Annotated in this window: 41 protein-coding genes and 1 other annotated feature (1 of these 42 running past the window's edge); of the genes, 3 read left to right on the top strand and 38 right to left on the bottom strand. The window is 44.5% G+C overall.

What is annotated here, in order from left to right; all coding sequences use genetic code 11:
* The 29 genes from G596_RS0105405 to G596_RS0105265 all read right to left on the bottom strand — a co-directional run.
* Positions 1-147 carry the 5' end (the start) of a glycosyltransferase gene (locus G596_RS0105405; RefSeq protein WP_022760824.1) on the bottom strand. 1455 nt of this gene lie to the left of the window's left edge, so 147 of the gene's 1602 nt are visible here — the first part of the coding sequence; its start codon is at positions 145-147; its stop codon lies off the left edge, out of view.
* A 75-nt stretch (positions 148-222) separates the two neighbouring features.
* Entirely contained in the window at positions 223-1821 is a 1599-nt protein-coding gene (locus G596_RS0105400) for a CTP synthase (RefSeq protein ID WP_022760823.1), read from the bottom strand.
* Positions 1822-1908: 87 nt separating this feature from the next.
* The gene (locus G596_RS0105395; RefSeq protein WP_026671210.1) at positions 1909-3123 is read right to left on the bottom strand and encodes an LL-diaminopimelate aminotransferase; all 1215 of its coding nucleotides are present in this window, start codon (positions 3121-3123) and stop codon (positions 1909-1911) included.
* A 235-nt stretch (positions 3124-3358) separates the two neighbouring features.
* A complete protein-coding gene (locus G596_RS21055) occupies positions 3359-3967 on the bottom strand; it encodes a methyl-accepting chemotaxis protein (RefSeq protein WP_022760821.1) in 609 nt (202 codons plus the stop codon).
* Between the two features lie 28 nt (positions 3968-3995).
* The gene (gene tuf / locus G596_RS0105385) at positions 3996-5186 is read right to left on the bottom strand and encodes an elongation factor Tu (RefSeq protein WP_022760820.1); all 1191 of its coding nucleotides are present in this window, start codon (positions 5184-5186) and stop codon (positions 3996-3998) included.
* A gap of 168 nt (positions 5187-5354) precedes the next feature.
* The gene (gene fusA / locus G596_RS0105380) at positions 5355-7469 is read right to left on the bottom strand and encodes an elongation factor G (protein ID WP_022760819.1); all 2115 of its coding nucleotides are present in this window, start codon (positions 7467-7469) and stop codon (positions 5355-5357) included.
* A 48-nt stretch (positions 7470-7517) separates the two neighbouring features.
* Positions 7518-7988 (bottom strand): 30S ribosomal protein S7, encoded by a 471-nt coding sequence (gene rpsG / locus G596_RS0105375; RefSeq protein WP_022760818.1) that lies wholly within the window; start codon positions 7986-7988, stop codon positions 7518-7520.
* A 174-nt stretch (positions 7989-8162) separates the two neighbouring features.
* Positions 8163-8582 carry a 30S ribosomal protein S12 gene (rpsL, locus tag G596_RS0105370; protein ID WP_022760817.1) on the bottom strand — a complete coding sequence of 140 codons (420 nt, stop codon included), beginning with the start codon at positions 8580-8582 and terminating at the stop codon, positions 8163-8165.
* A 221-nt stretch (positions 8583-8803) separates the two neighbouring features.
* Positions 8804-12499: a DNA-directed RNA polymerase subunit beta' gene (gene rpoC / locus G596_RS0105365; RefSeq protein WP_044928007.1), complete on the bottom strand. Its 3696-nt coding sequence runs from the start codon at positions 12497-12499 to the stop codon at positions 8804-8806.
* Between the two features lie 68 nt (positions 12500-12567).
* The gene (gene rpoB / locus G596_RS0105360; RefSeq protein ID WP_022760815.1) at positions 12568-16428 is read right to left on the bottom strand and encodes a DNA-directed RNA polymerase subunit beta; all 3861 of its coding nucleotides are present in this window, start codon (positions 16426-16428) and stop codon (positions 12568-12570) included.
* A gap of 208 nt (positions 16429-16636) precedes the next feature.
* On the bottom strand, positions 16637-17014 hold the full coding sequence (gene rplL / locus G596_RS0105355; protein ID WP_022760814.1) for a 50S ribosomal protein L7/L12: 378 nt from the start codon (positions 17012-17014) through the stop codon (positions 16637-16639).
* Positions 17015-17061: 47 nt separating this feature from the next.
* Positions 17062-17658 carry a 50S ribosomal protein L10 gene (gene rplJ / locus G596_RS0105350; RefSeq protein WP_022760813.1) on the bottom strand — a complete coding sequence of 199 codons (597 nt, stop codon included), beginning with the start codon at positions 17656-17658 and terminating at the stop codon, positions 17062-17064.
* Between the two features lie 23 nt (positions 17659-17681).
* Positions 17682-17812: a sequence feature (ribosomal protein L10 leader region), on the bottom strand.
* A 75-nt stretch (positions 17813-17887) separates the two neighbouring features.
* Complete coding sequence (gene prfB / locus G596_RS0105345) at positions 17888-19030, bottom strand: peptide chain release factor 2 (RefSeq protein ID WP_026499424.1); 1143 nt, start codon at positions 19028-19030, stop codon at positions 17888-17890.
* A gap of 107 nt (positions 19031-19137) precedes the next feature.
* Entirely contained in the window at positions 19138-21705 is a 2568-nt protein-coding gene (gene secA / locus G596_RS0105340) for a preprotein translocase subunit SecA (protein ID WP_022760811.1), read from the bottom strand.
* A gap of 176 nt (positions 21706-21881) precedes the next feature.
* Positions 21882-22919, bottom strand: coding sequence for an ABC transporter substrate-binding protein (locus tag G596_RS0105335; protein ID WP_022760810.1), 1038 nt, complete (start codon positions 22917-22919; stop codon positions 21882-21884).
* On the bottom strand, positions 22916-23950 hold the full coding sequence (locus G596_RS0105330; protein ID WP_022760809.1) for an ABC transporter permease subunit: 1035 nt from the start codon (positions 23948-23950) through the stop codon (positions 22916-22918). The genes G596_RS0105335 and G596_RS0105330 overlap by 4 nt, the downstream gene beginning before the upstream one ends.
* Positions 23951-25036 carry an ABC transporter permease gene (locus G596_RS0105325; protein WP_022760808.1) on the bottom strand — a complete coding sequence of 362 codons (1086 nt, stop codon included), beginning with the start codon at positions 25034-25036 and terminating at the stop codon, positions 23951-23953.
* A 3-nt stretch (positions 25037-25039) separates the two neighbouring features.
* Complete coding sequence (locus G596_RS21050) at positions 25040-26524, bottom strand: sugar ABC transporter ATP-binding protein (RefSeq protein WP_044928005.1); 1485 nt, start codon at positions 26522-26524, stop codon at positions 25040-25042.
* A 110-nt stretch (positions 26525-26634) separates the two neighbouring features.
* Positions 26635-27738: an ABC transporter substrate-binding protein gene (locus G596_RS0105315; RefSeq protein ID WP_022760806.1), complete on the bottom strand. Its 1104-nt coding sequence runs from the start codon at positions 27736-27738 to the stop codon at positions 26635-26637.
* A gap of 149 nt (positions 27739-27887) precedes the next feature.
* Positions 27888-29222, bottom strand: a complete 1335-nt coding sequence (locus G596_RS0105310) for a sensor histidine kinase (protein ID WP_022760805.1) — start codon at positions 29220-29222, stop codon at positions 27888-27890.
* Between the two features lie 3 nt (positions 29223-29225).
* Positions 29226-30830 (bottom strand): response regulator transcription factor, encoded by a 1605-nt coding sequence (locus tag G596_RS0105305; RefSeq protein WP_044927980.1) that lies wholly within the window; start codon positions 30828-30830, stop codon positions 29226-29228.
* Between the two features lie 145 nt (positions 30831-30975).
* Positions 30976-32043, bottom strand: coding sequence for a butyrate kinase (gene buk / locus G596_RS0105300; protein ID WP_022760803.1), 1068 nt, complete (start codon positions 32041-32043; stop codon positions 30976-30978).
* A 69-nt stretch (positions 32044-32112) separates the two neighbouring features.
* A complete protein-coding gene (gene ptb / locus G596_RS0105295) occupies positions 32113-33030 on the bottom strand; it encodes a phosphate butyryltransferase (protein WP_022760802.1) in 918 nt (305 codons plus the stop codon).
* 114 nt (positions 33031-33144) lie between these two features.
* The gene (locus G596_RS21045; RefSeq protein ID WP_022760801.1) at positions 33145-33804 is read right to left on the bottom strand and encodes an HD-GYP domain-containing protein; all 660 of its coding nucleotides are present in this window, start codon (positions 33802-33804) and stop codon (positions 33145-33147) included.
* A 71-nt stretch (positions 33805-33875) separates the two neighbouring features.
* Complete coding sequence (locus G596_RS0105285; protein ID WP_022760800.1) at positions 33876-34385, bottom strand: acyl-CoA thioesterase; 510 nt, start codon at positions 34383-34385, stop codon at positions 33876-33878.
* A gap of 107 nt (positions 34386-34492) precedes the next feature.
* On the bottom strand, positions 34493-35044 hold the full coding sequence (locus G596_RS0105280; protein ID WP_022760799.1) for an ANTAR domain-containing response regulator: 552 nt from the start codon (positions 35042-35044) through the stop codon (positions 34493-34495).
* 24 nt (positions 35045-35068) lie between these two features.
* A complete protein-coding gene (gene glnA / locus G596_RS0105275) occupies positions 35069-36424 on the bottom strand; it encodes a type I glutamate--ammonia ligase (protein WP_022760798.1) in 1356 nt (451 codons plus the stop codon).
* A 156-nt stretch (positions 36425-36580) separates the two neighbouring features.
* On the bottom strand, positions 36581-39352 hold the full coding sequence (locus G596_RS0105270; protein WP_022760797.1) for a hypothetical protein: 2772 nt from the start codon (positions 39350-39352) through the stop codon (positions 36581-36583).
* A gap of 89 nt (positions 39353-39441) precedes the next feature.
* Positions 39442-40005 (bottom strand): hypothetical protein, encoded by a 564-nt coding sequence (locus G596_RS0105265; RefSeq protein WP_196805194.1) that lies wholly within the window; start codon positions 40003-40005, stop codon positions 39442-39444.
* Positions 40006-40163: 158 nt separating this feature from the next.
* Between G596_RS0105265 and G596_RS0105260 the strand changes: the two genes are divergently transcribed.
* Positions 40164-40691 (top strand): QueT transporter family protein, encoded by a 528-nt coding sequence (locus tag G596_RS0105260; protein ID WP_022760795.1) that lies wholly within the window; start codon positions 40164-40166, stop codon positions 40689-40691.
* Positions 40692-40826: 135 nt separating this feature from the next.
* Here the strand turns inward: G596_RS0105260 and G596_RS23555 are convergent, their stop codons facing one another.
* Entirely contained in the window at positions 40827-41894 is a 1068-nt protein-coding gene (locus G596_RS23555; RefSeq protein WP_022760794.1) for a hypothetical protein, read from the bottom strand.
* A 218-nt stretch (positions 41895-42112) separates the two neighbouring features.
* Here G596_RS23555 and G596_RS0105250 point away from each other — a divergent pair, with 218 nt between their 5' ends.
* On the top strand, positions 42113-43927 hold the full coding sequence (locus G596_RS0105250; RefSeq protein ID WP_081646647.1) for a PilZ domain-containing protein: 1815 nt from the start codon (positions 42113-42115) through the stop codon (positions 43925-43927).
* Positions 43928-43984: 57 nt separating this feature from the next.
* Here G596_RS0105250 and G596_RS21035 read toward each other — a convergent pair whose 3' ends face one another.
* Positions 43985-45625, bottom strand: coding sequence for a sensor domain-containing diguanylate cyclase (locus G596_RS21035; protein ID WP_022760792.1), 1641 nt, complete (start codon positions 45623-45625; stop codon positions 43985-43987).
* Positions 45622-46263, bottom strand: a complete 642-nt coding sequence (locus tag G596_RS0105240) for a hypothetical protein (RefSeq protein WP_022760791.1) — start codon at positions 46261-46263, stop codon at positions 45622-45624. Before G596_RS0105240 ends, G596_RS21035 begins: the two co-directional genes overlap by 4 nt.
* A 215-nt stretch (positions 46264-46478) precedes the next feature.
* Here G596_RS0105240 and G596_RS0105235 point away from each other — a divergent pair, with 215 nt between their 5' ends.
* Positions 46479-47198, top strand: a complete 720-nt coding sequence (locus G596_RS0105235) for a LytR/AlgR family response regulator transcription factor (RefSeq protein ID WP_022760790.1) — start codon at positions 46479-46481, stop codon at positions 47196-47198.
* Here G596_RS0105235 and G596_RS23550 read toward each other — a convergent pair.
* From G596_RS23550 to G596_RS21015, 6 genes are all read right to left on the bottom strand, one after another.
* A complete protein-coding gene (locus tag G596_RS23550) occupies positions 47193-49691 on the bottom strand; it encodes an HD domain-containing phosphohydrolase (protein ID WP_022760789.1) in 2499 nt (832 codons plus the stop codon). The two genes, G596_RS0105235 and G596_RS23550, sit on opposite strands and share 6 nt — an antisense overlap.
* Before the next feature lie 14 nt (positions 49692-49705).
* On the bottom strand, positions 49706-50086 hold the full coding sequence (locus G596_RS21025) for a response regulator (RefSeq protein ID WP_022760788.1): 381 nt from the start codon (positions 50084-50086) through the stop codon (positions 49706-49708).
* On the bottom strand, positions 50079-51791 hold the full coding sequence (locus tag G596_RS0105220; RefSeq protein WP_155829154.1) for an ATP-binding response regulator: 1713 nt from the start codon (positions 51789-51791) through the stop codon (positions 50079-50081). The genes G596_RS21025 and G596_RS0105220 overlap by 8 nt, the downstream gene beginning before the upstream one ends.
* Before the next feature lie 116 nt (positions 51792-51907).
* The gene (locus tag G596_RS21020) at positions 51908-53524 is read right to left on the bottom strand and encodes an ATP-binding protein (protein ID WP_022760786.1); all 1617 of its coding nucleotides are present in this window, start codon (positions 53522-53524) and stop codon (positions 51908-51910) included.
* A 5-nt stretch (positions 53525-53529) separates the two neighbouring features.
* On the bottom strand, positions 53530-55431 hold the full coding sequence (locus G596_RS0105210) for an EAL domain-containing protein (RefSeq protein WP_022760785.1): 1902 nt from the start codon (positions 55429-55431) through the stop codon (positions 53530-53532).
* Between the two features lie 104 nt (positions 55432-55535).
* Positions 55536-57212 carry a L,D-transpeptidase family protein gene (locus G596_RS21015; protein WP_022760784.1) on the bottom strand — a complete coding sequence of 559 codons (1677 nt, stop codon included), beginning with the start codon at positions 57210-57212 and terminating at the stop codon, positions 55536-55538.
* Positions 57213-57671 lie beyond the last annotated feature (459 nt).

Raw genomic sequence — 57671 nt, 5'->3', positions numbered from 1 at the left:
CAGCTCATAGTTGTCATAGTGAGCCCTGAGTCCTTCTATCAAAACCGCATACTCATCCACGCTGCTGCCTTCCTGCTCGAAGACGCCCGCACGCAAAATATATGATTCCGCTGATTCACGTTCAACTTGTTTAGCATGAGCTTCCATATACATCTCCAAAAAGCAAATCACGATAAATAGTCAAAATAATTATATTAAAGTGATAAGCTTTTTTCAAGAGATTTACTTTGTCTCAAGTGATGCTCTTATAAATTCTCTGAAGATCGGATGAGGTCTGTTGGGTCTGGACTTAAACTCAGGATGATACTGAACACCAATATAAAATGGATGATTCTTGACCTCAACAGTCTCAACAAGCTTTTCGTCCGGTGAAAATCCGGATAGGCAAAGACCGGCTCCCGAGAGCACTTCTCTGTAGTCATTGTTAAACTCATATCTGTGACGATGTCTCTCATTGATGAGGCTCTCTTTATAGCATCTTTCCATAAGAGTACCCTCTACGATACAGCAAGGATAGCTGCCAAGTCTGAGTGTACCGCCCTTATCTACTTCATCTGACTGCCCCGGCATGAAATCAATGACTTTATGCTCCGATGCATGTGAAAACTCGCCCGAGCACGCATCTTCAATACCCGCAACATTTCTGGCATATTCTATTACGGCGATCTGCATTCCGAGGCATATTCCAAAGTAAGGAACATTGTGAGTTCTTGCATATTTTGCCGCAAGTATCATTCCACCTATGCCTCTGTCTCCAAAGCCTCCCGGCACAATGATTCCATGGAGATTTTTCAATCTTTCCTCGTAGTTATTCTCATCAAGCTCTTCCGAATCAATCCACTCGATGTTTATATGCGCATTAAATGCAAATCCCGCATGAGTAAGAGCCTCGGCAACGGAGAGATATGCGTCGTGAAGCTTTACATATTTTCCTACAAGTCCTATGTTTACTTCCTTGTTCCTGTTTTTTATCATGCTGACCATCTGTTTCCACTCATCAAGTTCGGGTTCAGGAACATCAAGTCCGAGTTCTCTGCAAACTACCTCTGAGAACTTCGATTGTTCCAGCATGAGCGGCGCTTCATACAGACTGCCAAGGGTACGATTTTCAATTACGCAGTCCTCCTTAACGTTGCAGAACAGTGATATCTTCTGAAAAATGCTGTCCTCAAGCGGTTCATCGCATCTAAGTACAATAATGTCAGGATTTATGCCCATTCCCTGCAGTTCCTTAACAGAATGCTGGGTGGGCTTTGATTTGTGCTCATCAGAGCCGTGAAGATAAGGAACAAGCGTAACATGTATGAAGAGACTGTTCTCTCTTCCTACTTCCAAAGATATTTGTCTTACAGCTTCCAGGAAAGGCTGTGACTCAATGTCACCAATTGTACCACCAATCTCGGTTATTACTATATCCGCATCAGTCTCTCTGCCTACGCGGTACACAAAATCCTTGATTTCATTTGTGATGTGAGGAATAACCTGAACTGTAGATCCAAGGTATTCACCACGTCTCTCTTTATTAAGCACATTCCAGTAAACTTTTCCCGAAGTAAGGTTGGAATATTTATTTAAATCCTCATCGATAAATCTCTCATAATGTCCAAGATCAAGGTCTGTCTCGGCACCGTCTTCCGTGACATAAACCTCACCGTGCTGATAAGGGCTCATGGTTCCCGGATCCACATTAATATATGGATCCAGCTTCTGTGCTGCCACCTTAAGGCCTCTTGCTTTCAATAGTCTTCCCAGCGATGCCGCAGTAATTCCCTTTCCAAGTCCTGAAACAACTCCCCCTGTTACAAAAATGTACTTAGCCATATCCTCTCCCTTCTATCATAAAAAACATTACACCGAAGTATCAGTTTAGGCTGTATCCTCGGTGTATGGTCAATATTATTCAAATAATCAAAGCTTCTTAAAACGCTCTATCGCTCTTATTGTATTTTCTCTGCTACCAAATGCTGTCAGTCTGAAATAATGCTCTCCGGAAGGACCAAATCCCGATCCGGGTGTCCCTACAACATTTGCCTTTTCAAGGAGGTAGTCGAAGAATTCCCAGCTGGTCATTTCATCAGGTGTCCTAAGCCAGATGTAAGGAGCATTTATTCCTCCGTAAACTTCGTATCCGGCTTCCACCAGTCCATCCTTTATTATTCTCGCATTTTCCATATAATAAGCTATCTGCTCTTTTACCTGACTTCTTCCTTCAGCTGAATATACTGCTTCGCCGGCCCTCTGAACAATATAAGGAGCTCCGTTAAACTTTGTCCCGTGTCTCCTTGCCCAGAGCGGCCATAGCTTTTCACCGCCTGCAGTCAGTTCCTTCGGAACAACTGTGTAGCCAAGTCTTAAGCCTGTAAAGCCTGCTGTCTTGGAAAATGACCTGAACTCGATCGCACACTCTTTTGCCCCATCACACTCATAAATACTGTGCGGAACATCATCCTCCGATATATACGCCTCATATGCAGAATCGTATAGGATAATTGAATCATTTTTACGTGCATAATCAACCCATTCCTGCAGCTGAGTTTTATTCATCACCATACCCGTAGGATTATTGGGGAAACACAAATAAATGAGATCTGGCACCTCTTCAGGAAGTTCCGGCACAAAGCCATTTTCTTTGGTGCACTTCATATAAATAACATCTTTAAAGCGCTCTGCCTGAGGATCATACTCTCCTGTCCTTCCAGCCATAACATTGGAATCAACATAGACAGGATAAACCGGATCACATACAGCGATCTTATTATCCGTACTGAAAATCTCCTGAATATTTCCGCAGTCGCTCTTAGCACCGTCTGATACAAAAATCTCATCCGGCTCTATGTTACATCCACGAGCCTTATAATCCTTCTCAGATATCGCATTTCGCAGGAAATCATATCCCAGATCCGGAGCATAACCTCTGAAAGTGTCTGCATTTCCCATTTCATCAACTGCACTGTGAAGTGCTGAAATAATTGCAGGTGCAAGAGGCTGTGTAACATCGCCTATTCCAAGTCTTATAATCTCAGCATCCGGATTATTCTCCGAATACTCCTTTACCTTTTTTCCGATTGTTGAAAACAGATAGCTTCCGGGAAGCTTAAGATAATTATTATTTATGCTCGCCATGATAAACCTTTCTACAATAATATTGAAGTGCTGACTGCTCTTCTTTTCATTAAACAGAAAAAAGGCGTCTCGGAACACACTTCCAAGACGCCTTTGCCTTTACCGATTTAATTTACAACTGTTTAGAGCGATTGTCAAGACACTTATTACGCCCATTTTGAGGTTATATCTATCACTCCCTCCGGCTATCTATTCTCCCGATTTGCTGATTTTCAAAATCTCATGAAGGATATCTTTAGTGGTCTCCATATCCTTTTCCTGCCGCTCCTGCCCTGGCCGCTTCTATGGAAGCATTGAGTGCCAGTAGATTGGTCTGTCCTGAAATGCTAAGAATGGTATCTACTATATCCTTAACCGTTCCTGCTGACTGCTGAAGGTTTGATGTCATTTCCGCTGTTTCTGCATTTATTGTCGAGGATTCATCGGACTTTGCACGAAGCTGTTTTACAAGTCTGTTACCATCACTGACATTCTCTGAAACATCATCTGAATTCTTGCGCATTTGTCTTGACTGGTGCGCAATATTTTCAAGCGCCGCGGTAATATTCGAGTTCATCTCCGTCTGAGTCTGTATTGCTTCCGCTGTTAAAGTGACAGATTGTGAAATCTGCTCTGAGGATTCAGCAGTAGATATTACCTTCTCAGAAAGCGCTTCCATAGATTCGTTTGCATCTACAAGTTTGTCGGCTATCTGTTCTCCGATTTTTTTGATGATTTCTGCATCTTCCTGCTGCTTTTTTGCAGCATCCTGAATCTCATCTATCGTTTCTTTGTTTTGCTTGCTGTTAAGCCTCACATAGAAAACAGTCCTTCGTGCGAACACGAAGGACTGCTCTATTTGCATTTTATGCGGTTAGCTCAAGGCTATGTAATTACTCAACGATTGTAGCAACCTTACCTGATCCAACTGTACGTCCACCCTCACGGATAGCGAACTTAAGACCCTGCTCCATAGCGATGGGGTGAATAAGCTCGATAGACATTGTTACGTGGTCACCAGGCATGCACATCTCTGTACCCTCGGGAAGATTGCAAACACCTGTAACGTCAGTTGTTCTGAAGTAGAACTGAGGTCTATAGTTGTTGAAGAAAGGTGTATGACGTCCACCCTCGTCCTTAGTAAGAACGTAAACCTCTGCTGTGAACTTCTTGTGGCAAGTTACAGAACCGGGCTTTGTGATACACTGACCTCTCTGGATACCGTCACGGTCTACACCACGAAGAAGAAGACCTACGTTGTCACCAGCTTCACAGTAATCCATAGTCTTACGGAACATCTCGATACCAGTACATACAGACTTAGAAGACTCTTCCTTGATACCAACGATTTCGATTTCGTCGTTAAGGTTGAGGTGACCTCTCTCTACACGACCTGTAGCAACTGTTCCACGACCTGTGATTGTGAATACGTCCTCAACAGGCATAAGGAAAGGCTTATCTGTCTCACGAGTAGGTTCAGGGATGTAAGAATCAACTGTATCCATAAGCTCCATGATCTTATCGCCCCACTCACACTTAGGATCCTCAAGAGCCTTAAGTGCAGAACCACGGATGATCGGAATATCATCTCCAGGGAACTCATACTCTGTAAGAAGGTCTCTGATCTCCATCTCAACAAGGTCAAGAAGTTCAGGATCATCAACCATATCGCACTTGTTCATGAATACGATGATGTAAGGAACACCTACCTGACGAGCAAGAAGAACGTGCTCTCTTGTCTGAGCCATAACACCATCAGTAGCAGCAACAACGAGGATAGAACCATCCATCTGTGCAGCACCTGTGATCATGTTTTTTACATAGTCAGCGTGGCCAGGGCAGTCAACGTGTGCGTAGTGTCTTGTAGCTGTCTCATACTCGATGTGAGCTGAGTTGATTGTGATACCACGCTCTTTTTCCTCGGGTGCTTTATCGATCTGATCGAAAGCAACAGCAGGGCTGAATCCTCTGTCTGCAAGAACAGTTGTGATAGCTGCTGTAAGAGTTGTCTTACCATGGTCAACGTGTCCGATTGTACCAATGTTTACGTGCGGCTTACTTCTGTCAAACTTAGCTTTTGCCATTTTTAAATATCCTCCTTAAATAAAAATGTTACTTCAACATTTTTTCTCATAATAACCGACTATATCGATTATATTAAAATTTACACTTGAAATCAAGCATAAAATAGTATAAACAAGGGCTTTGTGGCACGATTTCGTTAGAAATCGTTGCCGCCCTTAATTTATTTATTAATTTTTGTTGGAAAGTACTTTCTCCTGGATGTTCTTCGGAACAGGAGCATACTTCTCGAAGAACATAGAGTAGTTACCACGACCCTGAGTTCTTGAACGAAGGTCTGTAGCATATCCGAACATCTCAGCAAGCGGAACATGTGCTCTGACAATCTTTCCACCGCCCATGTCGTCCATACCTTCAACCTGTCCACGACGTGAGTTAACGTCACCGATAACATCACCCATGTACTCTTCGGGCATTGTAACTTCAACCTTCATGATGGGCTCAAGAAGAACCATTCCGCCCTTAGCCATAGCATCCTTGAATGCCATAGATCCGGCAATGTGGAATGCCATTTCTGAAGAATCGACTTCATGGTATGATCCATCATAAACTGTTGCATGTACACCAACAACCGGGAATCCGCCGAGAGAGCCTGCCTTCATAGCCTCTTCGATACCCTCGCTGATAGGCTGGATGTATTCCTTAGGAATAGATCCACCGACAACTTCGCTATCGAACTGGTAAAGGTTCTCTCCGTTGGCATCCATAGGCTCGAAACGAACCTTACAGTGACCATACTGACCACGTCCACCGGACTGCTTAGCATACTTACTTTCAATATCGCAAGCATTAAGAAGAGCTTCTCTGTATGCAACCTGAGGTGCACCAACGTTAGCCTCTACTTTATACTCACGAAGAAGTCTGTCAACGATGATATCAAGGTGAAGCTCACCCATACCAGCGATGATAGTCTGACCTGTCTCAGAATTTGTATGTGCTCTGAATGTAGGATCCTCTTCAGCAAGCTTCATAAGAGCTTCGTCAAGCTTCTGCTGACCAGCCTTGGTCTTAGGCTCGATAGCAAGCTCGATAACGGGATCCGGGAACTCCATAGACTCAAGGATTACGGGGTTCTTCTCATCACAGAGTGTATCACCTGTAGTTGTGTTCTTAAGACCAACAGCTGCAGCGATATCACCTGAGTAAACCTTATCAAGGTCTGAACGCTTGTTAGCGTGCATCTGAAGGATACGTCCAAGACGTTCCTTGTTATCCTTAGTACTATTAAGTACATAAGAACCTGAATTTGCTGTACCACGATATACGCGGAAGAATGCAAGCTTTCCTACGAAAGGATCGCTGACAATCTTGAATGCAAGAGCTGCGAACGGGCCATCATCTGTTGACTCAACCTCAACCTCATTGCCATCCATGTCAGTACCCTTACAAGCAGGGATATCAACAGGTGAAGGCATGAACTCGATAACAGCATCGATAAGCTTCTGGATACCACGGTTTCTGTGTGCAGAACCACAGCATACAGGGAAAGCCTTACACTCACAAGTAGCCTTACGAAGAGCAGCCTTAAGCTCCTCCTTAGTAGGCTCTTCACCTTCGAGATACTTCATCATAAGCTCGTCATCAAGATCACAGATCTTCTCAACAAGCTCACCATGATAAAGCTCAGCATCATCTTTAAGATCTGCAGGGATCTCTCCGATTGTTACATCTTCACCCTTATCATCATTATAGATATAAGCCTGCATCTCAAAAAGGTCGATTATACCCTGGAACTGATCCTCAGCTCCGATTGGGATCTCGATCATGATAGCATTTTTCTTAAGTCTATTTCTGATCTGCTCAACAGCTCCGAAATAGTTTGCTCCAATGATATCCATCTTGTTGATGAATGCCATACGAGGAACATTAAATCCATCAGCCTGACGCCAAACGTTCTCAGACTGAGGCTCAACGCCTTCTTTTGCACTGAATACGCCTACAGCGCCATCAAGTACACGAAGTGAACGCTCAACCTCAACGGTAAAGTCAACGTGGCCGGGAGTATCGATAATGTTGATACGATGCTCCTGAGCACCGGGCTTAACCTTTCCGTTTTCCTGAAGTGTCCAATGGCACGTTGTAGCTGCAGATGTGATTGTGATACCTCTCTCCTGCTCCTGTTCCATCCAGTCCATGGTAGCAGTACCTTCGTAGGTCTCACCAATCTTATAGTTAACACCGGTGTAGTAAAGAATACGCTCTGTAAGAGTAGTCTTACCGGCATCAATATGAGCCATAATACCGATGTTTCTGGTTCTCTCCAATGGATATTGTCTTTCAGCCAAAGGTTTATCCTCCTAATAATAATCGACGTTTCCGACACCAAAATTCTATTAGAATCTGTAGTGTGAGAATGCCTTGTTTGCTTCTGCCATCTTGTGCATATCTTCTTTTCTCTTTACAGATGCACCAGTGTTGTTGAATGCATCAAGAATCTCTGATGCAAGTCTGTCAACCATGGTCTTCTCGCCTCTGTTACGAGAAAATGTTACAAGCCAGCGAAGTGCAAGAGCCTGACGTCTGTCCGGACGAACCTCGATCGGTACCTGATATGTAGCACCACCGATACGTCTAGCTTTTACCTCGAGAGCGGGCATGATGTTGTTCATAGCACCCTCGAATACTTCAAGAGCAGGCTTACCAGCCTTCTCCTCTACCTGTGCGAATGCACCATATACGATCTTCTGTGCAACACCCTTCTTACCATCAAGCATAACTGTGTTGATAAGCTTGGTTACAACCTTGTTATCGTATAAAGGATCCGCTAATACGTCACGTTTTACAATATGTCCTTTACGCGGCACGGTTCTTCCCTCCTTTAGAATCGCAGATGAGTGTCAGTCTTCATCTGTTTACTATAGATCATAGGTACTCACTAATTTTAGTGTACGTGCGGTTCTCTTAATTCTATATATTAAATATGAAAAAAAGTACCAACACTTAATAAAAATTAGATCTTGTTATGATAGTTACTTAGATTACTTTGCAGCCTTAGGTCTCTTTGCGCCGTACTTGGAGCGAGCCTGCTTACGGTCTGCAACACCTGCTGTGTCAAGAGTTCCACGGATAATGTGATATCTTGTACCAGGCAGGTCCTTAACTCTTCCGCCACGGATGAGAACTACGCTATGCTCCTGAAGGTTGTGACCTTCTCCGGGGATATAGCTTGTTACCTCGATACCGTTTGAAAGACGTACTCTGGCGATCTTTCTAAGAGCAGAGTTAGGCTTCTTAGGTGTAGCGGTCTTAACTGCTGTGCATACGCCTCTCTTCTGAGGAGAAGATGTATCAATCGCCTTCTTGTGAAGAGAATTGAAACCTCTCTGAAGCGCAGGAGCTGTAGACTTCTTCTCGGAAGTCTGACGACCTTTACGAACTAACTGGTTAAATGTTGGCATTCCTTTCACCTCCTGTATTAATTGGTAAAACATTTATGATAAACAAGTTATCTCCTGACATGAGAAAACCCGCAATCACCGACATGCATCAAGCGAAAGGGCATAGTTACCCTCTCGCTCGTCGCACAGTTTTTAAGTATAAATATATAAATTTACCTTGTCAAGCACAATCTAATTAAAATTGCACTATTTTATATACTTTTCATAATTTCGAAAAGTACTTACTCCTCATCATCAGCTACAACTACTTCTTCTGCATCTGTGTCGAGGTCAGTAATAATCTCATCGTCATCATCAAGACGCTTCTTTAAGATGAGCTTCTCGGGATCCTTGAAGTTTGCATCTGTATTGAGCGCTGTGTTGCGATAACGCTTCATACCTGTACCTGCAGGAATCAGCTTACCGATAATAACATTTTCCTTAAGTCCGATAAGCGGATCAACCTTACCCTTAATAGCTGCATCTGTAAGAACCTTTGTGGTCTCCTGGAATGAAGCTGCTGACAGGAATGAGTTGGTTGCAAGCGCTGCCTTGGTGATACCAAGAATAACCTGCTTGCCTTCAGCGGGCTTTTTGCCTTCGCTGATAAGTCTTTCGTTGTCATCCTCAAAGTCGAGTACGTCAACAAGTGTTCCGGGAAGGAAGTTTGTATCTCCGCTCTCCTCAATACGAACCTTCTTGAGCATCTGACGAACGATAACCTCGATATGCTTATCGCAGATATCAACACCCTGCAGACGATAAACTCTCTGAACCTCGCGGAGCAGATAATCCTGAACTGCACGGATTCCCTTGATCTTAAGAAGATCATGAGGATTTACACTACCTTCTGTAAGCTCGTCACCGGCCTCAACCTGCTCGTTATCCATAACCTTGATTCTGGATCCGTAAGGAATGAGATATGCCTTGGACTCTCCGGTCTCATTGTTTGTGATGATAACCTCGCGCTTTTTCTTTGTATCCTTAATGGTAGCTGTACCATCAAGCTCTGAAATAATAGCAAGTCCCTTAGGCTTTCTTGCCTCGAAAAGTTCCTCAACACGGGGAAGACCCTGTGTGATATCGCCACCGGCAACACCACCGGTATGGAAGGTTCTCATGGTAAGCTGTGTACCGGGCTCACCGATTGACTGAGCAGCGATAATACCAACTGTCTCACCAACCTGAACAGGCTCACCTGTTGCCATGTTTGCTCCGTAGCACTTAGCACAGATACCGATGTGTGAACGGCAGGTAAGGATTGTACGAATCTTAACCTTTGTTACAGGATCACCATTACTGTTAACACCCTCACTGAGAATTCTCTTAGCACGGCTGGGCGTAATGATGTGATTCTTCTTAACAATGATGTTACCATCCTTATCCTTGATGTCCTCACATGTATATCTTCCTGTGATACGATCCTCTAAAGGCTCGATCATAGCCTTACCATCCTTGAATTCCTTGACGGTAATTCCGGGGATAGTAGCCTTTCCTTCACTACAGTCAAGCTCACGAATGATAAGCTCCTGAGATACGTCAACCATTCGACGTGTCAGGTATCCGGAATCGGCTGTACGAAGAGCTGTATCTGACAGACCCTTACGAGCACCATGCGCTGACATGAAGTACTCCAGAACATCCAGACCTTCACGGAAGTTTGACTTGATAGGAAGTTCGATTGTACGACCTGTTGTATCAGCCATAAGTCCACGCATACCTGCGAGCTGCTTGATCTGCTGATCACTACCACGGGCTCCGGAATCAGCCATCATGTGGATGTTGTTGTACTTATCAAGTCCCTTAAGAAGTACATCTGTAAGCTGTTTATCTGTCTCCATCCAAGTCTCAACTACAAGACGATAACGCTCTTCGTCTGTCATAAGACCACGACGGTAGTTTGTTGCAATCTCATCAACTACTGCCTGAGCCTTATCAAGCATCTCCTGCTTCTGCGGAGGCACTGTCATATCTGCGATTGATACAGTCATGGCAGCTCTTGTTGAGTAGTGATAACCTGTAGACTTGATCTTATCAAGAACCTCTGCTGTAGCAAATGTTCCATGAGTATTGATCATATTTGTAACAATCTTCTTCAGCTGCTTCTTACCAACCATGAAGTCGATCTCAAGCTTATACTTGTTCTCCGGTACGGAACGATCTACAAATCCAAGATCCTGAGGAATGAACTCATTAAACAGGAATCTTCCGAGTGTAGATTCAACAAGTCCTGATTCTTCCTCACCGTTCTCGTTCTTACGGCTTACACGGATAGTAATCTTTGACTGAAGTGTAATGTAATCATTTTCATATGCAAGGATAGCTTCATCAATGCTCTTGAAGAACTTACCCTCGCCCTTAGCACCTTCACGCTCCTGTGTAAGATAGTAGATACCAAGGACCATATCCTGAGTAGGAACGTTTACAGGGCCACCATCTGAAGGCTTAAGCAGGTTATTGGGAGCAAGCATAAGGAATCTGCTCTCTGCCTGTGCCTCAACTGACAGCGGAAGATGTACAGCCATCTGGTCACCGTCGAAGTCCGCATTGAAAGGCGTACATACGAGAGGATGAAGCTTAATAGCTTTACCTTCTACAAGGATGGGCTCAAACGCCTGAATACCAAGTCTGTGAAGTGTGGGAGCACGGTTAAGCATTACAGGGTGCTCTTTGATTACATCCTCAAGCACATCCCATACCTGCTCATCAAGTCTCTCAACAAGCTTCTTGGCATTCTTTATATTCTGTGAGATTCCTCTGGAAACAAGTTCTTTCATAACGAAGGGCTTGAAAAGCTCAATAGCCATTTCCTTAGGAAGTCCGCACTGATATATCTTAAGTTCAGGGCCTACGACGATAACTGAACGTCCTGAATAGTCAACACGCTTACCAAGGAGGTTCTGACGGAAACGACCGCCCTTACCTTTAAGCATGTCTGAAAGTGACTTAAGTGCACGGTTTCCGGGGCCTGTTACAGGTCTTCCACGTCTACCGTTATCTATAAGGGCATCAACTGCCTCCTGAAGCATACGCTTCTCGTTTCTTACGATAATATCCGGAGCTCCAAGGTCAAGGAGTCTCTTCAAACGGTTATTACGGTTGATGATACGACGATACAGATCATTAAGATCTGATGTAGCAAAACGTCCACCATCAAGCTGAACCATAGGACGAAGATCCGGAGGAATTACCGGTATGCAGTCAAGAATCATCCATGACGGATCATTACCTGACTCACGGAAAGACTCAACAACCTCAAGTCTCTTGATGATACGCTGTTTCTTCTGTCCGCTTGAAGTATCAAGGCCTTCCTTGAGTTCCTGATACTCTGCCTCAAGATCGATGCTCATAAGAAGCTCTTTTACAGCCTCTGCACCAATGCCGGCACGGAATTTTCCGCCCCACTCTTCACGAGCATCCTGATACTCTTTTTCTGAAAGAACCTGCTTGTACTCAAGGTTAGTCTCACCTGCATCAAGAACTATATATGATGCGAAATAGAGAACCTTCTCAAGTACTCTGGGTGAAAGATCAAGGATAAGGCCCATACGGCTGGGAATACCCTTGAAATACCAGATATGTGATACAGGAGCAGCAAGCTCGATGTGGCCCATACGCTCACGACGAACACTGCTCTTTGTTACCTCAACGCCGCAACGGTCGCAGATAACACCTCTGTAACGAATCTTCTTATACTTTCCGCAGTGACACTCCCAATCCTTTGTGGGTCCGAAAATCTTCTCACAGAAGAGACCGTCTCTCTCAGGCTTAAGTGTACGATAGTTGATTGTCTCAGGCTTTAATACTTCGCCATGTGACCACTCTCTGATCTTCTCAGGAGAAGCGAGACCAATCTTAATTGCGTCAAAAGTCATTGGCTGATATGTCGGTGCTGCTGAAGATCTTCCGCTTGAAGCATCGTTTATTGCTTTATTCATTGTAGAATCAGACATTCGTAACCTCTTTTCTGTTGTTTACATGATTGCAGTTACTTTATTACCGCATATTAAAAGTTGTCATCAAGACCGTCTGCAGCATCAAATTCTTCCTCGAAAGCTGCTCCGTCTTCATCTTCAGTCACAAGCTCTCCGTCTTCATCAAAAGCCTGTGTCTGATAACCGTTCTCAGCAAGATTCTCACGATCGTAATCGCGGTTAACCTCACCTTCGATCTCATAGCGGTAGTCAGAATCACTGTAATCAACTGACTCCATGATCTCAACCTCTGTATTATCCTCGCGAAGTACGCGTACATCCAGACCAAGTGACTGGAGTTCCTTCAAAAGGACCTTGAAGGATTCAGGTACTCCGGGTTCAGGGATATTATCACCCTTAATGATAGCTTCGTAAGTCTTAACACGACCAACAACGTCATCAGACTTAACTGTAAGGATCTCCTGAAGTGTATAAGCTGCGCCATAAGCCTCAAGAGCCCAAACTTCCATCTCTCCGAAACGCTGTCCACCGAACTGAGCCTTACCGCCAAGAGGCTGCTGTGTAACCAGTGAGTAAGGGCCGGTTGAACGTGCATGGATCTTATCATCAACAAGGTGATGGAGCTTAAGGTAATGCATGTGTCCGATAGTGGTCGGTGAATCGAACGGAATACCTGTGCGTCCGTCGCGAAGCTGTACCTTACCATCTGTGTGGATCGGAACACCCTTCCAAAGCTCTCTGTGATCTCTGTTGTCATATAGATACTTCATGATCTCGGGATCAACAGAATCTTTATATTTCTCTTCAAACTCTTCCCATGAGCTGTTTACATAATCGTTAGCCATGGTCAGAGTAGCCTGTATATCTTTCTCGTTAGCACCATCAAAAATAGGTGTTGCAATATTGAATCCAAGAGCCTTAGCAGCAAGTGAAAGGTGAATCTCAAGGACCTGTCCGATATTCATACGAGAAGGCACGCCAAGAGGATTAAGCACGATATCCAGCGGACGTCCGTTAGGCAGGTACGGCATATCTTCAATAGGAAGCACGCGGGAAACGACACCCTTGTTACCGTGACGACCAGCCATCTTATCTCCGACTGAAATCTTTCTCTTCTGTGCTATATAAATACGAACTGCCTGGTTTACACCCGGGCTGAGTTCATCACCATTCTCTCTTGTGAATACCTTGGCATCAACAACGATACCATACTCACCGTGAGGAACCTTAAGTGATGTATCTCTTACCTCACGTGCCTTCTCACCGAAGATGGCACGAAGGAGTCTCTCTTCTGCTGTAAGCTCTGTCTCTCCCTTAGGAGTAACCTTACCTACAAGGATATCACCCGCACGAACCTCTGCACCGATACGAATAATTCCGCGATCGTCAAGGTCCTTAAGTGCTTCATCGCCGACACCGGGAACATCTCTTGTGATTTCTTCAGGTCCGAGCTTTGTCTCACGAGCTTCTGCTTCATACTCTTCAATATGAATAGAAGTGAATACATCGTCACGAACAAGTCTCTCACTAAGAAGAACAGCGTCCTCGTAGTTATAACCTTCCCATGTCATAAATCCGATAAGAGGGTTCTTACCAAGACCAAGCTCACCCATGTAAGTGGAAGGACCATCAGCGATAACCTGACCTGCTTTAACATGGTCACCCTTGAATACTATAGGTCTCTGGTTATAGCAGTTACTCTGGTTACTTCTCTGGAACTTGATAAGGTGATACTCTTCCTTCTCACCGTCATCATAAGTCATCTGAATAAGTTTGCTGTCAACAAAGTCGATAACACCATCTTTTTTAGCAACTACGCAAACACCTGAGTCAACAGCTGCCTTCTGCTCCATGCCTGTTCCTACTGCAGGTGCCTCTGTTGTAAGAAGCGGTACTGCCTGACGCTGCATGTTTGATCCCATAAGAGCACGGTTAGCATCGTCATTCTCAAGGAAAGGAATAAGCGCTGTAGCAACTGAGAATACCATTCTCGGTGATACGTCCATGTACTCGAACATTGTCTTCGGATACTCGGAAGTCTCCTCTCTGTAACGGCCTGAAGCATTATTCTTCTTGAAATAGCCGTTCTCATCAAGAGGTGTGTTAGCCTGAGCTACATGGAAATTATCTTCTTCATCCGCTGTAAGATACTCAACCTCATCAGTTACACGAGGGTTCTGAGGATCTGTGCGATCTACCTTACGATAAGGAGCCTCTACGAAACCATACTGGTTAACTCTTGCATAACTTGCAAGTGAGTTGATAAGACCGATGTTGGGTCCTTCAGGAGTCTCGATAGGGCACATACGTCCGTAGTGAGTATAGTGTACGTCTCGAACCTCGAATCCTGCTCTGTCTCTTGAAAGACCGCCGGGACCAAGTGCGGAAAGACGACGCTTATGTGTAAGCTCACCAAGAGGGTTGTTCTGATCCATGAACTGTGACAGCTGTGAAGATCCGAAGAACTCCTTAACAGCAGCCTGTACAGGCTTGATGTTGATAAGGCTCTGTGCTGAGATCTCATCTGCGTCATGAGTTGTCATGCGCTCACGAACAACACGCTCAAGTCTGGAAAGACCAATTCTGTACTGGTTCTGTAAAAGCTCACCAACACAACGGATACGACGATTACCAAGGTGATCGATATCATCGTCATGGCCAATACCATATTCAAGGTGCATATTATAGTTAATGGAAGCAAGAATATCTTCCTTAGTAATGTGCTTAGGAATAAGCTCGTTTACATTCTTTCTGATAACGTCAGCAAGGCTCTCAGGATCCTTATCAGCATACTCTGTAAGAATATCTCTGAGTGCAGGATAATAAACATCCTCAGTAATTCCGAGCTCTTCAGGATTACAATCGATAAAGCTTGTAATATCAACCATCATATTAGAAAGAACCTTGATATTACGCTCCTCGCCCTGAATAAGAACATAAGGAATACCTGCATTCTGAATGTCAGTTGCAAGAGCACGATCAACCTTTGTGCCTGCAGCTGCAATCATCTCGCCTGTGTTCTCATCGATAACATCCTCTGCAAGAATCTGCTTATTAATTCTGTTCTTGAAGTGAAGCTTCTTATTGAACTTATAACGTCCAACCTTTGCAAGATCATATCTTCTTGCATCAAAGAACATAGCTGTAATAAGGCTCTCTGCACTTTCTACGCTAAGAGGCTCGCCGGGACGAATCTTTTTATACAACTCAAGAAGACCACTCTGGTAATCAGTCGAGGGATCCTTTGTAAATGAAGCCTGGATCTTGGGCTCATCACCAAACAGGTCTAAAATTTCTTCGTTGGATCCGATTCCAAGCGCACGAATCAGGACAGTAACCGGTACTTTTCTGGTTCTGTCTACTCTTACATAAAATACGTCATAGGAATCGGTCTCATACTCGAGCCATGCACCACGGTTAGGAATAACGGTGCATGCGATAAGCTTTTTACCGATCTTATCGCGAGTAATATCGTAATAGATACCGGGGGAACGTACAAGCTGGCTGACGATTACACGCTCTGCTCCGTTGATAACGAAGGTTCCGGTTGCTGTCATAAGAGGAAGATCACCCATAAAAATCTCATGCTCTGCGATCTCTCCGCTCTCCTTATTGTTAAGACGGACCATAACCTTAAGCGGTGCTGCAAAAGTTGCATCTCTCTCTTTACATTTCTCGATTGTGTTCTTGTTTTTATCGATTTCATCTTCACAAAGCTTGAAATCAACAAACTCAAGACTCAGCTTACCGCTGTAATCTTCAATAGGAGAGATATCGTCAAAGACCTCTTTAAGGCCCTCGTCAAGGAACCATTGATAGGAGTTCTTCTGAACTTCGATCAGGTTCGGCATCTCCAGGACTTCCTTCTGGCGCTGGAAACTCATACGTACATTCTTACCAGTACCACTAGGATGCAATCTGTTTTTTTCCATTGACATTCACCCCGTTCTTATTTTTTATTTGGCTGCTGAGCTGTTGTACTCTAAAAAAGCGCGCAAAAGCCCACCACTCCACAATAGTGCATCATCCATTGTACAACAAGCTTTTTCGCGCGTCAAGTAATTTTTTTATCTATTTTTTTGAAACGAAAAAGGGAAGATACCTGCGTATCTTCCCTTCAGTAAATTCATAAGTGATGGATTACTTAAGAGTAACCTTAGCACCCTCAGCCTCAACCTTAGCCTTGATGTCATCAGCCTCTTCCTTAGAAGCGCCTTCCTTGATCATCTTAGGAGCATTGTCTACAAGATCCTTTGCTTCCTTAAGACCAAGACCTGTGATCTCACGAACAACCTTGATAACCTTAACCTTGTTAGGACCTACTTCTGTAAGCTCTACGTTGAACTCAGACTTCTCTTCCTCAGCACCTGCTGCTGCGCCGCCTGCTGCTGCTACAACAACACCTGCTGCTGCTGATACGCCGAACTCTTCCTCACAAGCCTTAACGAGATCGTTAAGCTCAAGAACTGATAACTCTTTGATTGCATCGATAATCTCTGCTGTAGATAACTTTGCCATTATTATTTACCTCCATTAAAAATAAGTTTGTTTTCAAAATTAAAATATTACTCAGCTGTTGTTGCTGCTGCCTCTTCAGCAGGAGCCTCAGCTGTCTCTGCTGCGGGAGCCTCCTCTGCAGGAGCTGCTTCTGCTGCAGGTGCTGCTTCTTCACCGCCCTCAGCCTTCTTCTCAGCGATCTGCTTAATAACGCGAGCGAAGTTTGTGATAGGTGACTGCATAGAACCAAGCAACTTGGAAAGCAACTGATCCTTGGGAAGGATGTTTGCGATCTCCTTGAGTGCCTCTGCATCATACAGCTTGCCCTCGATCACACCACCTTTGATCTCAAGTGCCTTTGCCTTCTTTGCGAAATCGCAGAGCACACGTGCAGGAGCTGCAGGATCTGTCTCGGAAATAGCGAGTGCGCTGGGTCCGTTAAGAAGATCTGAAAGCTGCTCAAAATCTGTGCCCTTGAATGCGAAGTTCATCATCGTATTTTTGTAAACCTTGTAGCTGACGTTCTCAGCACGAAGCTTTCTACGAAGCTCTGTGTCCTCAGCAACAGTTAAACCACGGTGATCTACAAGTACGAGTGCCTGAGCGTTCTGAATTTTCTCAGAAATCTCTTTTACTACGGGCTGTTTTAATTCAACCTTTGCCATCTTTTTACCTCCTTATAGAATTTACCGCCAAAGAAAAACCTCTTATCACAAAGACAAGAGGCATAAAAGTCATATTAAAACTTTTTCCTCGGTAGGCGCTGTGCTTACGTCATCAAATGACACCTACTGTCTTCGGCTGGTCATAACGACCTTGAGTAGATTAACACAATAATACAACTGTGTCAACAACTTTTTCAAAAGTTTATAATCAGTTTCTTAATATTTGATGTTACTCTTCTTCTGTGTCTCCAACAGGCTTACCACCGGTTGCGAGCCACTTAAGATACGCATTGATGAACGGATCAAGATCCCCATCAAGAACTCCGTCAGCATTAGACGCCTTAAAACCTGTTCGAGTATCATTAACCATTGTGTAAGGCTGAAGGACATAGGATCTGATCTGACTTCCCCATGCGTTATCCATTACCTCACCTCTGATACCTGCAAGCTTCGCTGCCTGCTCTTCCTGTTTCATAATGAAGAGCTTCGCTTTCAGCATCTGCATTGCCTTGTCCTTGTTCTGGAACTGAGAACGCTCATTCTGACAAGCAACTACAACACCTGTAGGAATATGTGTGATACGCACAGCAGATGATGTCTTATTGATGTGCTGTCCACCCGCACCACTTGAACGATATGTATCAATTCTAAGGTCATCAGGGTTAATGTCGATATCTACATCTTCCTCAATATCAGGCATGATATCACAGGAAACGAATGATGTCTGTCTCTTAGCCTGTGCATTGAACGGGCTGATACGAACAAGTCTGTGAACACCGTGCTCTGACTTAAGAAGTCCGTAAGCATTAGTTCCTGAAATCTGGAATGTAACCGACTTGATTCCGGCTTCGTCACCATCGAGATAGTCAAGAACTTCTGTTGAGAAGCCCTTTCTCTCAGCCCATCTGGTGTACATTCTGTAGAGCATTGATGCCCAGTCGCAAGCCTCTGTTCCACCTGCACCTGCATTAAGTCTGAGGATTACATCATATTTGTCATAAGGTCCGTTCAAAAGGTTACTGATACGGATTTTCTCAAGAGTATCTTCAAACTGATCAAGCTCTGACCTGATCTCTGCAGCCATATCGTCATCATCAACACCCTCTTCATTCTGAAGGTCGATGAGATCCATCATATCGTCGTACTGTTTGTGAAGGCCTTCTACCTCTGCAACAAGATCCTGCATGTTCTTAAGATTTCTTGTCTTCTTGTTGGCCTTCTCAGCATCATCCCAGAAGGTAGGCTCTTCCATCTCACGGGAAAGCTCTTCGATCATTTTCTTCTTTGAATCAAGGTCAAGTGAACCTGTCACCTCGTCGAGAGTCCCCCTCAGGTTTGAGAGTTCAACCTTCATCTGATCTAAAATTACCATACTTGAATCCTTCCATAAAAAAACTTGGATTATAATTCCATCCAAGATAAACCTCATCCGGCCGCTTCGCGGCCACCTTCCCCTTAAAAAGGGGAAGGCAGTAATTGTTACTGCATTCTGCCGTGGCAGTTTTTGAATTTCTTACCGCTTCCGCAAGGGCATGGATCGTTGGGATAAACCTTGGCTTCCATACGCTTAACGGGTTCCTTCGCAGCACTGTCGTCCTTATTGGTACCTGTTACCTTTGCAACCTGCTCACGCTCCACCTTCTCTTCGATGTGAACGTGGAAGAGAAGTCTTACGGTATCTTCTTTGATGTTACGTGTCATCTCATCGAACATCTCAAAACCGGCAAGCTTGTACTCAATCTTAGGATCTCTCTGAGCGAAAGCCTGAAGGCCGATACCCTGGCGAAGCTGATCCATATCGTCAATGTGGTCCATCCACTTTCTGTCGATAACCTTAAGGAGGATTACACGCTCGATCTCACGGATTGTCTCGGGTTCCGGGAACTCCGCTTCTTTTTCCTCATAGAGCTTAACTGCCTCTTCCTTGAGCTGCTGCTTAAGGCCGTTCTTGGTAAGCTTGTTGATTCGTCCGCGATTGATCTTCTTAAGCGGAATCGTAGGAAGAAGAAGCTCATTGAGCTCTGTAAGATTCCACTCATCGGAATCGGTCACCTCTCCTACTACTGTCTCCACAGCCTCCTCAACTATATCCGTAATCATCTTATAAACAGTATCACGCATGCTGTCACCGTTAAGAACACGTCTGCGCTCGTCATAGATGATCTCTCTCTGCTCATTGTTAACCTGGTCATACTCAAGAAGGTTTTTACGAATACCGAAGTTGTTATCCTCGATCTTCTTCTGAGCTGACTCGATCGCTTTTGACAAAGCCTTATGCTCAATCTCCTGTCCCTCCGGAATACCAAGGGAATTAAACATGGAGATAAGTCTCTCTGAACCAAACAGTCTAAGAAGGTTATCCTCAAGTGAAAGATAGAACTTTGATTCACCGGGATCTCCCTGACGTCCTGAACGTCCACGAAGCTGATTATCTATACGTCTACTCTCATGACGCTCTGTACCCACAATCTTAAGACCGCCGGCTGCAAGTGCCTCGTCATCAAGCTTAATATCGGTACCACGTCCTGCCATGTTGGTAGCGATTGTAACAGCGCCGTGTTTTCCTGCCTCTGCGACAATCTGTGCTTCCATCTCATGGAACTTCGCATTCAATACGTTGTGCGGGATTCCTCTCTTTTTAAGGAGCTTACTTACTTCCTCTGAAGACTCAATTGTTATGGTACCAACCAGAACAGGCTGTCCCTTTTCATGAGCTGCCTGAACAGCATCAGCTACAGCATTGAGTTTCTCCTTCTTTGTTTTGTAAACAGCATCCTGAAGGTCCTTACGGATAACAGGTCTGTTGGTAGGAATCTCTATAACGTCCATTCCGTAGATATCACGGAACTCGCGCTCCTCTGTAAGAGCAGTACCTGTCATACCACACTTTTTCTCGAACTTGTTAAAGAAGTTCTGGAAAGTAATGGTAGCAAGTGTCTTGGATTCTCTCTTAACCTTTACATGCTCCTTAGCCTCGATAGCCTGGTGGAGACCATCTGAATAACGACGTCCGGGCATTACACGACCGGTAAACTCATCGACGATAAGTACTTCATCATCTTTAACAATGTAGTCGTGATCCTTCGCCATAAGGTTGTTTGCGCGAAGAGCAAGGATTATGTTGTGCTGGATCTCGAGGTTTTCGGGATCAGCAAGGTTATCTATTCTGAAGAAGTTCTCAACCTTAGCAACACCCTGTGCAGTAAGGTTTACAAGCTTATCCTTCTCATTAACTATGAAATCTCCGGACTCCTCCTGCTCGATACCCATGATGGCATCCATCTTGGAGAACTCTTCCATATCAGCACCGCGAGTCATCTGCTTAGCGAGGATGTCGCAAGCCTCGTAGAGCTTTGTGGACTTGTCGCTCTGACCGGAAATAATAAGAGGTGTACGGGCTTCGTCAATAAGAATTGAGTCAATCTCATCGATGATGGCGTAATTAAGTCCGCGAAGAACGCACTGCTCTTTGTAAATAGCCATATTATCACGAAGATAGTCGAAACCAAGTTCATTATTGGTAACGTAAGTGATGTCGCAGTTATAAGCTGCCTGTCTCTCCTCACTGTTCATGCTGTTAAGAACAACACCGACAGTCAGCCCAAGAAACTCATGTACTTTTCCCATCCACTCAGCATCACGCTTAGCAAGGTAATCGTTGACCGTTACAACATGAACGCCCTTACCTGCAAGTGCATCAAGATATGAAGGAAGGGTAGCCACAAGGGTCTTACCTTCACCGGTACGCATCTCTGCGATACGACCCTGATGAAGAATAACTCCACCTATAAGCTGAACGCGGAAATGTTCCATACCGAGTACTCTGCATGCTGCCTCACGAACAGTAGCATATGCCTCGGGCAAAATGTCGTCCAGCGTCTCCCCACTCTCAAGTCTCTTCTTGAATTCATCGGTCTTAGCCTTCAGTTCTTCATCGGAAAGTTTCTTCATCTCAGGCTGCAGACTCTCGATCTTATCTACAGTTCCCTGGATTCTCTTAAGCTCTCTCTCGCTGTGTGTACCGATGATCTTATCAATAATGCTCATTTCTTAACACTCCGTTTAAATAATTACATGTAAAAAAGTAGGAGGCCTCTGATTCGCCTCCTACTTTAATAAAGACAAAATCTCACATGACATTCTAACAAATAACAAAAATATTATCAACACAAAACATGGCAGCACTGCCAAAACAGGCTCCGTCATCCTTTGGGAACGCCCTCTCAGGGCTCCTCAACCGCATACTCTATGCCATCCACAGTAACACTCTTTACCGTGTTAAGAGAACTGAATATCTTCTCATCAACATAGTTGAAGGTTTCCGGAGTCTCTCCTTTGTCCAGAGCCTCAATAAGCGCCCGGACTCTGGGACCGTGGAGCGGGTTGCACTCTGCTATGCAGGATATCTTTCCTTCTCTGCAATATTCAAGGGACTTTTCATTCACGCCATCAAAAGAGACCACCATTACTTCTCCATTTTTTATATTGGGTCCCACGCGTTTTCCTGCCGCTTCCAAGGCGTCTATTGCACCTATAGCCATATTGTCGTTCTCGCAGTAAACCACGTTGATGTTGTCATACCCCTTGAGCATTGCAGCCATAACTTCTCTGCCTTTATTTTCAGTAAAGTCACCGCTGACCTCTGTTATGAGATCCCAGCCGTTCTCCCTTGCTGCATTGGCCAGTCCCCTGGTTCTTCCGATCTGAGCGGTGGATCCCATCGTCCCCTGGATATTTACTATATGAAGCTCCTCAGGTGAGATGTTTCGTACTTCAGTTAATTTCCTTAGCCATTCGGTCATCTTCTTACTTTCAAGCTCGAAGTCCGAACCAACCCAGCAGGAAAAGAGTGTTTTATCTGCTACATCAACTCTTCTGTCCACTAGAATAACAGGTATTCCTGCGTCTCTGGCTTCCGTCAGAACTGATTCCCATCCTGTCTCTGTTGCGGGAGCAAGCACGATATAATCGACGCCCTGCTGAATAAACATCCTGACTGCAGTTATCTGGTTAGCCTGTTTTTGCTGTCCGTTTTTATATACAAGATTAAAACCGTTCTCCCTGGTGAAGGCCTCCTGCATGGAGATTGTATTGGTATTTCTCCAGTCGGATTCAGCGCCAAGCTGTGAAAATCCCACAGTTATGAGATCTTCTTCAACGGTTTCATCTGTGCTTTCTTCTTTAATGGCACTGCTCCCGCAGCCGGCTGCAAGAGCCGGCAGGAGGAGCAGTAAGGTAAGTAGTGTGGCAATCTTTTTCATGCTTTTAATGCTTTCTTTTTCTGAGCCATAACCACGCTCTGGATCAGAAGGAATATGCAGAGCATCGCTGCGATTGTGATACCGGTCCACCAAGCCTGGTCAAGACCTGCTGACGAAACGATGTTCTGAATTGTACTAAGTGAGAGCACTCCGAAAAGTGTTCCGATAATATTTCCTACACCACCGGTAAGCATTGTGCCACCGATGATTGATGATGCGATAGCGTTCATTTCCATACCCATCGCATGGCTGGCTGAACCCGAACCAACGTGGAGGAAATAAACATAACCGCCGATACCTGCGAGAACGCTGCAGATCATGTGTGAAAGGAACTTTGTTCTCTTTACATTGATACCAAGCATAAGTGCGCTCTGCTTGTTGCCGCCCACTGCGTAAAAACTGCGGCCTAGTTTTGTCCAGCGAAGAGCAATAAACAAAACGGCTACAACTATCAGCGCAACGATTACACCGATTTCTACATAGGCAGGTACATAAATGCCCTTTTTGTTTGTGGTTCCCATTCCGGGAATAATAATTCTTGTAAGCTTAAGGGCTGTAAACTCCTCATCAGCAACATTGAAAGGAGCTGTGTTAACAATAGTTGTCATACCTCTTGCAAAGAACATACCTGCAAGGGAAACGATGAAAGGCTGGATATCAAGATAAGCTACAAGGAAGCCCTGAACTAAGCCGTAAGCAATACCGATGCCAAGAGCTATAAGTATTGATCCGATGATGCTTCCGTCGTGATAATCAAGATAAACCGCGCAGCACATGGAAACAAGAGCAACGACACCGCCGACTGAAATATCGATTCCGCCGGAGATCATAACCACGCTCATTCCGCATGCTGTAATAATGAGAGCCGCATTTGCATTCAGGATGTTAAAGAACATCTGGGGCTTTGTGAAAGCACCCCCCTGGAACACAATAGCTCCGATATACATAAGGAAGAAAATCACTATAGTAATAGTAAGGAGAAGAGAAGTATCATTCATCTTCCCGAATATGTTTTTCTTTGAACCGCTCATTCAGGCCACCTCCTTCTTCGCAGGCGCGACCTTCTTGGTAAGCTGCTTCATATAATCTCTCACTGTCGGAGCAGAGAATACAACAAGTACAATAACGACTACAGCCTTGTAAGCTGCAAGAGCATCCGACTGAACGTTGAATTTATAGAGAGTTGTTGTAAGGAACTGAATTACATATGCTCCCAAAATAGAAGCCCACATATTAAACTTACCGCCGGAAAGTGCATTTCCGCCAAGTGCAACCGCAAGGATTGCATCCATCTCTATATCCTTTGCAATAACGGAATAGTTGATGGTTGAAAGTCTGCTGACCTTGATAAGTGCTGCAACTGCCACGCAGAGTCCAAGAATTACAAAGCTGAGGAACTTTATAAATGTAGGATTGATACCATTGAGTCTTGAAGAATTCTCGTTGATACCAACTGCCTGTGTATAAAGTCCGAGGTTTGTAAACTTAAGCACAAGTGCGATTACAATGATGCATGCAATAACAATGAAAACTGTTGTCGGAACCGGAATTCCGGGAATGAAACTTCCAAAGTATGCGAACTTGGGATCCGGAACAATAGGAAGCTCATTGTTGTTGATCCACGCTGCGATGGAGCGACCGGCCGTAAACAGTATAAGCGTCGCTATCATGGGCTGAATCTTGAATACCGCAACCAACATTCCGTTAAAAGCTCCACAGAGCATTCCTACTACACAAGCTACAAGGAATGCAACAATGATCGGTGCCGCAAGCTCTGTAGGTCTTGAAGTACCGCCGCACAGAACTCTCAGCATAGCAGAACCAGCAATAGCGATTGTAGCGCCGACAGAAATATCCTGTCCGCCTGAAGCAGCTGTAACCAGTGTCATGCCTATAGCCAGAATACCAAGCTCTGAGCCGTAGTCCAGAATTGTTATAAGGTATCCGGAGAGAACCGGATTACCTGCATTGTTAGTTCCGAGAGTTATTTTGAAAAATCCCGGATCATTGATCAGGTTTATTACCGCCAGGAGAAGAAGCGCCAGGATCGGTATAAACAACTGATTTCCAACGAGCTTTTTGAAAAAGCTCTCATCTTTATTTGCTGTTTTACTCATATCTTACTTATCCCCCGCGATTGTACTCATTATCTTATTCTGTGTAAGGTCACCGCCACTGAGTTCCCCTACAACCTTTCTGTCTCTCATAACCACAAGTCTTGAGCAGGTTCTGAGCATCTCGTCTGTTTCCGACGAAATGAAAGTAACACTCATACCCTCTTTTGCAAGCTCAAGAACAAGCTTCTGAATATCAACCTTGGTTCCTACATCGATACCTCTCGTAGGCTCATCAAGAATAAGATACTCAGGATGCATAAGCAGCCATCTCGCAAGGATAACCTTCTGCTGATTTCCTCCGGAGAGAGACTTTATAGGTGTGTCTACCGAAGCTGTCTTTATGTTCAGCTTCTTTATGTACTCCTCAGCAAACGCATTTACCTGAGCCTTGCTGAAGGGCTTGAAAAATCCGGTAAGCACCTGAAGTGCCAGGATTATGTTTTCCTTAACAGACAGATCACCGATTATACCGTCACCTTTTCTGTCCTCAGGAAGGTAAGCGATTCCGTGCTTCATGGCATCGAGCGGCTTGCCGATCTTAACCTCTTTTCCGTGCATCTTTACAGTTCCGTTAAGAACTCTGTCTGCTCCGAAAATAGCTCTTACGCACTCACTTCTTCCGGAGCCGAGAAGTCCGGTAAATCCGTTGACCTCGCCCTTTTTAATATAGAAATCAAAGGGCTTGATTCCTGCATTACTCTGAAGCTCCGATGCCTCAAATACACGTTCATCGGCATCCGCACCTTCATAGCTTCCGCCCTCTCCCTTAATATCCGAGAGGTCATCCATCTCTTTACCAAGCATCTTGGCAACCAGCTGAACTCTGGGCAGATCCTTGATCTCATATTCTCCGACAAGCTGACCGTCACGAAGAACCGTTATCTTGTCACAAACTTCGTAAACCTGATCAAGGAAGTGGGTTACGAAAATGATACCTACGCCTCTGGCTTTAAGATCTCTCATGAGACCAAAAAGCTTTTCAACCTCCTGCTCATCAAGTGATGATGTAGGCTCATCGAGGATAAGCACCTTACAATCCATATCTACCGCCCTTGCAATTGCAACCATCTGCTGAACCGCGATGGAGCAGTTTGAAAGCTGCTGCTTTGCCTTGGCAGGTATTTCCAGTGACTGAAGAAGCTTGTCCGCCTCCTCATTCATTTTTTTCCAATTTGTTATCTTACCTTCTCCGCGCCCTATGAACATGTTCTCGGCAACAGTAAGATTAGGACAAAGTGTGATCTCCTGATACACTGTACTGATGCCATTTTTCTGGGCATCCTGGGGTGAGTGAATTGCTACTTCACCCTTTCCTTCAAGAGTGATGGTGCCTGCATCCTTACTGTAAACACCCGTGAGAACCTTTATCAGGGTTGATTTTCCTGCGCCGTTTTCTCCCATAAGCGCATGAATCTCACCTTTATTCAGAGAAAAGTCCACATTCTGCAAAGCCTTAACACCCGGGAAGGTTTTTACTATGCCTCGCATTTCCAAAACTCTGTTATCTTCCACTGACTTACCTCTTTCCTTTTTTCTACTTACTCCATTTCAAAAGAAAGAGCGGTGCGGACATTCCGCACCGCTCAATAAATCAACTATTAGATTCCGTACTTGTCTACGTCATCCTGTGTAATTGTTGTAGCATCGAAGCCCTTCTCATCCATGATGATTGTCTTCTCTGAAAGTGTGCCGCCGCTCTCAAGAGTCTTGATGATCTCATCGATGTAACTAGCCTGGAAAGGATTGCACTGTCCGTCGTAGTTCCAGTTCTGAGCAAGAAGCTCTTCAAGTGCCCACTTGTTGCAGTCATAACCCATAACGATTACGTCTTTGCCAACGCCGTGAGAGATACCAGCTGCGTCAAGAGCTGCAACTGCACCCTTAGCCATATCGTCGTTCTCTGCATAGATTACGTTGAAAGGTGTGCCTGCATCGATAACTGACTGAACGATCTGCTGAGCTTTCTCTGCATTCCACTCAGCTGTCTGCTGTGTAACGAGGTTCCATGATGCCTCTGCGTCAACCTTGTCGCTAAGAGCTCCGGAACGTCCCTGCTGAGCTGCTGAGCCCATAACACCCTGAATGTGGATGATGTTGTACTCATCAAGTCCCTGACCTGCGAGCCACTCAACTGCCATCTCACCTTCCTTAGCCATATCAGAAACGATAGAAGCCTCATAGAGTGAAGGATCTGCATCGATTGTACGGTCGAAAAGAATAACCTTTACACCTGCTGCCTGTGCATCCTGAAGAACTGAATCCCAGCCTGCTGTGTCAGCTGCGGAAAGAAGAAGATAATCAACTTCGTCCTGGATAAAGCCCTGAGCTGCTGTGATCTGCTCATCATTCTTTAAGCTGTAAGCAAACTTAGCATCATAGCCGTTTGCCTCATTGAACATTGCCTTTAAGTCAGCATCGTTAGCTGTACGATAACCGGACTCGTTAGGATCGTTGTTGATGATACCAACCTTGATAAGGTCGCCAGATGCTGCTGTTGTATCTTCAGCTGCGGGCTCTTCTGTAGTTGTCTCTTCAGCTGTTGTCTCTTCAGCTGCGGGCTCTTCTGTAGTTGTCTCTTCAGCTGCGGGAGTCTCTGTTGCTGCAGACTCTGCAGGAGCTTCCTGTTTTGCGCCGCCACCGCATGCAACAAGGCTAAGTGCCATTGCTGATGCCATTACCATTGACAATACTTTTCTTTTCATAACTTTTTTCCTCCTAAAAAAATATGAAAGTTAATAGCTGTGGGAACCCTTATGTCCCCGACAAGTATTATTCTAATTTTTTTAGTAAAAAAAGCCATTGAATAAAAAATGCATTGAAGTTGATTTTTTTATGTAAATTTTATTTAAGTTCATTTTTTTATGATTTCGGTTAAGATTTTCGGGAGGCGAATATTTACAATAGTCCCGACACCTTCCGTGGAATCAATTCCCACACCGTACTCATCACCAAACGACAGCTTGATTCTCTCATTTATATTGTAGAGACCGTAAATTGTATTATCCTCGGGCTTGTCACTTTTCAGATTTTCCCTGATCGATACAAGTCTCTCATCGGAGATGCCCATACCATCGTCCTTTACAGTGATCTGGATAAACTCACCCAGATCTCCGCCGGTAACTATTATCTTGCCGCCGCCTCGCCTGTTCTTAATTCCGTGATAGAGCGCATTTTCTACCACCGGCTGAATTGTGATCTTCGGAATCACATAGTCATAAATCGTCTCCGGAACATCTATCTCATACGAAAGGATATCCTGATACCTTATCTGCTGAATCTCAAGATAACTCCTGACGTGCTGCAGATCCTCCCTGATGGTAACAATTTCTTTACCTTTATTTAGTGAGCTTCTGAAAAAGTCGGAAAGACTTCCGACCATGCTCACAACCTGCTTCTGATTACCGGCCTCCGCGGACCATACAATAGCATCGAGCGTATTATACAAAAAGTGAGGATTTATCTGCGCCTGCAAAAGCTCAAACTCCGCTTTTCTCAGCTGCTTCTGCTCATTTTTTACCTGCTCCTCGATAGGCCTTGTAATCCACAAAGGCCCCCAGAAAGACATAACCATAATGAAGATAACGATAAATGCAAACAAACCGGTTGAGATTTTTACGATATCAAAATAGAACTGACTGGTCTCCTGCTGAGCCGTTTGAAGCTGTCTGTTTTCATAGTAGACGTACTCATTGATGGTTTCCTGCAAAAGCGACGTTACAATCTGGACATCATTCTCCCAGATCGTGATATTTGCCTCGTACCTGTCCTCGTAGTTCATATTATCTTCGATTCGATCAATATAAGTCTCGAGGTTGTTAAGGTATTTCTGTGCGCTCTCAAGACGCTTCCTGTTATCCTTGGTATCAGTGTAATCCTCGAGCCTCTCAACAACTTCCCTGGCATCGGACAAATACTCCGGTATCTTGGAATCCGCAAGCGCTACGTTTCCAACAATGAGCAAATAGGTCTCGTAATCAAAGTCCTCTTTGAAATCAAGACTGAATTCACTGGCCGCCACCACCGAACTTAGCATGTCTTTGTATCGCTCATTGATCGTCCACATATTATAAAAAGCGTACGCCATGAAAATGATGCTCGGAAGGAGCAGTATCACATATGAAATTCTTATCTGATTGGCTAGCTTGGATTTTCCGCTAACCGACCGTCTGCTCAATCCGTTTTCCATCAACTAATTCTCCTCCGTGCGATTACCGCCTCTGTACTGAGTAGGTGTAACCCCCTGAGTCTTTTTAAATAAATACGAAAAATAATGAGGATCCTTATATCCCACCATGAGCCCTATCTCGTTGCTCTTTTTGGATGTACTGCTGAGAAGCTCCTTCGCAGCATTCATACGATAGTCGGTGAGATATTTGATAAACGGCTGACCTGTCTGCTGCCTGAAAACTGCACTTAAATGATTAGGTGAAAAGTTAACGTGCGCGGCAAGTGTATTAAGCGACAGATCCTCCTCCGTGTAATGCTCCTCTATATAATTCATCACTTCGTTTACAACGTCGCGATAATGTCCCTTGTTATCATTTTCCCTTAAAGCCGCAGCATTTTTTACTATGCGGACCATATACTGCTGCGTCTTTCCCTCATCCGCAAGGACATCGGGAACCGGTATCTCCGGCTTCTCCTCACAGTGAAGCTCATTTTCCATAAAATCCGTAACACAGAAATAGACATCCATTGCTATATACTGACGAAGCAGCGTTGAACGAATCGCGCCTTTTCCCATTCCGTTAATGAACTCTTCGATGAAAAATTCAGCCTCTGTGGCGTCTCCTCTTCTGAGGAACTCTCTTATCAGCCTTCTGTCTATATGTCTTGGATCAATTTCCGACAAAACCACATCCTCCTGCTGGGGATGAAGCATGTCCTCCTGACCTATCAAAAAACCGTTGTCATCTGTCAAATACATGTGTGCGAAGGCTCTGCTGGCCCAGGAAAAAGATATCGGGATATCCGAAACTCGTCCTACGCACTGTCCAACACCTCCAAAATATTTTATATGATGGTACTTCTCGAAAAGCTTCTTCATTTTGAGCATGCTTTCTTCGATTTTCGCACCAATTGATTCATCGTCATCACCCTTGAACAAGAGTGCCGCACCCTCGATTCCAAGATCAAAGAAAATAGCACCTGCCTCTTCCGCAATGCCCCTTACACCCTTCTCAATTTCCACAACACTCTGGGAATACTCGTAGGCATCATGGCGGGTAGACCAAACCTTTAGACGAATCACGTTATATCTTATGGAAGTAAGGTCGAGTGAAAGCTTTTTAGCTCTGTCAAGAATCTCAGACAGCCCCTTGGTGCCTGCCACAAGATCTGCGAAAAGTTCCTGTCTGTCGTACTCAGTGCGCTCCAGCATTTCTTCTTCATAGCGCTTTTTCACTTCACGCTCACGGCGCTTTTCTCTTGTTTTCTCAGCAAGATTATCAATCTCTTTTAATAGATTTTCACCGCTTATGGGCTTACTAAGGTAGCTGGACACACCTATCCTTATAGCTTCCTGGGCAAACTGGAAATCTTCGTAACCCGTAAGAAGAATTATCTCTATCCAGGGAAACTGCTCCTTTATCATTCTGCTAAGAGTCAGCCCATCCATAAAGGGCATCTTGATATCTGTGATCACGATATCCGGCTGGAGTTTCTGAATCATGGGATAGGCCACTTCACCGTCTCCCGCTTCGCCGCAGAATTCGTAGCCATGTGCTTCCCAGTCTATATTATTTTTAATTCCTTCTCTGACGACAAACTCGTCTTCCACCAAAAAAACTTTCATGCTTCCTCCAAAAAATAGGAATTTCGGAGACATTTCCTATAAGATAAAAACCCTTCCAGGTGTGACACCCGGAAGGGTTAATTCACCCCTCTTCCGTCAGCTTCGCTGACACCTTCCCCCCAGGGGAAGGCTATGAGGGCTCGTTTTACTCGTAGATCTTAGCCTTTTCCTCACCGTTCATAACGCGAAGGGCGCCCTGAGCAAGTGCAAGAAGCTCATCCTCTCCGGGATAAACAGTAACAGGTGCAATAAACTTAACCTTATCTGTCAATCTATCCATAAGTGTAGCATTGTATGCAATACCACCTGTGATGATGATCTGATCAACCTTACCGTCGAGAACAGCTGCTTCGGATCCGATGTTCTTAGCAAGCTGGAAAAGGAATGCATCGATAACGAGCTTTGCCTTCTCATTGCCCTCATCTCTCATCTTAACAACTTCTCTCATGTCGTTGGTGCCGAGCCATGCATTGAAGCCGCCGTTACCAACTGCCATCTTACGAACCTCTGCCTCAGAATATTTACCTGAGAAGCAAAGCTTGATAAGACCGCCTGTAGGAAGACCGCCTGCACGCTCAGGAGACATAGCTCCGTCACCGTCAAGAGCGTTGAATACATCGATGATCTGACCGTTCTTGTGAGCACCAACGGAAACACCACCGCCGAGGTGAACTACTACAAGATTGATATCCTCGTACTTTTTGCCGTTTTCCTTAGCAAATCTTCTGGCAACAGCCTTCTGATTCAGAGCATGGAAAATTGAAACTCTGGGGAGCTGAGGAAGACCTGAAACTCTTGCCTCATCGCAGAGCTCATCTACAACAACGGGATCTACTATATAGGAAGGAACACCGATCTCATCAGCGATCTCTTTTGCAAGAAGTCCGCCGAGATTAGATGCGTGTTCACCCTGAACGCCTGCCTTAAGATCCTTAAGGAGTGCATCGTTAACTTCATAAGTACCACCCGGGATAGGCTTTACAAGACCGCCGCGGCCTACGATTACGTTAAAAGACTTAACATCAACATTTGACTCTTTAAGGAAATTGAGAATAAGTTCTTTTCTCCAGCCAAGCTGATCTGTGATGTGGTCATACTTTGCAATCTCTTCTGTGGGATGGCGAAGTGTCTCATCCATCTTAAGAGTCTCATCCTCGAAGATACCGAGCTTTGTTGATGTGGAACCGGGATTGATAATTAAACTTTTAATCATGGTTTTCTCTCCTTTATAATACCCCCTCATCCGGCACTTCGTGCCGCCTTCCCCCCAAGGGGAAGGCTATTAGAGGTTCTTCTCTTCTGCTACTACTGCTGCAAGTGCGATAGAGTTAAGCTTAACCTCAACTGAATCGGAACGTGATGTAAGAATAACGGGAGCCTTGGTTCCTGTTAAGATGTTACCGTTTTTAACTGTTGCAAGACGAACGATTGTCTTGTAAGTAAGGTTACCTGCATGGATGTCAGGGAAAAGAAGAATATCAGCGTCGCCGACAATCTTACGATCCTTAGCACCTGCCTTGTGCTCTGCTGCAGAAGGATCAATTGCAAGGTCCATGGAAAGAGGTCCGTCAACGATGCAGTTCTTGATCTCGCCTGCCTCGTTAAGACGTGTGAGCTCAGCTGCCTCAACTGTAACGGGCATCTTGTCGTTTACAACCTCAACTGCTGCAAGAGGAGCAACCTTAGGACAATCAACTCCGCAAGCACGTGCTACGTTAACTGTATACTCGATAATAACCTTTTTATCTTCAAGAGTCGGATAGGGCATGAAAGCAACGTCTGTAAGGAATAAAAGACGATCAATGCCTGGAATCTCAAATACACAAACATGAGAAAGAGGACGACCTGTACGAAGTCCAACCTCTTTATTCAGAACTGACTTAAGGAAGGTCTTGGAATCAAGCTGACCCTTCATGTAAATATCAGCTTTACCGTCATGAACAAGTGAAACTGCAGTTGTAGCTGCCTCTACTGTGTCCTTCACATCAATAATTTCGAACTGGGAAAGATCCATTCCCATACCTGCTGCGATCTTCTCGATCTCATCCTTATCGCCTACAAGGATTGCATCGGCAATGCCGCGCTCCTTAGCAAGCTTAACAGCCTCAAGAACAGGCTCATCCTGTGCGCATGCAACCGCAAGCTTCTTAGTGCTTGCTGTCTTTAACTTTGCAAGAATATCGTCGAAACTCTTACTCATTTGTGTTCCTCCTGATTGTTGAAAAAATAATAATTCTCTGCCATATAATAAAATAATGGCACATCGTTAAAATTTTACCACGATGTGCCACGCATTTCAATCTAACTGGCTTATTTACTCCATTCTTGAGAAGTATTCTTCTATAATATATGTAGGTACTTCGGAATTCATTACATAATTCTTGTCGTCGTCTATCATTTGAAGAAGAACATCGGCAATTTCGGGATCAAACTGGGTTCCCTTTCCATCCTCGATTTCCTGTCTAATCTTCTTCTGCTTCATAACGCAGGAATAATTTCTCTCTGAGCTCATTGCATCATAGGCATCCGCAACACCTATGATTCGCGCCTCCTCAGGAATTGCCATTCCTACGAGACCATCCGGATATCCGCTTCCGTCAAATCTCTCATGATGCCATCTTGCACCCACTGCAAGCCCCGGAATTTCTGTGATGTCCTGGAGGATTTTCGCACCTATCATTGGATGCTTTTTCATAAGGTCGTACTCTTCCTCCTGCAACCCCTCCGGCTTAGCGGTTATGGAGTCGGGAACACCGATTTTACCTATATCATGAAGCAGTCCCATCTGATATATCTCGTACTGCTCCATGCGGCTTTTCCCCATGCGTCTTGCAATCTCCATCGAGTAAAGCGCAACTCTCTCAGAATGCTCTTTTGTATATCTTCCGTTTTCATCAGCAACCCTTGCAAGTGCATGCATAAGCTGATCCGTGATTCTCTTTTGCTGATGATATTTGATTTCAAAATTATCCATTTAATGACTTCCCTTGATTTTCTAATTCCCATCTAAAACAGTTATTAGATTTTAATACATCACAGGGAATTTTAAAAGCCCTCTTTTCTTCTTTGTGCACGAAGTTCAATCCTCTTCTCGGCACCCTGCCACTCAGCCCGCTCAGTTTCGGTGCGCACATTAAGGCCGTAGGGAACTGTCGTCGGTCTTCCGTCCTCATCTACGCAAACCTCGGTGAGATATGCTCTGTTAACCACATGTCTCATGCCTGTCCTGAGATCCTCAACATAGGTATCTACACGAACCTCCATAGAGGTGCGGCCTACGTGAGTAATTCTTCCTATAAGAACAACGATATCGTTAAGCTTGATCTCCTGTTTGAACTGCATGTTATCGATTGCAGCAGTAGTTACGGGTGTTCCTGCGTGCCGCAGTGCAACGGTTCCCGCCACCTGGTCGATCCAGCTCATAAGCTCTCCGCCAAAGAGTCTGTCGTAGCCGTTGATCTCATTGTACTGAACAACTCTGGTCCACTCGGTAACCGACTCCTCTACATTTTTACTTGCTATCTGGTGATCTACATGAAAAACACGATTATTCATAACAAGCCTCCATATGTATAATATTCCCCTCATCCGTCAGCTTCGCTGACACCTTCCCCCAATGGGAAGGCTTTATAGTAAATATTATAACATAACTTGCTATGTGATTACTTAAGACTTAAAACCATTTCTGCGGTTTCAAGAAGAGATGTTCCGGAATCCATGGAACACTTCTGAAGATATTTGTGTGCTTCGGGCTCAGTCATGTTGTGGCGCTCCATAAGGATAGCCTTGGCGCTGTCGATAACCTTCTGGTCCTCGCTGCTCCTGAACCTGCGCTTGTCTTTTATTTTCTTGCGTCTAAGCTGCACGCCCTCGATCATCATCGTAAGGGTTGAATAGAGGTCATCCTTTTTCAGGGGAGTTGGCAGATAGACGATATTTTCATACGCGTGAAGTCCAAGTTCATCCGCTTTCGCAGGGCTTGCCACCAGAAGCATCTTGAAATACGCAGACATATCCTCTGAAAGCTCGGTGCACAGCATGTCGCCCAGCCTTGAGCCGCAAATGACCACGCCGCTACCAAGGTTCTCCATTGCTGTGAGAGCCTGAGCACCGGTCTGGCATACGTAAGCGATTTCAAAACCGCCACGCATCAATATGCTTTTGAAATTCTGCGCATCCGTCTGCTTTGCGAATGCAACGATGATGTTTTGCAAATTGGTACTTCCTTAAAAAGTTTATTACTGCTTATTCAAATATTCCCTGATTTCCCACTGGGTTACACAGGTGCGGAAGCTCTTCCACTCGCTGCGCTTGGCATCGAGATATCTGTTGAAAACAGCTTCTCCTAGTACCTTCTTTACAAATTTATCCTTCTGATAGCTTTCGATGGCTTCTCCGAGAGTCTCGGGAAGGGTGGAAAGCCTGGTTTTTCTGAGTTCCTCATCGGTCTTATTTTTCAGGTTGACCTTGAGCTCTGCAGGAGGTGTAAGTTCTTTCTTAATTCCATCCATACCTGCTGCCAGAATAAGCGCCAGCGCAAGGTAAGGATTGCAGGCAGCATCCGGGTTTCTGAGCTCAATTCTCGCATTCCTTCCTGTCATAGAAGGAATCCTGATGAGTGCGCTTCTGTTAGTTGAAGATGCTGACCATGACACATTGACCGGAGCGTCGTAGCCCGGCACAAGTCTCTTATATGAATTTACAAGTGGATTGGTAACAAGAGTCATTCCACAGATATGGTCAAGGACACCCGCAATAAAATGGTTGGCCATATCCGAAAGCTTTCCGTCCTTTCCGGCAAAAAGGTCGTTACCATCCTCATCCTCACAAAGGATATTGATATGCATACCGGAACCATTCACACCTTCCTTGGGCTTGGGCATAAAAGTGGCATAGAGTCCGTGACGCTTTGCGATGGTTTTGACCGCCATCTTGAAGGTCATGATCATATCTGCCATTCTTGCAGCATCATCCTCGGTGAAATCAATCTCATGCTGGGCAGGTGAAATTTCATGATGAGATGAAGTTATATTAAAATCGAGTTCCTCAAGATTCATGATGATATCGCGGCGCACATTCTCACCCTGATCTGCGGGAGCAAGGTCAAAATAGCCGGCATTCTCATGCGTTCTTGTCGTGGGCTGTCCCTCATCATCAAGGTCAAAAAGGAAGAACTCAAGCTCGGGATCTGCCTTGAAGATAAGTCCCATATCCTTAGCTTCATCAAGGACTCTCTTTAATATTGATCTTGAATCACCTGAAAAAGGCTTTCTGTCTGCGGTATAGACGTCGCAGAACATTCTGGCAACTTTTCCGCTCTGAGGTCTCCAGGGATAAATCTGGAAGCTGTCAAGATCGGGGTAGAGATACATATCGCTCTCAAGGTCTTCAAACTGGTCTCCTGCCAATCCCGTAAAGCCCTCTATTGCAGAACCGTCAAACATACAGTCGTTGTTAAGTGCACTCTCGAGCTGCCCAGCGGTTATTGCGATGTTCTTGGGAGTTCCGAAAATGTCGCAGAACTGAAGTCTGATAAAAGCAACATCCTCTTCCTTGACTATTCTAAAGATATCCTTCTTGGTTAGATTACCCATGTCGTCCTCTTTCTGCGCCTTGATATGCGGCGGCGCTGCCGCGTGTATATAAAACTAAAGGCAAAGACACTTATCCCACTGGAATGGCGCCTTTGCCTTTTGTCTACGATAACAGAAAACACAAGCTAACGTCAATCATTTTTGTACGTTTTATTTTCATCTGCGCTTCTTAGACAAAAACTTTGCAAGCTCTGTTTTGATGTTCTTACTGTTATAATGTTCTTCTCTCTTATCCGTCCCTATCGGAATCTCCTTATAAGCTCGGGGAAGAGTCACATTATCACCCTCGAAAGGATGAATTACTCCCGTCTCATCGCCGCAGATTATCGCGCCGTCGCAGAATGCCGAAAGTTCCAAAAGCTGTCCCTCACTGGGGTTTGCGCCGGCAAAGCCCGCAAGGCAAATGCAGAATTTCTCCCTCACACCGCTGTAGGCAGCTGCCGTATTTATGGGCTTTTCATTGACAAAACTGTCCGCATACTTCTGCAAAACTCCCTCGCTCTCAGAAGGATATTTCTTACTTTGTATTCCATAGGTTCCGTAGGGATTAAGACTAAGGTGCTGTCCTTCTCCGTCAGTCAAAAGTCTTCCGGGACATATAGCAAGACCTCCCAGAACAGTCCTCGGAATTCCTATAAGTATTCCGGAGAGAGCTCCCTTTGCTCCCACAATACCTGCGGTCATCTGATGATTAAAGGATGCGATATTCTCATTTCCTGGAACCGATTTTCCGAAAACAGAAACCGGATAATCACCCACGATCCCGTTAAAGCTTCTCCTTATTACCGACACACCCGCACGATACTGCGGCGAAATCTGAAGCGGTGCGATCTCCTCCAAAAATGCCTCTCCCACACCCTCAAGACTGGGATAGGTAACATCCATATGAAGAAGAATTCCGTCAATACCTTTAAGCGCTGCAGTTTTTATAATCTGAAGTTCATACCTTCCGGGAGCTGATTCGCCGCCTGCGTGAACTGCTCCGGAAATCGTAACTCCCATGCCTTCTCCGGCAAGCTCTGCGTCCTTGATCTCTTCGCAGGTAAACTCGGAAACAGTTCCTCCGCTTTTCACAAAGGAAGAAAGAAACTGATTATCGCCGATTCTCTCATCATCGTAAAATACTTCGCGAATGTGACCCTTCGTAGCTCCCATGCCGCTTATCACAATCCTAAGTTTTTGATCCGGGCTTGATATAACATAGCTGTCGCGCTCACCACCTGAGGTAAGAGTCTTTGCTCTTGTTACCCCCTGTGCACTGTTTATCTCCGCGATACGATTAGCAACAGCCTGCCTCCTGCCATCATCGGGACTTGGCGGCGGTGCTGCTTTAAGTTTTCCCTGCGCCTCCAGAAGCCTCTTCATGGCACCCTCTGCATGGAAAACCGGATGATCCTCAGGTTTTAATTCAATAAGAGGCTTGTGCGGCTCCTTCGGAATATCCGAGCGATCGAAGTGATAGTATATCTTATATGTCCCTTGTGCCTCCGCGAACCGCATCACCACAAAGGCAGAATTAACATATCCATTCTCCTTGCTCATTTCTACAGCAGTATAGGATCTGATCTGACACTCATCACACTCCAGAACAAGTGTCCCGATTTTTGGACACTGCCCGCTGTCGATCAAAAGCTGAAAACTGACAACGCGCTGTCCCTTAGGATTCATAATGATGAAGGAATTCCTCTCCTCATCATCTTTTCTTCTTGAATAAAGATGCTTACCGATTGCACTGTTGTTGAGCCTTTGGCGGCCACTGGTTCGCATGGACATCTCTTTTTCGTTTATGGCTTTTCTCTCAATCTTCTGAATCTCGGCGGAGAGTCTGTCCATCTCGGCGAATCTGTCCTTGGCGGGAGCCGGCGAAAAGAGGCCAAATTCCGAAGCCGACAAAAGCTTTATCCTCTGTGCCAAAGTATCGGAAACTCTCTCATGGCCGTATACTCTGCTGCCCATACGGGCTCTTTCTATTCTGGTCCAGATAAGTCTGTCATAGGGAAGTTCACTGTAGGCAGAAAAGTCTCCACTTGTTCCTCCTGCCAAGTCTCCCGCAAAAGAAATCTCCGACACCGGAGCATGCTCCTTAAGATATCCTGTCGGTGTGTTATAGGCTATGTAATCAAATTTCCTCAGAGCTTTTATAAATCCGGAAAGTCCCTCTGTCCCCGATGACTTTCTGAAAATATTTCTGATCTCCATATCTTCCCACCAGGGACTTCTGACATCTGCTCCGACAAGAACAAAAACATCACCGTCTATCTCGCCCGATAACTGCTTATTATGCAGGGAATCAAGGAATTTTTTCAGTGATCCCTCCTCAAGAAAATCAGCGGGAGTATAGTAGGGAAGCACAGTTATTGAATTGTTCCCGTGTCTGTAGGTTGCGGGATTATATTTTACATAGGTATTTTTTCTAAGATCTTTAGTGACTGTGGAAAGCGCATTAGGCCCCACATTGCTGTTGCCAAGAAGCACAGCTTCGATTCCTGCTTTTCTAAGTCTTCCGATTATCGCAGGTGAAAACAAATCACCCTCCGGGCGAAGAACATTTGAAGTTTCTCCAAGCTCATTTGATTTATAGTGAAGAGCAAAGCTCAGCTCTTTTCCGGTCATTCCCGCAAACAGTCCTGCGTGCTTCCCGGAAAAAAGAAGTTCATCTCCCCTTTCGCGAAGCCTAGTCTTCACACCATCTATTACATCAGGTCCAAGCGAGGGCAAAATCCGCCCCAGCGTGTAATCGTTCTCAAAATCCCACGCTGCGCGCACCGGCTGTCCTTCATTATTTGCTTTTGCTAAAATATCGAGAATATCGCGAATCCGTGCAAGGTCACGCCCAAAGCCCCTGTCATCATTTGTATCACCGAGCCCTGCATGATAAAAATTCACATGAAAAAGAAATCCGAAATGGATCCTGTGATTCGTCCCCATAAAAAAATCCCCCAAGCAAGTATTATATGAAAATTATACTAGATTTTGGGGGAGTAGTAAAATGGGAAATAGCTGTTTTTTCTACAATATCATTCTGTTTTAAGTGTTTTGAACAGTTCCTCATAATCGAATCCGAACTCACTCCGAATAGTTTTGGGAACCGGATTCCCGGTCCTTTTCAAATAGTTTATGAACTCCTCCGGCCAAATATCCCTGAAATCGCATATGGAATCAAATAAAATGGCATCAGTTGTCTCTTCGACTTCCTGATCGGCATAAGCATCCAGATCTATCGGATAGTCCCCTGCGAATTCATTGGTATCATTCACATAGATATAATACTTTGTGTTCGAAGCAGGATAAAAAGTCAGTCTCAGATCCTCAAATTCAGGGATATCATATTTTTTATTCGGATTACCCTTAAGAAAAATCTCCACATTGTTATCATAAGCCTGCCTGAATTCATCCAGATTGGGTTCTACAAAACTGGCATACAATGCCTCTACTATGTATTTCTTGCCCTCTAAGTCAGATAATTCATGCGCAGCAATAAAACTCTGCAGCGCAGAATCATACTCATGCTTATCATATGCTTCAAATGCATTCTTAATGTATTCTTCCCGAGTCATATTGTCTCCAATCTTATCAAGCACCTTATATACATATTTTACCGTCGAAGGCACCCTTTTCCACTTGACATCTGTTAAATTACGCCTTATTCTATAATGCGCTACAAAGAAATACGAGTGTTAAATCCTTCCCACTCGAAATCGGTCGGTATTTTGACCACTAAACCCTAAAGGAGAGAAAAATGAAAAACAATAACGTATTATTTATCACTCAGGCAGCGATGATTGCTGCTATCTATGCTGTGTTAACGGCGATGATTCAGCCGTTCGACCTTGCAAGCGGTGCTATTCAGTTCCGCGTTTCCGAAGCACTTTGTGTACTTCCCTTTTTCACACCCGCTGCAGTCCCCGGAGTTATAATTGGGTGCTTTATCAGTAACATTTTTGCAGGTGCAGGAGTGTGGGATATCGTTTTAGGTACATTTGCAACAGCTATTGCGGCTTTTGCTTCCTACAAGCTTAAGGATCACAGATTCCTTGTGACACTTCCTCCGGTTATTTCAAATATGGTAATCGTTCCTTTCATTCTTATTCTGTGCGGTATGGTTCCCGCAACAGTGGCTTCATATTTGTTCACTGCATTTACAGTTGCTATCGGAGAGGTTCTTGCATGTGTTGTACTTGGATCCGTTCTTATCTCAGCACTTTTACCCGTAAGAAACGTTATCTTTGGAAAAGCAGCTGACTACAACAGCAATACTGCAGCTTGAAAGCATCGTAAAACATCAAACCAAAAGAAGGATACTTCAGCAAAATAAGGCTGGATATGATAAAAGGACACCTCAGAGGAAAAGGTGTCCTTTTATTTTTTATGGCTATATTATCGGCACAACCGAATCGCTTATCTAAGCAAGCTTTGCCAGATCGATCTGATGGACTGCTCCGGCTTCTCCCGTCGACTCTCTAAGGAAAATGCCGCTCGACTTAAACTGTGCATTCACTGCAAAATCCGAGCCTTGGGATGTGAACTTTGTTTCCGCATTTCCAAGAAAAATTGCTCCGACATCAGCTTCCTTAAGAGTCATAAGTGAGTCCTTTCCATCCTCACCTCTGCACCAGACTCTCAGTTTTTCATATATCGCATCGTTCTCATCAATCCAGCCGTTGTTATCACTATCAAACTCCGAAAGTTCCATAAAGCCGTCACCGCTTTTTGCACCAAAGAGTTCGCTTCCGTCACCAATTACGCCATCACCGTTTCTGTCATATGCAAGGAATCCGCTTCCGGGGCCTATGCTCTTTACTTCATCCAAGGTTCCGTCACAGTCCAGATCAAATGTGAAGGTCTGATCCGAAATCTCCGTAACACCGCTTCCCACATTGATCACAAGCGGATCGATAAGCTGTGCAGGTCTGATCTGAGTGATACCAACCGCCTCCGTAAACTGCCTGGTCATGCTGATCCCTACCCCGAAGCTGATCTCTCTTCCGTCTTCGGTCCTGGCAATCCCCTGCGCTGAAAAGGCAGTATATTCTTCCTGCGTGTGGACATAAGTTGCAGTGGATACACTCATCCACTGATAGGATCCGCCGCCCATCCGGCTGCTCAGCTCCCTCATGTACTCCTGCATCTTGCTCCTTCCACCGCCTCCTGTCTGTCCGTAAAGAATCTGCATGATGTTCAGAAGTCTTTCCATTATCTGCATTCTTATGTTTTCTATCTCGGATACTTTCGAATAATTTGGACTCTCACCTGTAATTGCAAAGCCACCGTCCGCATTGTAATTTGTAAACAATTCTTCTTTTTCACCCGAGAGTCTTGAAGCTTCCGACGACATCAAGGCTTTCTTAAATTCCGACGCCGTATCTCCAATCGTCTGTCCGGTCGTCAATGCATTCTGCCTTGTAAAAGAGTAGTTTTCCGTGTACCTCCTTTCTGAAACAAGGTTGACTGTACTTCCCGTAATCCTCATAAGCACTACCTCCAAGCAATAACGCGCATCCTTGCTCTTGTGAATATGTTTTGCGCCGCTTTCGCGCTACAAAAAATAACCGGGCATACCTGTCGGTCTGCCCGGTTCATTATCCAAATAGCTCCGCTACTTTGGACTCAAAATATATTTCGGATTATTCTGATATTTCTTTAGAGTATTCTATTTACGAAGATTATATAGCGTTATAAAATATTTATATGAAACTAAGTGATGTGATGAAAGATTCAAAAATTAAAATTCATGCGACCATCAACGGGCACGGAATCCTTCTTATTACCAAGGCTGAAGTGGGTGTTCGGGATGGTCTTCTTGTGGACTCACTGACCTATTTTGATGAGGATCTTACATTCGCCGAGCCTTCCAAGGTTGTAGCCGTAAACAAAAGAGACGGACGTTCCTACGAGTTTACTTCAAGCCGCATCGGGCCTGTAGAGACGCGCTATGGCAAATTCCATCTGATCAGGTGTACTGAGGATGGTAAAATCATCAACCGCAGACAGGCTGAGCGCTACGATATCGACAGACTGGGCGTCATCAGAATCGGCGACAGCAAAGATATCAGAAACGCCCTCGTTTATGATATTTCCATGAAGGGCATCGCCTTTATCCTCGACACCAATACTACGGCCAAGGTCGGAGATCACATCATCGCATCCTTCCGATACGATCCCAATTATTTTCATTTCTATGCCTGTGAAGCGACAGTTGTCCGCGTTTTCACTTTGAACGGACAGCCCGCTGTCGGTTGCACTCTCGATGCTATGGGAGCCGACCTTGTAACTCTTATCAGCAGCAAGAAAAAAGAAAAACTCGGAATCGGTGTTGACGACATTCTCGGTATCGCAGATTCTCCCGATGAAAAAATCGCATCCGGTGACAAGATACCTGTTAATTATGTACCTCAGCTCGCAGTCTCTGAAGAATACGAGCGTCAAAAGCATGCAAATAAGTGGGAACTTCCCGAAAAGAAGAAAGAAGTCGCACCTGCGCCTACGCCTGAGCCTCAGCCCGAACCTGAGGATGCAGAATATCTTACTCCGGAGGAGGCTGCCGATCTCATTCCCGAGAGAAGCGTGGAGGATATACTTCAGGCAAGAGCCGAGCGAGTCGCAGATATTGAAGACTTGACTGATATTCGCGACATCAGCGAAATTGTATCCGCTGAAGATCTCGCAGAACTTGCATCTATCGAGGACAGAACTCCCCGAAAGGGTGCCGGAGTTAAGAATACAGTTTCCGGCAAAACAAGGAAAACCGATGCCGCTACGGCAAAGAAAAGTTCTGCTGAAACAGTAAAGAAAACAAAGAAAAAGCCTCTTCATGATCTCTCGGAACTTGATTACATGGAAGAGACTCCCGTCAGAGCAAAGAGAAGACAGCTTGAAGAACTGACGGCACTCGAAAGCTCTGCTTTCAAACCATCCAAAAAAGCAAAAAAGGAAATCGACTTTATATCCTCAGTGGTAAGCAGTGAGGAAGGTCTTGCTGCGCGCCTTGCAAATAAGGCAGCTTCAGGGTCTGCAAAAAGGCCTGCACGTTCATCCGCTTCCGGCGGCAACACACGTCGTTCATCCGTTTCCGATGTACCTGCTGCAAAGAGACCCAAGGTCTCCTCTGCTCCTGTCGCACCGGCTGAACACCAGGCAAAATTTGTCGATGCCTACCAGAGTTCCATGGGTTCAGGCTCGAAATCCACAAGAACAAGTACTGACAGCGCCAAGGCTTCTTCAACAAAAACCACAGGTCGAAACTCGCTCAGAGAAAATCGAGAAACAAACTCTGCACCTAAGCGCCGCGGATATCTTGTCGAAAACCGTCAGGCTGACGAATCTGCAAAGAGACAAAACGCCCATGATACCGGTTATTTCCCGGAGGACTACGACGGCTACTTCAATCAGAACGGCAACTCCGTCGATGAAGGCCTCTTCTCTCCAAACAAGAACGATGGCTTCTTAACTCCCGAACAAATCGCCGACATCATCGAACTCGAGCGAATAAGTAAGAACGAATAGTTCCACCTCATCAGTCAGCCTTCGGCTGCCAGCTTCCCCTCAAGGGGAAGCCTTTTTTTACCCCATCTCGGCGAGTTTCATCTTTTGTTTGGCAACATACATGCGGGCGTCTGCGCGCTTGAAAACCGATTCCACATTCGCGTCGGTCTCGGGATCGTACTTCACCATACCTTTTGCGATATTGATCTTCTCCCACTCATTTACAGTCTCTAAATTGTGGCGCTCAGCCTCCACATCAAAATCACGAAGAAGCTTGTAGCAATTATCGTAGTCATCTCCCTGAAGAATTACAACAAACTCATCTCCGCCAATTCTGAAAACAGGACTTCCCTTGAAAATCCTACAGGTAAGACGGCAGGCATTCTGAAGATAAATATTACCCCTCTCGTGACCGTAAGTATCATTTATCTTCTTAAGATTGTTTGCATCAAAAACAACTATACCGTATTCCTTCTCGCCGCCCTGTGAATCCAGCTTGGATGCGGCATCATCATATGCCGTCTTGTTCTTTACGCCCGTCAGAGAATCGTGATAAGCAAGTGAATTCAGATCGTCGATGTGATGCTTCAAGTGATGAACCATCTTCTCCATGGCATGAACAAGATCTCCTACCTCATCGCTGGTCTCTTTAGGGAAAGTCACCTCGAGTTTACCATCATTGATCTCTCTTGCAACCTGAGCAAGAGTCTTAAGAGGCCCTGTAATCCTGCGGCTAACCATAATAGTAAGGAACATGAATGTGAACAGAACGATGATCGTTGATATAATAACTCTTCTTGTAAGGTTATTACTCATCGCGAGTATCTCACTTCGAGGCGCTGTTATGATAAGTCTCATTCCATTAACAAGACTGCTGTAGGAGAGCAGTTTTCTCATATCTCCGAGATAATAATCAACCGGCTCATCTCCGCTGCTCTCGGCTTCAAAAGACATAATACCTCTAAGGTTCATCTCATCCATAACAGTTCCGGGATCAAAATTGGGATTGTAATATACATCACCCTTATCATTTGCAAGGCATGCATATCCGGTATCATAGCACTTGATAGCCTTAACGGTATCAACAAGAGTATAATAATCGATATCCATTCCGGCTATACCGACAAGCACACCGTTTTCATACAAAGGAACAACATAGGATATAAGATCCTTGTCGATATTCTCATTATGATAAGGTTCAAGCCATGTGGGTACTCCGTTTTCAACCGGTATGTACCACCAGTTTACACGGTCCATATCGTCCTTATCGTAAGCCTTGATATCCGTAGGCTCGGTCATCTCAAATTCATCATCAAGGGAATCTCTTCTGTAAAAGAGCCCGCTCGTAGGCGGCATGATATCAGGATTAAACCTGACATAATAAGAAACTATTCCCGGAACGTTCTCCGCGATATTAGAAAAAAGATTGGACAGCTGAACAGTGTAGCTGTCTCTGTATGCCTGATCTCCGGCAAGTTTTTCGACTGAAAAAAGGCGTTCAACCGCATAATCAGCCAGGATATTAACAGCCTCCTCCGTATTTAAGAGGACTCTGTTAATTGTATCTGCCTCCTTTTCACAGGTAAGATGCAGAATTTGAGCCGAATTGTACTCACCCGCTTGTCGCAAAGTGAAAATTGCGGTTCCGCCTACAATAAGAGCTACCATAAGAATTGCTATAGTTGTAAGAAGCGTGATTTTTTCCTGAATAGATTTCATTTTTCCCTCATTTTGTTACTGTCTCTTATAAAGACAATAAAAACTGCCAGCATTATCAGTATCAAGAAAATATACATAACCAATTCAAGTGAATAAGAATTCATAAATGAGTAAGGCGAATCTGCCTTTGCCGCATCCTCGTCCTCGATTTCAACAATCTCTTCATCCTCTGAGACGACAGACTCGCTCTCCTCGGATTCTGCTTCATCTTCCTCAGCATCTCTCTTAGCGCCGAGAACCGCTTCCTTCTCGCTGATTCTGAGGGTCCCAGGTCTAAGCTCAACATTGACGAATTTCTCGGTCACGTTAAGTCCGCTCGGATCGAATATAGCATAATCAGTAACTATGTTGTTGTTCTCCTGATTTTCCTCAGGATATGTAATGCTCCCTTCTGCAACTGCTTTGTAGGTATATCCCGGTGGAAGCCCCTGTGCCGTGACATCAATCTGTTCCGTAAGCGGAGTACCGTCAAAAAGCTTCTCCGCACTCGGAGCCGTAAAAATCACCTTGTTATTGTAAACACCCTGAAACTGGGCATTTCCCTTCAGTCCGCAGAATGGGGACTGAATAAGCACGCAGAGAACAATGCAGACTCTCAAGTACGTGGATATCCTGCTTCCCAGACTGTATTTTTTCATCTCCCCATCACCTTTCGCTCCTAGTCAGAGCAATTATGACATAATGTTACAAATATTATTATAACAGTCTTTTTTCAACAAAAACTACGAAATATGAACTGTTCTGTTCATAATTCGTACTTGACAAATCTAATAATTGTGATATTAGTTGTCAAAATCGTCACATTTTATGATATTATAATTAAATAAGAACATTATTTTATGAGGGGTTGCATATGGGTGCATCTGATATTCTAAAAATCGCTGTATGTGATGATGAAATGGCTCAAAGGCGTCAGCTTCAGTTCATAATCGATAAGGTTCGTCCGGGTTGTGAAATTATTCTTTTTGAGTCCGGCGAGGCATTCCTGGATGCTTTCAGGCCGGGTTTGTACGACCTTATTTTCATGGACATTCTAATGCCGGGCATGGGCGGCGTTGACGCAACCACAAGAATACGAAGTATTGACGCTTCCGTTCCGATCGCATTTGCCACATCCAGCCAGGATCACGCTATGGAAGGTTATAAAAACCGTGTAATCCGCTATCTGATGAAACCTTTTGATTCTACTGAGGTTTCCGAAGTATTGGAGCTCGCTGCCTCGATGAAACATACCCAGGGCGGTGTTTCAATCAGAGTGGGAGGGAAGGATATGACCTTTCCGTTTGAAAAAATCTGTTATGTCGAACAGAGTTCTCACACGCTTTATTTCCATATGGCAAACGGAGCAACCATTCAACTTACAGGTAAACTCGACAACATCGAGGCCCAGACTCCGGACGATTCCTTTATCCGCTGCCACAAGAGTTATCTTGTGAATCTCGCCCATGTAAAATCCGTGGACAAGGATCTTCAGGTACTCCAGATGAAGGACGGAGACTCCGTTCATATCAGAAGGGAAAGTGTTCGTGAAGCAGCTCGCATGCTCGCAGATTATTCCCTTAAAAACTTATGATTCTTTATCATCTATCATTCCTATTAGCACATCTACAAGAACCGGATCGAACTGTTTCCCGCGGTTTCGCTCCAGTTCTTTTTTTATCTTTAGGGGCGGCATTACAGAGGCATACGGTCGCTGCGAAGTCATAGCGTCATAGGCATCGGCGATTCCTATGATCCTGGCCTCTATAGGAATCTCCTCCCCTGCAAGTCCGTCCGGATATCCTGTTCCGTCATATCTTTCATGATGCCATCTGGCTCCCGTCGCAAGTCCCGGCATCTCTGAAATATTCCTCAGAATTTCATATCCTATTATAGGATGCTGTCTTACTATCTCGGATTCTTCCTCCGTCAGGCTGTCGGGTTTTCTCAAAATCTTCTCCGGAATGATAAGCTTTCCTATATCATGTACAAGTCCCATGTAATAGACATCCTGCTGTTCGGTCTCGCTTTTCCCAAGCCTTCTTGCTATTTCAGACGAGTATCGTGCAACCCTCATGGATCTGCCCGGATTGTTTATATCCCTGGAGTCCACTGTATTTGCAAGCGCGAGAAGAATCTGGGCAGACAATCCCCCACCAAGAGGAGAATCTGCGGCCTGCTGCATTCCCGAAGCCGCCGGCGCACCATCTTTGTCGTCCGCTGTCTGAACAGGCATATTTTTGTACTCATCAAGACCCTTTTTCAAAGCAATGCAAAGTTCATCAAAGTGAGTCTTCAGAGCACCATGCCCCTTAGTAACGCTTTCGTAGCGGCCCTCCTTTAATGCATTTTCAATCGCCAACGCCTCTTCGGATAACGAATCGGCGCCGATTGTCTTTGCCGTACTCTTTAGAGAATGCACAGATATAAGGTAGCTGTCCCAATTTCTGTTTTCCAAAAATCCCGCAAGCTCAGTACCTTTATCGCTGTCGGCAAACATCTCAACCTGCGACAGATAGAATTCCTCGTCGCCCATGCAAAAATCAAGTCCTGCAGTCACATTCATATCAGGGAAAAGCTCAGCCAGTGATTTTCTGTAAATCGTGACATCGGTCTTTTCTTCCTGCTCCTTATTTACCGGCGCGTTTTCTTTATAAAACAAGTGCTCCAGTGAAGCTCTGCTCTCGATCAGGTGTGAAGGCATCAGATCGATAAGAAGGTCGTAAAGCTTATCCGCAACCACAGGCTTTGAAAGATACGCATCAAAGCCAAGCTCCTTGAATCTCTCCTCATCTCCCCTAAGACCGCCTGCGGTCAGCATGATTACAGGGGCATCCTTACTAAGGCGCTCCTCTTTCATAATACTCAGCGTTTCAACACCGTCCATTATCGGCATCATGTGATCCATGATTACGAGATCGTATGTCTTCTTGCGCAATTTCAAAAGAGCCTTCTGCCCGTCCACCGCTGTGTCAATCTGCGCCTCTGTCTTTTTCATTATCTTAAGCAGCAGATCCACATTCATTGCATTATCATCAACAACCAGAATCTGAGCCTTTGGCATAATCGGAACTATTGTTTCATCTATATCTGTTTCCAAAAGAGACGAATAGTCAAAAAGGCTGTTTATATCCACATCCTCTCCGGGATTCTGCGCAATCAGATTGAGTAGATTATTGAAGAAAGCTAAAAGGGTTTCGCCCGCACCTTTTATCTTAGAAGCATATTCCGACACCCTGGCTTCTCTTGTGTTTTCCAAAATCAGATTGTCAAATCCGAGAATTGAATTAATCGGTGTTCTTATCTCATGGGACATCTGTGACAAAAATTCACTCTTCGCTTCACTTGCTTCCTCTGCTTTTTTTCTTGCTTCCAGAGCTTCCTTCTCAGCCTTTTCAAGTTTTCCTATGGTCTTCTCAAGCCTGTGGAAATCCGGTGTCTCCAAAGAGAAAAACAGTACCAGCATCGCAAGTGATGCAGAAAAGAATATGAGGACCAGATTTGTAAGGAAAAACGTCTGAATAACATAAATTGCAAATACTATGGAAGTCGCTATTCCTATACTAAACAGCTGCAAAATTGTATAGCAGTCGTGGTTAACCGCAGTAAATCCGGTTGCCAATAATACATAATATGCCGGCAGAAGGAATGAACACGCAAGATAGAACGCCCCGAATGTGTAGCCATTTTCCGGCGTATACATATAAACATTACCGGTATAAACATTTTGAACCATCAGGAAACACTGCAGAATAACCACAGCAAGATTGATCTTATGAAGAAGTGTGTCCTTGATATCAACATTTGCACAGGCAACTATATATTCCGCATATGAATTTGCGGCAACTGTCGCAGACAAAATATTGAAAGCGTGTATCACATAATGTCCGACTACAGGAATCTCCCCTGTATAAATAAGTGTTGCCTCCGTCGCCACATCTACAATAGTCGCTATTGTAAGGTAATACGCAAACTTCCTGAATGCCTTAGTGGTCCTTGACGAATCCGTGTAAGTGATTGTCAGGAAAAGGCATATCATTAAGTTATATAAAATTGCTGAAAGCTCAAAGAACAGCCTATGAAACATCAGCCTGATCCCCCTTAATCAGAAACCTTTGCATACATTGAAATTGCAGCCTTAAGCATATTAAACTCTACCGGCTTCTCCAGATAATTAATAAAACCGGTTTTCTTCAAAAAATTCCCCTGAAAATCCGTGACACTCCCAAGTACAATTGCATTTGTAGCTGCGTTATCACCGGGATTTTTCTCCAGAATCATTTTTATGAGATCCGACCCAAGACTCCCCTTTAGGAAATAATCAATAAAGATCAGATCATATTTTTTTATGGACAACTGCCCAATAGCGGCATCCGGACCGTCTGCTTCCGTAACCTCAATGTTTTCAATCTTCCCAAGAAGTTCCGAGAGATACAGTCGCTCCGTTCCGGAATCATCCACGATTAAAATTTTCTTACTCACCCTTTTCCACCTGTAACTGCGTAATTATTGACTCTGAAAGCGCATTTTTTTCTGCTATAAATGTACCAATTCGTTCACGTAAAAGTTCAAACTCCTTTTTTCTGCATAACAGTTCAAGCTTTTCCGCCATCTTCACAAGACTTTCCGCACCTATAAGCTTTGCTTTGTGAATCTCCGACATGATGATCGCTATCGCCTCTTCATAATTTCCGCCCCTTACCGCCAAGGAAAGATCTGAAGAAACACCCTCCTCCGAATAGGAGATTAATATCTTTTTGTACAACGCCGTATCATGAAGAAGATATTCTCTGGCATTGGCCACGCGAAGCATCGGCAGCTTTTCCTGCAGATTCTCCCAGGCACTGATATCCATATCATCTCTGGCCTTTGCATCCTTCTTTGGAAGATACTTTTTAAGCACTTCCCTTACCTTATCCTCTGTAAAAGGTTTTGTCAGATATGCTGCGAACCCTTCATTTAAATACTTCTCTTCCTCACCCGTGATCGCATTGGCAGTCAGCATAATTACAGGAGTAATATCGCAAAGCCTCTCATTCCTAAGGATTTTCAGTGCTTCCACACCGTCCATAACAGGCATCAGATGATCCATGAAAATGAGGTCATATCTGAATTTTCTGACCTGCAAAATAGCTTTCTCACCATCGGTCGCCGTATCCACTGTAAAGCCCATGGGCGATATCATTCTTACCATTAGATCCAGATTCAGCGGCGTATCATCCACCACAAGTATCCTGATCTCCGGAGCTCTGGAAAGCCCTATACTTCTTTCGCTGCTCTCATCCTCCAGATATTCAAGCTCATCACCTCTCTCAATGAGCTCTGCCATGGAAGGCAATCTTCTTGGTCCGTTCTCATCAGTCTCCTCCGACACATAATTAAGCACATTTTCAAAGAAGGTCAAGAGTCGCTTCGCGGATATTTTTACACGTCTCGTATATTCTCTTGTCGCCTCCTCGTTTGTATCAGCCAGGATCAGATTCGAATATCCCATAATTGCATTTACGGGAGTTCTGATATCATTTGACATCTGTGCAAGAAACCTTGTCTTTGCACGGCTTCCTTCCGTAGCCCTGATATTTGAAGCTTCGAGTTCTCTTTTTGAAATGGACAATTCCTCCAGGGTCTTTTGAAGTTTTGCATAATCCGGAGTTTCCAAGGTGAGAAACATCACTAGTATTGCGAGTGATGCCGCAAAATAAGTGACCAGAAGACTTCTGTATACAAACATTTGGAGAGCGTAGAGTCCTATCATAAAGAAAAAGGTTCCAACGAGCGCATACTTCATCTTCTTGGCATAGCTCTCCGGATGACTCAGTATAAAAACCCCGCCATAAAGAATATAGTATAGGGGATACGCATACACTATCATCATAAAAAGCGCACCGGCCTTGGGCTGCCCGTTATCAAGATAATAGAAAACCGTTCCCGTAAAAATGTTCTGAATAATGATTACGGCATAAATTCCCAAAAGCACTTTATTGATAAATGCCCCTGTGGTCTTATTGTACTTATCCCCTACATAAGCTATTACATATCTTATGAACTGATATGCTCCTATAGTCGCCAGAACATAGTTTAATGTATTCACCAGGTACTTGATGGCTATAGGTACACCGGCGCCTATACTGATAAGTACTGCATCCACAATATCAATAACAGTACCCAGAAACACAAGATAAGCCAAAATTTTAAATTCTCGATTTACTCTTGTGTCTTCCTTATATTTCAAGCGGAAAAACACGCACAATATGAAGTTTAGCGGAACCGTTGCCAGCTCCAGAAATATATTGTATTTGAGTATCAATTCACACGCTCCCGTTGTGCAAGTATTGTTAACGCTTCATTCAGTTTTTCTTCCGTATCCAAAAGCGGAACATCTTTCTTTTTTGTCATAATATCCTTCACGGACATGCGTTTTATTTTATCTGCCGGGATATACTTTTGAAGGATCATCTCCAATTCTTTGAATGCCACCGGTTTTAACAGATAATCCGTAAATCCAAGCTTTTTATAATCACTCTTTGTTTCCTGAAGAGCTCCTGCCGTAAGAGCTATGCAGGGAGTCTCTCTATTCCTGATTTTTTCAGCGTCCTTATCCGAATTATATTTCTTCCTGTATTTTTTGCCCGAATTATATTTTCCTTTGTCATGCCCCGGCTCGTAATCTCCGCGGAGCTTTCTTATCATTTCACCGCCGTTTATTCCGGGCATTCTAAGATCAACAAAAATCACATCATAATCATTTTTCTCTGCAAGCTCCAAGCCTGTCGTGGCCGAGAGAGCAGAATCAACCTGTATACCTGTGCCATTAAGAAGTCCTTCCATAACCGCCAGATTCAGTTCCGCATCATCAACCACAAGCACTCTTGCCTCCGGAGCAGTGAAACTTATTGCAAAATGATTCTTGTCTGCGACATTTCTCGCATAGCTCTTCTCGAAATCTCCCACAGGTTCCCTTCCGGCAACCCTTTGTTTAATTGAAAAATGGAAATTACTTCCCTCTCCGTAGATACTTTCAACCTTCAGTTCAGAATCCATAAGTGATAATATCTGCCTTACGATTGAAAGACCTAGGCCGCTTCCCTCAATATTTTTTATCTTATCCTCTTCAATACGCTCGAAGGGCTTATAAAGCTTCTGTAAATCCTCTTCCCTGATACCTATACCTGTATCTCTTATTGCAACCTTGAGCAGAATCTCCTCATTATCTGATCCCGGGTTAACAGGCAGTGCCTCAAAATCCATGGAAAAATCAATTTCACCTTCATCGGTGTACTTAACGGAATTGGTAAGAAGATTTGCAATACACTGCTTAAGTCTGTCGGCATCACCATAAAGCCTTCGCGGAATGTTTTCATTAACAAATCCCTTAAGATCAAGTCCCTTGGCAAGCGCTCTCGGTCTGATAAGGCTCATCATATCCTCGATAACCGTGCCTACGTCGTACTCGGCAATGAACAGTTCCATTTTACCGGCTTCTATCCTCGAGTAATCCAGTGAATCATTTATGAGAGACAGAAGTGTATTTCCGGCAGAGCGAATATTGTACGCATACTGGCGAAGTGCAGGATCATTGTACTCTCTCAGAATAAGCTCGTCGTAACCCAGAATTGCATTAATTGGAGTCCTGATCTCATGAGACATATTTGCAAAATATTCCATTCTGCGCCTTGCCTCTTCCTCATCACTTTCCTTCTGTTTTCTCAGGACATCGTAAGCACTGTCTCTCTGGCTGGACATGTACACATATCCCGCAAGTACCAGGAACAATGCAAAAAGCAGCGTAAAAAACAAAACCCACAGTATTTCCCATCTGTAGGCAATTGCCACGCCGCCCAAAAACAAGCTGATCAGCATCAGAAAAACATATATTATGAACTTAACGCGATGCGCGCTTAAAATATCCCCAATTTTCATTGTGATTAACCCTTCGCATATTTTTGGGCAAAGTCCTCAGCAGGAATAGGAGCAGAAAACAGCATTCCCTGCAAATAATCACAGCCAAGCTCCGTCATTTTCCAAGCCATCTCTTCAGTCTCAATTCCTTCTGCTGTTACCCCGAAATTCATCTTCTTAAAAGCCTCTACCATCATAGGAAGTATTTCATCCGGAGCGTTGCAGTAATCCCACACGATTTCCATATCAAGCTTTACATTTACGAAGGGGCTCTTCTTAAGCCTTGTCAGATTGGAATATCCTTTTCCGTAATCATCAAGCACAAATTTGAAGCCATAATTCTGCATCAGACGGATCTGCTTCTCCATCTGCTGCTCATCGGTCATGGACTCCTCGGTTATTTCGAGATGAATCCTGTCCGGTGTAATACCATACATATTGAGGGTTGATAAAAATCCCTTTCCCAAATCTGAGCGCATAAACTGTATGGGAGACAGATTCACATTGATAAAAGTCAGTCCCATTATATTCGCGTCATTTTCCGAAATAAACTGGCAAACCTTTTCAAATACCTGCTCTCCCAGCTGGTTTATTCTTCCGTTCTTCTCAGCAAGGGGAATAAAAGCCGCAGGCGGAATGATATGTCCGTCGTTGTCCCGTATTCTGGCAAGAGCCTCAGCTCCGACCAGCTTCCTGGTTTTGGCAGACACAAGAGGCTGGAAGAATACTTCGACAGCCTTCCGGTCTATGGCATTTTCCATGCACCGCTTTACTTCTATTCTGTCCTGGAATTCCGAAAGCACATTTTCATCTGCCAGTATATTGAAATCGCTCCCGAGAACATCCGCTTTTTCCAACATTATCGAGATCATATTGAGGACCTCATCTGCGGAAAAATACCCTTCGGTACAATCTATAAGCGCAAAGCCAGCCTCCAGATAAAGTTCGGCATCGTCAGAGGTCCAGGGCAGCATGAATCTATGGCGGAGCTCCTCGTGAATTTCCTCCCAATCCATATTTACGCCGCCGAGAAGGATGAATCGTCCTCCCTGATTATAGAAATCCAGACAATCCGGATAATTCACCCTAAGATATGCGGAAATAAGTGCGATTCCCTGATCCATCTGAGTAGTACCGTATATTTCTCTTACATCATGGTAATCCCTAATAACAAATGCCAGAATTTTGTATTTACCGTGCTCCTCATTTTCTTCGATGTAGCTTCGAAGAGCCTTACTGTTAAACGCCATATTTCTGCGTTCCAAATAAAACTCCGGGTTACCGAAGGAAAGATAAATTACGATGAGTGCCATCAGGCAAAAGGTATCGTATAAAAGCAGCGTGGGTAATGTAATTCTGAAAATAGATCCGATTAAGATAATCGTATTAAAGCACAATATACTTACCCTCTCGTGCTTTCTTCGGATCCTCATCCTGAATTTATAGATCATGAAAAAAGAAGTAAACAGGTAGAAATACAGACACACGTAAATTGTAAAATGCAGCGGTCCGCGGTTATACCCGTTTTCATTAATATAGAAAATATTCCCGGTAAACATACCGGTTATTATTATTATCTGTTCTGCAACATAAGGAATACATAAAAGAATTGCCGCAACTTTATTCTTCCAGATATTGACCCTGAGAACTATAGTAGTCAGCTCAAAAAACAGGAAGATACGAAGTGCCAGCGAGAAAAAATAGACCGAATTTAATATAACCAGAAGCCACACCGGCAATATGTCATGCATATTGTCTGCCCAGCTCGAGATTATATCAAAAAGCATTACTACGCCTTCATTTATAAGAATAGCCAGATAGGTTTTGTTCAGTCTTACCGGGAGACGCGGAAGAGCAAAATAGTACCCCATAATTATGAGCAAAACCAGAAAGCTTGGAACAACAAGACTGACATTCCAATTAAGCATTTCTTTCCCCTCGGTTAATTAATACTTTTTCCTTCACTTGTAGTAATTTTACCATAAATCCGGATTGGGTCATACCTCGCGGCAAAAATCAGAAGTATAAGGCATCAGCCCTCCGGTACAGTACTCTGTTCCTGTACCTCAGCATTCTCTCCAGTCGTTTCAGAAGTTGCTTCCTGAGTCTCAGCATTCTCTCCCTGGACACCGGTATTTTCTTCCTGGGGCTGAGTAACTTCTTCCTGGGGCTGAGTAACTTCTTCCTGGGGCTGAGTGGTTTCTTCCTGAGCAGCGGCTGCTTCCTCCTCACGGACTGCACTTATAGGCATCTTAATGGTTGTAACTTCTCCTGTTTCGGGATTGGTCACCTCTCTTGTTACAACCTCCTCAGGCTCAGTCTTTCCTCCGTATACAAATACCGCTTCGCCTTTTTCCACAACCTCATAGATCTCAGCTGCTTTGGAAGTCGGAAGATTTATGCAGCCGTGCGAACCGTTTATGATGTAGTACCATTTTCCAAATTCCGATCTCCAGCTCGCATCATGCATACCGACATTCCCGTTAAAAGGCATCCAGTACTTAACATCCGAAGCATAGTTCTCTCCCACAAGCGTCGCATCTCTCTGCTTGTAGGTTATCGCATAGCTGCCCGTAGGAGTAGTACGTCCCTTATTCACACACCCGGAAACAAAGTCGGAATCAATGACTGCCACACCGTCCTTATAAACCCAAAGGTGCTGAGCAGTAAGGTCTATCTCCACATAGGAATTACCCCAGTCGTTTTCTCCGTAAGCTGCTGCCGTTCCAAAGTACACAGGAGTTCTGTCTGTCTTCTCTCCATTTTTTACAGCCTCGATAAGCTCCGAGGTCTCAGTTGCTCTGTCCATCCACCAGCCATAATCTCCGCCGGTTATAGTAACCTCTTCACCGGTGTGGGAAATGATGGTACGGTTTTTTCCAAACGAATCATACTGGCGCGCCATACTGTTTACAAATTCCCTTACCTTTTCGGGATTCAGCGTAACACTTGTGCCGTCTATGTCGCACCATTCCTTTATCCTTGTGCCATCCACCACAAGCTTCTCATCACCGAAGGTATAGGTAATGATCGCCTTGCAATAGGTGTTAAGGCTGTCTCTATATGCTATAAGTTCCTCATTATCCTGAAAAATCGTAGGTACGTTATAGCACTCATCGTCAATCGTAACTTCGGGTTCAAGAACATCAAGCGCTGCAGTAATCTTTTCTACAACCATATCCTTTATGGGGGACTGTCCCTGATCCTCCGGAACTATATAAAATCCGTCTTCGCCGGACTCATCGGGAATATAAGCATTCACAGGCTCTCTGACATTTTCCGGAGCAAAAAGATTAAGCGTTTCTATCTTTTCCTCCAAAGTCTGCTTCGAATAAACAACTATGTTATCAGTTGTAAGCCTTGTCTCCTTGAAGAAATATGATGGCCACAAAAACGGATTCTGTGACTTTAATGCTCTGTCAAACTGACCGTCAATCCTCAGCGACAGACTGATGTCGTCGGAAGTTATAGTGTCCGTGATACCGCCTCTTGAATTAATTACAAGCGAATATCGCTTAATTCCGTCGGTTACTTCTTTTTCTATATCTTTTGCAGTTAATTTATAAGCAGGAATATCATTAACATATGTGTTATAGGAAAAATGCCCCATAAAATATACTGCAAATCCTATATAGACAAATGCAAGTATTCCAAAGGTAATTGCAAGAATTATGCCTGCTATGTTTCCGGCTTTTCTTTTGTTACTCATTTTTTCATTTACCCCTCAAATCTTAGTGCCGTGCACTTCGCAATAACCGAAGCGCCTTCAAGTCTATCTTCTTATTATATAACCAGGGCCCTTAAATATCCATTCCAATTATTTTGCCTTCCCCCTTCGGGGGCGCTCGACGTCCGGGGTTGCTACTCGTCCGGGGGACGAGTGCTTAGCAACGACCGGAGTGGAACGTAGACCGTCGGTTCAGCGCGGACCGAAGCGGAGCGTAGACAAGGTGCCCGAAGGGCGGATGAGGGGCTATAAAAAGCGCTTCCGGACCAATCCTCCGGAAGCGCTTATCCCCTAACAAAACATCACTTAACTATCATTCCCGTTTCTCTGTCTGCAAAAACCGCAACCATTACAAGGAATACGATACCCATTATGAGCTGCTGTGTTTTGGGCTCTATTCCGAGCATTACAAGTCCGGCTGTCAGAATCTTGTAGGTAAGA

This window comes from Butyrivibrio sp. AD3002, assembly GCF_000420905.1.
Taxonomy (GTDB): Bacteria; Bacillota; Clostridia; order Lachnospirales; family Lachnospiraceae; genus Butyrivibrio.
The sequence above is the reverse complement of the archived record's forward strand: the minus strand, read 5'-3'. Positions and strand labels throughout refer to the sequence as shown.

Excerpts from the sequence above, each read along its gene's own strand:
- rpoC (WP_044928007.1), bottom strand. The coding sequence starts at position 12,499 with ATGAATAAAGCAATAAACGATGCTTCAAGCGGAAGATCTTCAGCAGCA.
- G596_RS0105310 (WP_022760805.1), bottom strand. The coding sequence starts at position 29,222 with ATGGAAAACGGATTGAGCAGACGGTCGGTTAGCGGAAAATCCAAGCTA.
- G596_RS21015 (WP_022760784.1), bottom strand. The coding sequence starts at position 57,212 with ATGAGTAACAAAAGAAAAGCCGGAAACATAGCAGGCATAATTCTTGCA.
- rplL (WP_022760814.1), bottom strand. The coding sequence starts at position 17,014 with ATGGCAAAGTTATCTACAGCAGAGATTATCGATGCAATCAAAGAGTTA.
- G596_RS21050 (WP_044928005.1), bottom strand. The coding sequence starts at position 26,524 with ATGCGAGGCATAGTAAAAACCTTCCCGGGTGTTAAGGCTTTGCAGAAT.
- G596_RS0105260 (WP_022760795.1), top strand. The coding sequence starts at position 40,164 with ATGAAAAACAATAACGTATTATTTATCACTCAGGCAGCGATGATTGCT.
- G596_RS21055 (WP_022760821.1), bottom strand. The coding sequence starts at position 3,967 with ATGCAAATAGAGCAGTCCTTCGTGTTCGCACGAAGGACTGTTTTCTAT.
- glnA (WP_022760798.1), bottom strand. The coding sequence starts at position 36,424 with ATGGGTAATCTAACCAAGAAGGATATCTTTAGAATAGTCAAGGAAGAG.
- G596_RS0105400 (WP_022760823.1), bottom strand. The coding sequence starts at position 1,821 with ATGGCTAAGTACATTTTTGTAACAGGGGGAGTTGTTTCAGGACTTGGA.
- G596_RS21045 (WP_022760801.1), bottom strand. The coding sequence starts at position 33,804 with ATGGATAATTTTGAAATCAAATATCATCAGCAAAAGAGAATCACGGAT.
- rpoB (WP_022760815.1), bottom strand. The coding sequence starts at position 16,428 with ATGGAAAAAAACAGATTGCATCCTAGTGGTACTGGTAAGAATGTACGT.
- G596_RS0105305 (WP_044927980.1), bottom strand. The coding sequence starts at position 30,830 with ATGAAAGTTTTTTTGGTGGAAGACGAGTTTGTCGTCAGAGAAGGAATT.
- G596_RS21020 (WP_022760786.1), bottom strand. The coding sequence starts at position 53,524 with ATGAAAATTGGGGATATTTTAAGCGCGCATCGCGTTAAGTTCATAATA.
- G596_RS0105335 (WP_022760810.1), bottom strand. The coding sequence starts at position 22,919 with ATGAAAAAGATTGCCACACTACTTACCTTACTGCTCCTCCTGCCGGCT.
- secA (WP_022760811.1), bottom strand. The coding sequence starts at position 21,705 with ATGAGCATTATTGATAAGATCATCGGTACACACAGCGAGAGAGAGCTT.
- G596_RS0105315 (WP_022760806.1), bottom strand. The coding sequence starts at position 27,738 with ATGAAAAGAAAAGTATTGTCAATGGTAATGGCATCAGCAATGGCACTT.
- ptb (WP_022760802.1), bottom strand. The coding sequence starts at position 33,030 with ATGAGTAAGAGTTTCGACGATATTCTTGCAAAGTTAAAGACAGCAAGC.
- G596_RS0105240 (WP_022760791.1), bottom strand. The coding sequence starts at position 46,263 with ATGAAAAAATACAGTCTGGGAAGCAGGATATCCACGTACTTGAGAGTC.
- G596_RS0105210 (WP_022760785.1), bottom strand. The coding sequence starts at position 55,431 with ATGCTTAATTGGAATGTCAGTCTTGTTGTTCCAAGCTTTCTGGTTTTG.
- G596_RS0105330 (WP_022760809.1), bottom strand. The coding sequence starts at position 23,950 with ATGAGCGGTTCAAAGAAAAACATATTCGGGAAGATGAATGATACTTCT.
- tuf (WP_022760820.1), bottom strand. The coding sequence starts at position 5,186 with ATGGCAAAAGCTAAGTTTGACAGAAGTAAGCCGCACGTAAACATTGGT.
- G596_RS23555 (WP_022760794.1), bottom strand. The coding sequence starts at position 41,894 with ATGAGGATTACGGGAAGTACAGTCAACCTTGTTTCAGAAAGGAGGTAC.
- rpsL (WP_022760817.1), bottom strand. The coding sequence starts at position 8,582 with ATGCCAACATTTAACCAGTTAGTTCGTAAAGGTCGTCAGACTTCCGAG.
- G596_RS0105285 (WP_022760800.1), bottom strand. The coding sequence starts at position 34,385 with ATGAATAATCGTGTTTTTCATGTAGATCACCAGATAGCAAGTAAAAAT.
- G596_RS23550 (WP_022760789.1), bottom strand. The coding sequence starts at position 49,691 with ATGTTTCATAGGCTGTTCTTTGAGCTTTCAGCAATTTTATATAACTTA.
- G596_RS0105270 (WP_022760797.1), bottom strand. The coding sequence starts at position 39,352 with ATGGGGACGAATCACAGGATCCATTTCGGATTTCTTTTTCATGTGAAT.
- G596_RS0105250 (WP_081646647.1), top strand. The coding sequence starts at position 42,113 with ATGAAACTAAGTGATGTGATGAAAGATTCAAAAATTAAAATTCATGCG.
- buk (WP_022760803.1), bottom strand. The coding sequence starts at position 32,043 with ATGATTAAAAGTTTAATTATCAATCCCGGTTCCACATCAACAAAGCTC.
- G596_RS0105395 (WP_026671210.1), bottom strand. The coding sequence starts at position 3,123 with ATGGCGAGCATAAATAATAATTATCTTAAGCTTCCCGGAAGCTATCTG.
- rplJ (WP_022760813.1), bottom strand. The coding sequence starts at position 17,658 with ATGGCAAAGGTTGAATTAAAACAGCCCGTAGTAAAAGAGATTTCTGAG.
- prfB (WP_026499424.1), bottom strand. The coding sequence starts at position 19,030 with ATGGTAATTTTAGATCAGATGAAGGTTGAACTCTCAAACCTGAGGGGG.
- G596_RS0105235 (WP_022760790.1), top strand. The coding sequence starts at position 46,479 with ATGGGTGCATCTGATATTCTAAAAATCGCTGTATGTGATGATGAAATG.
- G596_RS21035 (WP_022760792.1), bottom strand. The coding sequence starts at position 45,625 with ATGAAATCTATTCAGGAAAAAATCACGCTTCTTACAACTATAGCAATT.
- G596_RS0105325 (WP_022760808.1), bottom strand. The coding sequence starts at position 25,036 with ATGAGTAAAACAGCAAATAAAGATGAGAGCTTTTTCAAAAAGCTCGTT.